At 72.5% G+C, this 56443-nt stretch carries 52 protein-coding genes (2 of these 52 cut by a window edge); 28 read left to right on the forward strand and 24 right to left on the reverse strand.

Going from position 1 to position 56443, the window contains the following annotated elements; translation table 11 throughout:
• The 9 genes from ACFYZ3_RS00605 to ACFYZ3_RS00645 all read left to right on the forward strand — a co-directional run.
• On the forward strand, positions 1-580 hold the 3' portion of the coding sequence (locus ACFYZ3_RS00605) for an SCO2525 family SAM-dependent methyltransferase (protein WP_388512872.1). Its footprint begins 194 nt before the window's first position; the window shows 580 of its 774 coding nt (coding positions 195-774); its start codon lies off the left edge, out of view; it ends in the stop codon at positions 578-580.
• 83 nt (positions 581-663) lie between these two features.
• On the forward strand, positions 664-2508 hold the full coding sequence (locus tag ACFYZ3_RS00610; RefSeq protein WP_388512874.1) for an SCO2524 family protein: 1845 nt from the start codon (positions 664-666) through the stop codon (positions 2506-2508).
• A gap of 2 nt (positions 2509-2510) precedes the next feature.
• The gene (locus ACFYZ3_RS00615) at positions 2511-3428 is read left to right on the forward strand and encodes an SCO2523 family variant P-loop protein (protein ID WP_388513954.1); all 918 of its coding nucleotides are present in this window, start codon (positions 2511-2513) and stop codon (positions 3426-3428) included.
• Complete coding sequence (locus tag ACFYZ3_RS00620) at positions 3425-4390, forward strand: SCO2522 family protein (protein ID WP_388512876.1); 966 nt, start codon at positions 3425-3427, stop codon at positions 4388-4390. Before ACFYZ3_RS00615 ends, ACFYZ3_RS00620 begins: the two co-directional genes overlap by 4 nt.
• A 1-nt stretch (position 4391) precedes the next feature.
• Complete coding sequence (locus ACFYZ3_RS00625; protein WP_115742017.1) at positions 4392-5372, forward strand: SCO2521 family protein; 981 nt, start codon at positions 4392-4394, stop codon at positions 5370-5372.
• 98 nt (positions 5373-5470) lie between these two features.
• Positions 5471-6604: a hypothetical protein gene (locus ACFYZ3_RS00630; protein WP_388512878.1), complete on the forward strand. Its 1134-nt coding sequence runs from the start codon at positions 5471-5473 to the stop codon at positions 6602-6604.
• A 147-nt stretch (positions 6605-6751) separates the two neighbouring features.
• Entirely contained in the window at positions 6752-8830 is a 2079-nt protein-coding gene (locus tag ACFYZ3_RS00635; RefSeq protein ID WP_388512881.1) for an MMPL family transporter, read from the forward strand.
• 67 nt (positions 8831-8897) lie between these two features.
• Positions 8898-10166, forward strand: coding sequence for a sensor histidine kinase (locus tag ACFYZ3_RS00640; RefSeq protein WP_388512882.1), 1269 nt, complete (start codon positions 8898-8900; stop codon positions 10164-10166).
• Positions 10163-10840, forward strand: coding sequence for a response regulator (locus ACFYZ3_RS00645; protein WP_388512884.1), 678 nt, complete (start codon positions 10163-10165; stop codon positions 10838-10840). The genes ACFYZ3_RS00640 and ACFYZ3_RS00645 overlap by 4 nt, the downstream gene beginning before the upstream one ends.
• Before the next feature lie 54 nt (positions 10841-10894).
• Here ACFYZ3_RS00645 and ACFYZ3_RS00650 read toward each other — a convergent pair whose 3' ends face one another.
• The 4 genes from ACFYZ3_RS00650 to ACFYZ3_RS00665 all read right to left on the reverse strand — a co-directional run bounded on the left by ACFYZ3_RS00650 (position 10895) and on the right by ACFYZ3_RS00665 (position 13165).
• Positions 10895-11437: a hypothetical protein gene (locus tag ACFYZ3_RS00650; protein ID WP_388512886.1), complete on the reverse strand. Its 543-nt coding sequence runs from the start codon at positions 11435-11437 to the stop codon at positions 10895-10897.
• A gap of 104 nt (positions 11438-11541) precedes the next feature.
• Positions 11542-12027, reverse strand: a complete 486-nt coding sequence (locus tag ACFYZ3_RS00655; protein WP_388512887.1) for a cupin domain-containing protein — start codon at positions 12025-12027, stop codon at positions 11542-11544.
• 98 nt (positions 12028-12125) lie between these two features.
• Complete coding sequence (locus tag ACFYZ3_RS00660; protein WP_388512889.1) at positions 12126-12350, reverse strand: DUF397 domain-containing protein; 225 nt, start codon at positions 12348-12350, stop codon at positions 12126-12128.
• Complete coding sequence (locus tag ACFYZ3_RS00665) at positions 12332-13165, reverse strand: Scr1 family TA system antitoxin-like transcriptional regulator (RefSeq protein WP_388513955.1); 834 nt, start codon at positions 13163-13165, stop codon at positions 12332-12334. The genes ACFYZ3_RS00660 and ACFYZ3_RS00665 overlap by 19 nt, the downstream gene beginning before the upstream one ends.
• Before the next feature lie 114 nt (positions 13166-13279).
• Between ACFYZ3_RS00665 and ACFYZ3_RS00670 the strand changes: the two genes are divergently transcribed.
• The 4 genes from ACFYZ3_RS00670 to ACFYZ3_RS00685 are packed head-to-tail and all read left to right on the forward strand — an operon-like array spanning position 13280 to position 15319.
• Entirely contained in the window at positions 13280-13486 is a 207-nt protein-coding gene (locus ACFYZ3_RS00670) for a hypothetical protein (RefSeq protein WP_361000689.1), read from the forward strand.
• Positions 13483-13704 carry a hypothetical protein gene (locus ACFYZ3_RS00675; protein WP_356860651.1) on the forward strand — a complete coding sequence of 74 codons (222 nt, stop codon included), beginning with the start codon at positions 13483-13485 and terminating at the stop codon, positions 13702-13704. Before ACFYZ3_RS00670 ends, ACFYZ3_RS00675 begins: the two co-directional genes overlap by 4 nt.
• Before the next feature lie 22 nt (positions 13705-13726).
• Positions 13727-14473 carry a DNA repair protein RecO gene (recO, locus tag ACFYZ3_RS00680; RefSeq protein ID WP_388512892.1) on the forward strand — a complete coding sequence of 249 codons (747 nt, stop codon included), beginning with the start codon at positions 13727-13729 and terminating at the stop codon, positions 14471-14473.
• Between the two features lie 12 nt (positions 14474-14485).
• Entirely contained in the window at positions 14486-15319 is an 834-nt protein-coding gene (locus ACFYZ3_RS00685) for an isoprenyl transferase (RefSeq protein ID WP_388512894.1), read from the forward strand.
• Positions 15320-15415: 96 nt separating this feature from the next.
• Here the strand turns inward: ACFYZ3_RS00685 and ACFYZ3_RS00690 are convergent, their stop codons facing one another.
• The 4 genes from ACFYZ3_RS00690 to ACFYZ3_RS00705 all read right to left on the reverse strand — a co-directional run bounded on the left by ACFYZ3_RS00690 (position 15416) and on the right by ACFYZ3_RS00705 (position 18619).
• Complete coding sequence (locus ACFYZ3_RS00690) at positions 15416-15835, reverse strand: Fur family transcriptional regulator (protein ID WP_087809450.1); 420 nt, start codon at positions 15833-15835, stop codon at positions 15416-15418.
• Positions 15836-15897: 62 nt separating this feature from the next.
• Positions 15898-16800, reverse strand: a complete 903-nt coding sequence (locus ACFYZ3_RS00695; RefSeq protein ID WP_373901656.1) for a metal ABC transporter permease — start codon at positions 16798-16800, stop codon at positions 15898-15900.
• A gap of 13 nt (positions 16801-16813) precedes the next feature.
• Complete coding sequence (locus ACFYZ3_RS00700; RefSeq protein ID WP_388512897.1) at positions 16814-17584, reverse strand: metal ABC transporter ATP-binding protein; 771 nt, start codon at positions 17582-17584, stop codon at positions 16814-16816.
• 48 nt (positions 17585-17632) lie between these two features.
• Positions 17633-18619, reverse strand: coding sequence for a zinc ABC transporter substrate-binding protein (locus ACFYZ3_RS00705; protein WP_388512898.1), 987 nt, complete (start codon positions 18617-18619; stop codon positions 17633-17635).
• Between the two features lie 160 nt (positions 18620-18779).
• Here ACFYZ3_RS00705 and ACFYZ3_RS00710 point away from each other — a divergent pair, with 160 nt between their 5' ends.
• Positions 18780-20162, forward strand: a complete 1383-nt coding sequence (locus tag ACFYZ3_RS00710; RefSeq protein WP_007449582.1) for a glycine--tRNA ligase — start codon at positions 18780-18782, stop codon at positions 20160-20162.
• A gap of 155 nt (positions 20163-20317) precedes the next feature.
• Here ACFYZ3_RS00710 and ACFYZ3_RS00715 read toward each other — a convergent pair whose 3' ends face one another.
• Positions 20318-21394, reverse strand: a complete 1077-nt coding sequence (locus tag ACFYZ3_RS00715; protein WP_388512900.1) for a chitinase — start codon at positions 21392-21394, stop codon at positions 20318-20320.
• 124 nt (positions 21395-21518) lie between these two features.
• A complete protein-coding gene (locus tag ACFYZ3_RS00720) occupies positions 21519-22952 on the reverse strand; it encodes an MFS transporter (RefSeq protein WP_388512902.1) in 1434 nt (477 codons plus the stop codon).
• A 110-nt stretch (positions 22953-23062) separates the two neighbouring features.
• On the opposite strand from ACFYZ3_RS00720, the gene ACFYZ3_RS00725 reads away from it, so the two are divergent.
• From ACFYZ3_RS00725 to ACFYZ3_RS00740, 4 genes are all read left to right on the forward strand, one after another.
• A complete protein-coding gene (locus ACFYZ3_RS00725) occupies positions 23063-23959 on the forward strand; it encodes a helix-turn-helix domain-containing protein (RefSeq protein WP_388513957.1) in 897 nt (298 codons plus the stop codon).
• A gap of 111 nt (positions 23960-24070) precedes the next feature.
• The gene (locus tag ACFYZ3_RS00730) at positions 24071-24895 is read left to right on the forward strand and encodes a hypothetical protein (RefSeq protein ID WP_388512904.1); all 825 of its coding nucleotides are present in this window, start codon (positions 24071-24073) and stop codon (positions 24893-24895) included.
• 9 nt (positions 24896-24904) lie between these two features.
• Positions 24905-29320 (forward strand): HAD-IC family P-type ATPase, encoded by a 4416-nt coding sequence (locus ACFYZ3_RS00735; protein ID WP_388512906.1) that lies wholly within the window; start codon positions 24905-24907, stop codon positions 29318-29320.
• 37 nt (positions 29321-29357) lie between these two features.
• Positions 29358-29900 carry a hypothetical protein gene (locus tag ACFYZ3_RS00740; RefSeq protein WP_388512908.1) on the forward strand — a complete coding sequence of 181 codons (543 nt, stop codon included), beginning with the start codon at positions 29358-29360 and terminating at the stop codon, positions 29898-29900.
• 7 nt (positions 29901-29907) lie between these two features.
• Here ACFYZ3_RS00740 and ACFYZ3_RS00745 read toward each other — a convergent pair whose 3' ends face one another.
• Positions 29908-31353 carry an MFS transporter gene (locus ACFYZ3_RS00745; protein WP_388512909.1) on the reverse strand — a complete coding sequence of 482 codons (1446 nt, stop codon included), beginning with the start codon at positions 31351-31353 and terminating at the stop codon, positions 29908-29910.
• Positions 31354-31461: 108 nt separating this feature from the next.
• On the opposite strand from ACFYZ3_RS00745, the gene dusB reads away from it, so the two are divergent.
• The gene (gene dusB, locus ACFYZ3_RS00750; RefSeq protein ID WP_388512912.1) at positions 31462-32628 is read left to right on the forward strand and encodes a tRNA dihydrouridine synthase DusB; all 1167 of its coding nucleotides are present in this window, start codon (positions 31462-31464) and stop codon (positions 32626-32628) included.
• Positions 32629-32645: 17 nt separating this feature from the next.
• Here the strand turns inward: dusB and ACFYZ3_RS00755 are convergent, their stop codons facing one another.
• Entirely contained in the window at positions 32646-34427 is a 1782-nt protein-coding gene (locus tag ACFYZ3_RS00755; protein WP_388512915.1) for a CDP-alcohol phosphatidyltransferase, read from the reverse strand.
• Positions 34428-34909: 482 nt separating this feature from the next.
• Between ACFYZ3_RS00755 and ppdK the strand changes: the two genes are divergently transcribed.
• On the forward strand, positions 34910-37639 hold the full coding sequence (gene ppdK, locus ACFYZ3_RS00760) for a pyruvate, phosphate dikinase (RefSeq protein ID WP_388512917.1): 2730 nt from the start codon (positions 34910-34912) through the stop codon (positions 37637-37639).
• 225 nt (positions 37640-37864) lie between these two features.
• A complete protein-coding gene (locus ACFYZ3_RS00765; RefSeq protein ID WP_388512919.1) occupies positions 37865-39073 on the forward strand; it encodes an acyltransferase family protein in 1209 nt (402 codons plus the stop codon).
• Between the two features lie 51 nt (positions 39074-39124).
• On the opposite strand, the gene ACFYZ3_RS00770 is transcribed toward ACFYZ3_RS00765, so the two are convergent.
• Positions 39125-39577: an excalibur calcium-binding domain-containing protein gene (locus ACFYZ3_RS00770; protein ID WP_388512921.1), complete on the reverse strand. Its 453-nt coding sequence runs from the start codon at positions 39575-39577 to the stop codon at positions 39125-39127.
• 183 nt (positions 39578-39760) lie between these two features.
• Here ACFYZ3_RS00770 and ACFYZ3_RS00775 point away from each other — a divergent pair, with 183 nt between their 5' ends.
• Positions 39761-40693, forward strand: a complete 933-nt coding sequence (locus tag ACFYZ3_RS00775; RefSeq protein WP_388512924.1) for an oxidoreductase — start codon at positions 39761-39763, stop codon at positions 40691-40693.
• Positions 40694-40740: 47 nt separating this feature from the next.
• Here ACFYZ3_RS00775 and ACFYZ3_RS00780 read toward each other — a convergent pair whose 3' ends face one another.
• The 6 genes from ACFYZ3_RS00780 to ACFYZ3_RS00805 all read right to left on the reverse strand — a co-directional run bounded on the left by ACFYZ3_RS00780 (position 40741) and on the right by ACFYZ3_RS00805 (position 47845).
• Positions 40741-41508, reverse strand: coding sequence for an SDR family NAD(P)-dependent oxidoreductase (locus ACFYZ3_RS00780; protein WP_388512926.1), 768 nt, complete (start codon positions 41506-41508; stop codon positions 40741-40743).
• A 93-nt stretch (positions 41509-41601) separates the two neighbouring features.
• Entirely contained in the window at positions 41602-42186 is a 585-nt protein-coding gene (locus ACFYZ3_RS00785; protein ID WP_388512928.1) for a TetR/AcrR family transcriptional regulator, read from the reverse strand.
• 48 nt (positions 42187-42234) lie between these two features.
• Positions 42235-42600, reverse strand: a complete 366-nt coding sequence (gene nirD, locus ACFYZ3_RS00790) for a nitrite reductase small subunit NirD (protein WP_361000740.1) — start codon at positions 42598-42600, stop codon at positions 42235-42237.
• Positions 42597-45209: a nitrite reductase large subunit NirB gene (gene nirB / locus ACFYZ3_RS00795; protein ID WP_388512930.1), complete on the reverse strand. Its 2613-nt coding sequence runs from the start codon at positions 45207-45209 to the stop codon at positions 42597-42599. The genes nirD and nirB overlap by 4 nt, the downstream gene beginning before the upstream one ends.
• On the reverse strand, positions 45209-46441 hold the full coding sequence (locus ACFYZ3_RS00800) for an NAD(P)/FAD-dependent oxidoreductase (RefSeq protein ID WP_388512932.1): 1233 nt from the start codon (positions 46439-46441) through the stop codon (positions 45209-45211). The genes nirB and ACFYZ3_RS00800 overlap by 1 nt, the downstream gene beginning before the upstream one ends.
• A gap of 138 nt (positions 46442-46579) precedes the next feature.
• Positions 46580-47845, reverse strand: a complete 1266-nt coding sequence (locus ACFYZ3_RS00805; RefSeq protein WP_388512933.1) for an MFS transporter — start codon at positions 47843-47845, stop codon at positions 46580-46582.
• A 151-nt stretch (positions 47846-47996) separates the two neighbouring features.
• Between ACFYZ3_RS00805 and ACFYZ3_RS00810 the strand changes: the two genes are divergently transcribed.
• Together ACFYZ3_RS00810 and ACFYZ3_RS00815 are read left to right on the forward strand one after the other, a co-directional pair.
• The gene (locus ACFYZ3_RS00810) at positions 47997-48554 is read left to right on the forward strand and encodes a TetR/AcrR family transcriptional regulator (protein WP_388512936.1); all 558 of its coding nucleotides are present in this window, start codon (positions 47997-47999) and stop codon (positions 48552-48554) included.
• 60 nt (positions 48555-48614) lie between these two features.
• On the forward strand, positions 48615-49397 hold the full coding sequence (locus ACFYZ3_RS00815; RefSeq protein ID WP_388512938.1) for a sulfite exporter TauE/SafE family protein: 783 nt from the start codon (positions 48615-48617) through the stop codon (positions 49395-49397).
• Here ACFYZ3_RS00815 and ACFYZ3_RS00820 read toward each other — a convergent pair.
• The gene (locus tag ACFYZ3_RS00820) at positions 49394-50302 is read right to left on the reverse strand and encodes an NAD(P)-dependent oxidoreductase (protein WP_388512940.1); all 909 of its coding nucleotides are present in this window, start codon (positions 50300-50302) and stop codon (positions 49394-49396) included. The genes ACFYZ3_RS00815 and ACFYZ3_RS00820 overlap by 4 nt on opposite strands.
• A 107-nt stretch (positions 50303-50409) precedes the next feature.
• On the opposite strand from ACFYZ3_RS00820, the gene ACFYZ3_RS00825 reads away from it, so the two are divergent.
• The gene (locus tag ACFYZ3_RS00825) at positions 50410-50799 is read left to right on the forward strand and encodes a winged helix-turn-helix transcriptional regulator (RefSeq protein WP_388512942.1); all 390 of its coding nucleotides are present in this window, start codon (positions 50410-50412) and stop codon (positions 50797-50799) included.
• Here the strand turns inward: ACFYZ3_RS00825 and ACFYZ3_RS00830 are convergent.
• Positions 50737-51369: a class F sortase gene (locus ACFYZ3_RS00830; protein WP_361000766.1), complete on the reverse strand. Its 633-nt coding sequence runs from the start codon at positions 51367-51369 to the stop codon at positions 50737-50739. The genes ACFYZ3_RS00825 and ACFYZ3_RS00830 overlap by 63 nt on opposite strands.
• 118 nt (positions 51370-51487) lie before the next feature.
• Positions 51488-52030 (reverse strand): hypothetical protein, encoded by a 543-nt coding sequence (locus tag ACFYZ3_RS00835; protein ID WP_388512944.1) that lies wholly within the window; start codon positions 52028-52030, stop codon positions 51488-51490.
• A gap of 165 nt (positions 52031-52195) precedes the next feature.
• Between ACFYZ3_RS00835 and ACFYZ3_RS00840 the strand changes: the two genes are divergently transcribed.
• From ACFYZ3_RS00840 to ACFYZ3_RS00850, 3 genes are all read left to right on the forward strand, one after another.
• A complete protein-coding gene (locus ACFYZ3_RS00840; protein WP_388512946.1) occupies positions 52196-52783 on the forward strand; it encodes an NADPH-dependent FMN reductase in 588 nt (195 codons plus the stop codon).
• A 132-nt stretch (positions 52784-52915) separates the two neighbouring features.
• Positions 52916-53683 carry an SDR family oxidoreductase gene (locus ACFYZ3_RS00845; protein ID WP_388512949.1) on the forward strand — a complete coding sequence of 256 codons (768 nt, stop codon included), beginning with the start codon at positions 52916-52918 and terminating at the stop codon, positions 53681-53683.
• A gap of 158 nt (positions 53684-53841) precedes the next feature.
• On the forward strand, positions 53842-54585 hold the full coding sequence (locus ACFYZ3_RS00850; protein WP_388512951.1) for an SDR family oxidoreductase: 744 nt from the start codon (positions 53842-53844) through the stop codon (positions 54583-54585).
• Here ACFYZ3_RS00850 and ACFYZ3_RS00855 read toward each other — a convergent pair.
• Positions 54534-55463, reverse strand: coding sequence for a LysR family transcriptional regulator (locus tag ACFYZ3_RS00855; protein WP_264331990.1), 930 nt, complete (start codon positions 55461-55463; stop codon positions 54534-54536). The genes ACFYZ3_RS00850 and ACFYZ3_RS00855 overlap by 52 nt on opposite strands.
• 87 nt (positions 55464-55550) lie before the next feature.
• Positions 55551-56443 carry the 3' portion of a M4 family metallopeptidase gene (locus ACFYZ3_RS00860; RefSeq protein WP_388512952.1) on the reverse strand. It continues 751 nt past the right edge of the window, so 893 of the gene's 1644 nt are visible here — the last part of the coding sequence; its start codon lies off the right edge, out of view; the stop codon is at positions 55551-55553.

Consider the following 56443-nt stretch of genomic DNA (forward strand, 5'->3'; position numbering starts at 1 on the left):
CGCGGGCGCGAACCTGTATCCCGCCCTGTCCATGCTGCCCTGGTGCGAGAAGCTGCTCCTGCTGGAGTACGCGCGCCCGAACGTCGAATACCTGGAGAAGCAGGTCGCCCCGGCCGGATACGACATCGCCTGGGACCCCTTCTGGGACGTGCTGCGCGAGGCCCCCGCCTACGCCGCCGTCGAACCGAGACCGCTGGTCGCCGACATCGTCCGGGTCGAGCGCGGCAACCTGTTCGACCTGGAGGGCGGGGACCGGCGCTGGTCGCTGGGGACCATGTTCTTCGTCGCCGACTCCATGTCCGAGGCGCCCGAGGAGTTCCACCGCGGCGTGCGCTGCTTCATGAACGCGCTCGGCGAGGGGGCGCCGTTCGCCGCCGCCTTCATGAAGGAGTCCGTCGGCTACCGCGTCGGCGCCCACGACTACCCGGCCTACCGGGTCAACGAGGAAACGGTCGGGCAGAGCCTGGAGCCGTTCACCGGGGAGCTGGAGATCCACGATCTGCACCACTCGGTGCGGCCGGGGCACGAGGGAATGCTCCTCGCCCTGGGACGGCGCAATTCAGCGATTGCCGCCCCGTAGGAACGGGGACATGCTCAACGGGGACCATCGCAACGGGGACGTGCCGAACACAGGGCAACGAGGTCTGTACGAGGGGTGCGGGGATGCAGATCAAGCCACGGCAGCACCTGCTGGACATCTGGCAGGCCATGGCCCGTCATTCGTTCGACGACGGGAAGCTGGTCCGGGGGGACACCGACGGACTGAGCAGCGTCGCGGACGCCGAGCGCCTGCTGTGCCTGCTGTATCCGGCCACCGAGGTACCCGCCTTCCGGCTCGACCAGCCGGACACCACCGAACGTGACGTCCTGCGCGCCCTCGACCGGGTCGGCAGCCGGCTGGAGATCCCGCCCAACCTGATCGCCGCGCTGACCCAGTTCATGCGCACCCACACCGGCACGGACGACAGCCCCACCTTCTCCGGCGGCCACTACTTCCGCCCCTCCGAGCCCGGCGGCACGGTCAGCCACGAACAGCGCCAGCTGGGCGTGGTCGACTCCTACTCCATGTCCGTCACGCTCTGCCTGGCCACCCTCGGCTTCCTCAAGGTCTACGAGGGCACCACCACCCGGCCCGAGGTCCTCAAGGCCATCGCCGAACTGCGGGAGGCCACCAACGCCCGGCTGACCTCCGCGATGGTCAGCCTGCTGCGCTCCTTCTCCGTGAACGTCTTCGACGCCGAGTCCGAGCAGGGCAAGCGGCTGATCCAGGTCATCGGCCAGGGCGGGCAGTCCGACCGGATCGTGCTCCAGCAGTTCTCCCGCCGGTTACGCCCGCTGCGCGCCACCATCATCGAGAGCCTCTCCCGGGGCATCCAGGTCGACGAGGGCATCCGCGACGAGAGCCAGCTCTTCGAGTGCGGCTGGGCCTGGGGCATCGTCAAGGACGCCCCGAAGATCACCGACCTGACCGTCGACGTCCCCGGCCAGCCCGACGGCATCGCTGACCGGCTGCCCTACGTGTACTTCACCGTCGTCGCCCTCGACGGCATCCAGGACCTCTTCTCCGACCGCACCCTCACCCTCGGCCTGCTCGACGAGGACCAGCAGAAGCTCGCCGAGATGCTGCGCCTGCGCTGGGAGCTGAGCCAGCAGTACTGGTCCGCGATCGCCCGCTTCGGCGCCGACCGCTGGCCCCTGGAGGACCTGCCCTGGCAGACCACCGGCCTGCGCCTGGAGTCCGAGTACTTCTCCCTGACCGTCGCGGCCATCCTCGTCCACGACCTGGTCCGCCGGAAGGCGACCGACGACGACCTCACCCGCACCGTCGCCATCATGGAGCGCCTCGCGGACCGGGGCCGGGTCACCAGCCGCATGACCAAGAACGACCCGACCCTCCTGCTGCACACCCCCGGCGTCACCATGCCGCTCGCCGGCTCCGAGCGCGCCGGCGGCCAACTCCTGTGGCGGATGACCGACTTCTCCGCCCAGCTCCTCAAGCGCATCATCCAGCTCGCCGAACTCTCCCGGAACATCGGCGCCCAGGACCGCCTGCTCCGCCTCGCCGAGCAGTCCTTCGAACACCTGTGGAAGCGGCGCATCGACGAGGAGGAGGGCGCCGGCCTCTGGGACAACATCCAGGCCGTCTACCCCGACGCCCAGGACGCCGGACTGCGCATGTCCTGGAGCATCACCGAGCGCGTCACCGAATGCCTCGTCGCCGCCCGCATCCTGTACGAGCAGGAACCCATCCGCAGTCCCGAACTCGCCGAGTTCGCCCGGGAGCTGCTCAGCGAGGCCACCCACCTGTTCGGCCGGGAGCAGCTGGAGGCCGCCGCCGCCGCCGACGGGGCCAGAGCCAGGGCCATGCGGAGCATCGAGAGCCGCCTCGACCACGCCCGCAGCCTGGTCGACGAACGTCCCGCGACCGCCTTCGCACTGGCCCTGCCCGTGCTCCAGGAACTCGACACCCTGGCCCAGGCCAGGGGTGCCGCCGCCCAGGAGGTGTGAGCGTGCTGGTCTTCGCCGCCTCCGACAAGGGGGGCACGGGACGCTCGGTGACCAGCGCCAACCTGGCCTACCAGCGCGCCCTCACCGGTGACCACGTGGCCTACGTCGACTTCGACTTCGGCTCACCCACCGCCGCCGCCGTCTTCGACGTGCCCAGCGCCATGCGCGGCACCCAGGAGCGCGGCCTGCACTCCTATCTGGAGGGCGAGACCGCGGAACCGGTCCGCATCGACGTCTGGCGGGAGACCGAGCACCCCCTGCTGCGCGCCCGCCCCAACCAGTCCGGCCGCCTGGTGCTGTTCCCCGGCGACGCGGGCGGCGGCGAGTTCGCCACCGGCGAGGAGGCCCTGGAGCGCTGCGTCGACCTGCTGCTCAAGCTCAACAACGAGTTCGACGTCACCTTCGTCGACCTCAGCGCCGGCCGCAGCTACGCCGTCGACATGGTCCTCGACGCCACCGCCCACCCCCGGATGCGCAACGTCCCCTTCCGCTGGCTGGTCTTCCACCGCTGGACCCGCCAGCACGTGATCGCCGCCTCCGGGCTCGTCCACGCCGAGCACGGCATCATCGGCGGCGGGGTCGAGCGCGGCCACGACGAGGACGCCCTGCGCGCCGCGATCCGCTTCGTGCGGGCCGCCGTCCCCGACCCCGAGTCGCCCCTGTGGTCCCAGGGCTCCACCGCCCAGGCCACCTGGATGCAGGCCTGCGACGAGGCACTGCGCCGGCTCGCCGCCGAACAGCGCATCGGCGACAGCGTCGTCCTCGGCATCGTGCCGCTGGAACCCATCCTCCAGTGGCAGGAGCAGCTCATCACCGAGGAAGACGTCCTCTCCACCCAGATAGCGAACAAGGAGACCCTGGAGGCGCTGGAGGAGATCGCCCGGCGCCTGACGGACGACACCCACTGGGGGCGGCTGTGACGGAGCCCGTGTTCCGCGAGACCGCCGCCGAGCCGCGCACCCAGTCCGTGCCGCTGGCCCACCTCTCCGTGGAGCTGGGCCACCTCTACATGGAGGACTTCGAGGCCGGACCCGAACGGCTGCGCGCGCACTTCGCCGAAGTACGGCCCTGGGTGGAGGCGGCCCGCACCGCCGCCACCGCCCGGGCCGGCGGCAAGCGGGCCCGGATCAGCACCTGCTTCCTCATCGACGACTACTTCACCCGCTTCTCCACCCCCGCCGAGGTCGTCCCCATGCTCCTCGCGGAGGCCGAGCGGGCCGGGCTGAGCGTCGACTACCTGGCCCGCGAGTCCGGCTGCGCCGTCACCGGCAAGGTGCCCGTCGCCGAGGCGGTCGCCGCCCGCATCGTCGAGTCCCCGCCGCCCGGCAGCTACGGCCTGCGCCCGCCCGCCGCGCAGACCGGCTGGCTCGCCAACGGCGAGCGCAGCCCCGTCGCCCGCGCCCCGCAGGCCATGAAACGGGCCGTGGCCTGGCAGCCCCCGCACGAGACCGCGGCCCGTCGCCACTCCGTCTTCCTCGACGTCGAGCTGTGGAGCGACGACGCCGACGGGCAGCGCCTGTGGTCCTGCCCCTTCCTCGCCGCCGTATGGCAGCTCGCCCGCCTCGGACTCCTGCGCAACGAGGGCGAGGCCGTCCTCGCGCCCCAGCCGCACACCGCCACCGGCTTCCCCGACAAGTGGGACGAGCTGCCCACCCTGCTGAAGCTCAACGAGCGCGCGGACCCCTTCGCCGCCTACCGCACCTGCTCCGTCCTGCCCACCCGCTTCCTCCCCGTCGAACACGCCGTCCGCGTGATCCTCGACCAGATCGAGGTCGACCCGGGAGCACTGGCGCAGGTCGCCGACCGCTCCGGGAAGGAACGCATGCCCGTCCCCGACTCGGTCGCCGACCGCATCTCCTACGTGTACTACGCGGGGCCCTGACATGGCGCCGCGGCAGAGCACCCCGCCCGCCGTCCTCGCCTGCGGCGAGATCCGCACCTGCCTGCTGCCCGCCCGGCAGGCCCTCGACATCCGGTCCGCCGCCCAGCTCCTCGGCCTGCGCGCCGACGAACGCGTGCTGCTCTCCGAACGCCCCGGTCTCTACGCGCGTTCCCCCGACACCCTCACCGGCGTCGACTGCCCGCTGCCCAGCGCCAACGGCGCCCGCATCCGCGCCGTCGGCACCGTCACCGCGCACGCCGCGCTCACCGAGGGCCGCGTCCTGCAGACCTCCGCGCACTGCCGCCTGCCCGGCACCGGCCCCGACCAGCGTCGCCCCTGGGGCGAGTACCTGGTGCGGCCCGGCGTCGTCGAACCGCTCGGCAAGCTCCCGCACGAGGCGGTGGCGCAGGGCGTCCTCGGCGGCCCCCGCCACGGCGACCTCGACGTCGGACTCATCGCCGACGGCCTGCTCACCCGGGTGCTGCGCCACCCCCTGCTCGACCAGCGCCCGCCCTTCCGCTCCCGCCCCACCCGGCTGCGCTGGGCGGCGCTTCCCGCGGCCCCGGGCGAGGGCCCCTCGCTGGAACGGTTCACCCTCGCCGAGGACGAACTGCGCACCGTACGCCTGCGCGTGCCCGAGACCGTCACCGGCGCCGAACTCGCCGCGCTCTGCGACGACCTGGCCCTGCACGACTGGCTGCTCACCACCGTCGTCCGGATGCTCGACGGCCTCCGCCTCGGTGCCGGAGCCGCCCACGACGCCGGCGCCGTCGTACGGACCCTGCGTCCGGCCGTCGACCACCTCCTGCACCTGTGGATGCCGGGCGCCCGGGTCGGCCGCGAACTGGCCGCGCTGTGGGACCCGCTGGAGGAACGTCCCGGCTTCACCCGGCAGTGGCAGGCCCTCGTGCAGCGCATCCGCGACCAGCTCACCCTGCACGCCATTCCCGCAGCCCACCGGGAGGTGGAACCGGCTCCCTGACCGAGCCCGCCGTCCGGCACGCGCAGCACCGCACGCCCGTCACCGCACACACATCCCCGCACGATCCGACGCGCATCCCAACGGGGGGAGAGAGCGAGATGAGCACGGCACAGTCACCCCGACCCGACGACACGCCCCGCACGACCAACCCGATCGACCCGAGGGGCGAGTCCCCCTGGACCCGCATGCTGCTGGTCGCCCTGGTCGTCGGCGGCCTCTTCTGGAGCGTCGCGGCCCTCCTGGACCCGGACGACGGCACCGTGCGGCAGTTCGTGGCCGCCGTGCTCTGCGCCGCCGCCGCGCTGGCCGTCCAGTACGTCCTCGGCCTGGCCCCGCGCCCGGCACCGGACCGGCCGGAGGACCACAGCCGGCTGGACGAGCACACCCGCCGGGTGGAGGACGCCCTCGCCGAGAACACCGCCGCCGTACGCGAGGGTCTCAGCCGGTACGACACCGAGCTGAAGTCGGGCCTGACCCGGCACACCGAGGACGTCAAGCAGCTGGTCGAGACGCACGTCACCCAGGTCGACCACGGGCCCGCCGAAGCCGCCCGCGCGCTGGACCCGGTCCGCATCGACAGCGTGCCCGACCTGGCCAAGGGCTTCGCCGACGTCCTGCTGCCCAGCCCTTCCATCCTGCACACCTTCGTCCACCTGGAGATGTCCCGGGTGGTCGGCCACATGGCGGACCTCACCAACCTGAGCGCCGAGTGCCCCGGCGAGAACCACGACTGGATGCTCACCCTCACCAAGGCCGCCGAGCAGTCCATCCTCGCCACCAGCACCTCCGTCGACCGGCAGTTCTGGAACAGCGAGCCCGCCGGGCGCTACCTCGACGCCCAGCAGGCGGCCATCGACGAACAGGGCGTCGCGGTACGCCGCCTGTTCCTGCTGGAGAGCGCCCGCGAACTCGACGACCGGCTGCTGCGGCTGTGCGAGGAGCAGGAACTGCGCCGCATCGACGTCCGCGCGGCGGTCCTGCCGGAACTGCCCCCGCACCTCCAGCGCGGCACCACCAACGACTTCATCCTCTACGACGAGGAGGTGTCGTTCGAGATCGAGCAGGACCTGCGGGACGTCAACGTCCGCACCCGGCTCACCGCGCGCCAGGACTACGTACGGGACCGGCTCAAGCGCTTCAGGGAGCTCTGGGACGCGGGCATGGGCCTGCGCGAACTGGAGGTGCGCGTCGACGACGAGGAGGACGGGAAATGGGTGGTCGACCAGGCATGACCGCCGCCGTACTCCCGGGGGAGTAACGACGGCCCCGCGTCTCCCCGGGCAGTAGCCGAAGGCTCGCCCTCACGCCCGACGCGTCGCCGCCCCGCCGGCGGAAGTCTGGAGACCCACCCAGACATCCACCGGAGGGAGGCCCGTCAGATGGGGGCCACAACGACAGGCGCGGGGCGGCGGCGGGCCGTGCCCTGGCTGGTGCTCGGACTGTGGATCGCCGTGCTGGCGATCGCCTCGCCGTTCGCGGCGAAACTCGGCGACGTGCAGCGCGACCGTGCCGTGGACTACCTGCCGGCGAGCGCCGACTCGACGCAGGTCGCCAAGATCCAGGAGCGGCTGCCGGGCGGCGAGGCCACCGAGATGGTCCTCGTCTACCACCGCGACGCCGGACTGACCGCCGCCGACCGGGCCACCGCCGCCGAGCAACTCGCCCGGATCGCCGCAGCGCACGAACTCACCGGCCGCCCGGCGGGCATCCCGTCCAAGGACGGCACCACCCTCATGTACCCGGTGGCCTCCACCGAGCCCGGCACGGACGAGAAGGCCCGCGACGCGCTCGTCAACGACGTACGGGACATCGCCCGAGGGGGCGACGGGCTCGGCGTCGAGGTCGGCGGCTCCGGAGCACTCGCCACCGACGCCTCCGAGGTCTACAACTCCCTCGACGGCCCGCTGCTCTACACCACCGCCGCGGTGGTCGCCCTCCTCCTGATCCTCATCTACCGAAGCCCCTTCCTCTGGCTGGTCCCGCTCGCCGTCGCCGGACTCGCCGACTACCTCTCCATGGGCGTCGCCTACGGCCTCAACCAGACCTTCGGCACCGCCGTCTCCGGCCAGAGCAGCGGCATCATGACCATCCTCGTCTTCGGCGTGGGCACCGACTACGCGCTGCTGCTGGTCTCCCGCTACCGCGAGGAACTGCGCCGCATCGAGCGGCCGTACGACGCCATGGTCGCCGCCCTGCGCGGCTGCGGCCCCGCCGTACTGGCCTCCTCCGGCACCGTCGCCGCCGGACTCCTGTGCCTGCTCGCCGCCGACCTCAACTCCAGCCGGGGCATGGGTCCCCTCGGCACCGTCGGCGTGCTGTGCGCGCTGGCCGCCATGCTGACCCTGCTGCCCGCGCTCCTCGTCCTGCTCGGCCGCCGCGTCTTCTGGCCGCTGGTGCCCCGTTACGGCAGCACCCCCAAGGCCCGCCGGTCGCTGTTCGCCGCGATGGGCAGCTCCGCCGAACGCCGGCCCCGCACCGTGCTGGTGGGCGGCGCCGTGCTGCTCGGCGCGCTCGCGCTGGGCGCCTTCGCCCTGCCCGGCAACCTCAAGCAGGAGGACTCCTTCACCACCCGCCCCGACGCGATCGCCGCGATGGAGACCCTCGCCGACGCCTACCCGGAGACGGGCACCCGGCCGATCAGTGTCATCAGCCCCACCGACCGCGCCGAGGCCGCGCTCACCGAGATCCGCGCCACCGAGGGCGTCGAGAGCGCCGGGGCGGGCCGTAGCGGCGGCGGCTGGACCGAGCTGACCGTACTGGCCTCCGCGCCGCCCCAGTCGGCCGCCGAGACCGCCACCATCGAGGCCCTGCGCGACCGACTCGACGGCTCCTACGTCGGCGGCCCCAGCGCCGAGCAGATCGACCTGGAGGACACCAACGCCCGGGACACCGCCATCGTCGTCCCGCTCGTGCTCCTGTCGGTCCTGCTGATCCTCACGGTGCTGCTGCGCTCGCTGGTCGCGCCGCTGATCCTGGTCGCCGCCGTCGTCGCCGTGTGGGGCGCGGCCCTCGGCATCGGCGGACTCGTCTTCGATCCCCTCTTCGGCTTCGAGGGCACCGACCCCGGGCTCGGCCTGCTCTCCTTCGTCTTCCTGGTCGCCCTCGGCGTCGACTACGGCATCTTCCTGATGCACCGGATGCGCGAGGAGTCCCTGAACGGTGCCGAACCCACCGAGGCCGCCCTGTCCGCGCTGCGCACCACCGGCGGAGTCATCGCCTCGGCCGGGCTGGTCCTCGCGGCCACCTTCGCCGTGCTCACCAGCATGCCGATGGTGCAGCTGGTCGAGCTGGGCTTCGTCATCGCGGTCGGCGTCCTGCTCGACACCTTCCTCGTCCGCACCTACCTGGTCACCAGCGCGAGCGTCGCCCTGCGCCGCCGGGTGTGGTGGCCGGGGCGGCTGTCCCGGGTGCCCGGCCGGCCCGCACCGGACGACGTACGGGAGCCCGTCGGTGTCTGATGTGCCCGGCGACCGGAGCGTGCCCCTCCCCTCCCGGAGGGGTGCGCCCGTCGCGGAGGATGGACGCGTGCAGGCACCCACCGAGACAAGGCCCCGTCCCCGGGCCGGCGAGCGGATCATGGCGGTCATCAACCGTGATCCCCTCACCGCCCCCCACGGCACCCGCAACGACGCCGTACTGGCCGCGGTGCTCCTCGGCGTCGCCGTCTGCCTGGCGCTGTTCACCGACGAGGGCCGCCGCCCGGACGCCCTCGGCTGGACACTGCTGGTCGCCGCGCACGTCCCGATCGTGTGGCGGCGGCGCCACCCGCTGCTGGTGCTCGCGGCGCTGTTCGCCCTGGTCGGGCCGTACCACGCGATGGAGAACAACCACACCGCGGTGAGCCCCGCCTCCTACGTGGCGCTCTACACGCTGGCCGTCACCAGCCGCCCCCTGCGCACCATCGTGACCGGCACCGTGGTCCTCACCGCGTCCGTGAGCATCATGCTCACCGTCAACACCCACCAGGCCCTCGAACTGATCCGCATCTCGGGGTGGGTCATCGCCATCCTCTTCTGCGGCATCGACGTCCGGTACTACCGCCAGTACGTCGCCGCCATAGTGGAGCGCGCCGAACGCGCCGAACGCACCCGCGAGGAGGAGGCCCGGCGCCGCGTCGCCGAGGAACGCCTGCGCGTCGCCCGGGACCTGCACGACCTGCTGGCGCACAGCATCACCCTCATCGGCGTGCAGACCTCGGTCGCCGCCCACGTCCTGACCGCCGACCCCGAACGCCTGGACCGGGAGGCCGTCGCGAAGGCCCTCGACGACATCGCCGAGACCTGCCGCTCCGCGCGCGGCGAACTGCGCACCACCCTCGAGGTGCTCAGGGCGCAGGACACCACCGGCGTCCCCGACGCCCGCGGCCCGCTGCCCGGCCTGAGCGGGCTGCCCGACCTGGCGGAGAGCGCCCGGCTCGCCGGAGCGGACGTGGAGCTGTCGGTGCGCGCCGACGGCGTCCCGCCCGCGGTCGGGGCCGCCGTCTACCGCATCACGCAGGAGGCGCTGACCAACGCCGTACGGCACGCGGGGCCCGAACCCTCCGTCCGCGTCGAGGTGCACGCCGGACCGGGCGCCCTGCGCCTGTCCGTCACCGACGACGGCATCGGACCCGATCCGGCGGGCACCCCGGGCTTCGGCCTCGTCGGCATGCGCGAGCGGGCCCGCAGCGTGGGTGGCACACTCGACGCCGGACCGCGCCAGGGCGCCGACGGCTTCGAGGTGAGGGCCGTACTGCCGACGCCCGCCACGCCCCTGACGACGACCAAGACGATCACCTCGGAGAGAACCGCATGACGATACGCGTGCTGCTGGCGGACGACCAGAACCTCGTCCGCGCGGCGTTCGCCCTGCTGGTGGCTTCGGCCCCGGACATGGAGGTGGTCGGCGAGGCCGGTACCGGCCGCCAGGCCGTGGAGCTGGCCCGCGCCCAACGGGCCGACCTGGTCGTCATGGACGTACGGATGCCCGACCTGGACGGCATCGAGGCGACCCGGCTGATCGCCGCCGACGAGGACCTCGCCGGGGTCCGCGTGCTGGTCCTCACCACCTACGACACCGACGAGAACATCGTGGAGGCGCTCCGCGCGGGCGCCTCCGGATTCCTGGTGAAGGACACGAAGCCCGCCGAACTCCTGGACGCCATCCGCACGGTGACGGCGGGCGACGCCCTCCTCTCGCCCGGTCCGACGGCCCGCCTGATCGAGCGCTTCCTGCGCAGCCCCTCGGCCCTACACCCGCCCGGGTCCGGCCCCGACTGCCTTTCGGACCGGGAACGCCAGGTCCTCGCCCTGGTGGCCCGGGGCCTCAACAACACGGAGATCGCGGACACCCTGGGCCTGAGCCCGCTCACCGCGAAGACCCACGTCAGCCGCATCATGGGCAAGCTGGGTGCGCGGGACCGGGCCCAACTCGTGATCGTGGCCTACGAGTCGGGCCTGGTGACGCCGGGTGCGGGGCAGTCGCAGTAGACGTCCGGGCCCGGCCGCTGCCCGTCGCCAGGACCGGGAGCCCGCCGTGCGGGACTAGAGCGGGCTCACGTTGCTCTCGAAGTTGAGCCAGGCCAGGGAGGCGATCGTGCTCATCGAGGGGCACAGCTCCCGCAGCTTGGCCGAGTCGGTCTTGGGCGGTGTCGAACCCATGTCGTAGCAACCGAGCTTGCGGACGGTGCTCACCGCCTTCACCACGTGGTCCGCGGACTTCTCGACCTCGGTGTACTCGCCGTCGGGGAAGTCGCGCTCGATGCTCTTGGCCATCGCGGTGGCGAGTTCCCCGGCCGCGGTGAGGTCCTCCCCGCAACCGGGGTCGTCCCAGGCGACGTGGGCGCACATCGGGGAGGTGCTCATGCCGTAGGTGGCGCGGTAGAGCGGCATCAGCTCCGCGGGGGTCGCGGGCTTGGCCGAGGAGGCGGCCGCCGACGGCTGCTCCGACGTGGACGGGGCGGAGGAAGCGGCCCGGGGCGATCGCTGGTCGTCGGCCGCCTTCCCGTGGTCGCCGCCGCAGGCGGACAGCGTCAGGGCCGTCGTCACGGCTGCGGACAGGGCGATGGCGAATCGGCGCGTGATCATGGGGCCACTCAAGCGCCGGACGAGTTGTTCAGACACCCGGCACGCAGGACTGAACAACGGCCCCCGGATCTCCGCTCAGCTGTGCGCGCAGGAGACCACGACCATCAGTCCTCGACGAAGAAGCTGTCGTGCCGGACCTGGAACTCCCGCAGTTCCTCGCCGCCCCGCTGCGCGAACTCGGCGACGCGCTCGAAGTACTCCTCGCGCGGGGCGCCCGGCGAGAAGAGCATCAGCATGGACAGCGGGTCGTCGCTGTCGTTCTTGAAGGCGTGCAGCCCGCCCACGGGGACGTAGAGGAAGTCGCCCTGGCGGCCGGTGACCCAGCGCTCGCCGTTGTAGAGCTCCACCTCTCCCGACAGGACGTAGAAGGACTCGGAGATGCCCCGGTGGAAGTGCGTCCTGGCGCCGGGCGCCTTGGGCCCCATGTCCACCTTGTACAGCCCGAACTCACCGCCGGTGGAGGCGTGGCTCGCGAGGTAGTGGGTGGTCGTGCCGTGGGGAGAGACGATGTCCGGCTGCGTGTCGGCCGGCCTGAAGACAGCGTTGATCTCGCCCTTCTCACCGAGGTAGCGCGGCTCCGGGTACGACATGGTGGGCCTCCTTGACCGTGGCTGGCTCAGACGACTCTGGCCGACCGGAGGCGCCTTGGTCATCGTCCGGGAGATCGACAAGGACGGGGCCGTGAGTCCTAGGCCGGAGTGCCGACCGCCGGGGGAGTGGCCCCCACGGTGCGGACGAACTCCGTCCAGGCCGCCGACCCGATGACGACGACGGGACCGTCGGCCACCTTGCTGTCCCGGACGGGTATGACGCCGGGGACTCCGTCGGTGACTTCGAGGCAGTCCTCGCCGCCGCTTCCTCCGCTGTAGGTGCTCTTGCGCCAGCAAGCGTTGGTCAGGTCGTACCCGCGCATTGTCTGTAGCCCTCCGCCGCCGCCTCGATCATGTCCAGGGACGCCTCCAGTGGCAGAGCCGTGACCCTGAGAAGATCGTAATCCGCGTGCACCCGCTTCACTACTGCCGGATCGTCCAGCAGACTGCCCGACAGCACGCCCTCTGTATAGACGGTCGGCGGAGCGTCCTCGAACTCCATGAGCTTCATCGCCTTGCCCATCTGCGGATGCGCCCCGGCGGAGAACGGCAGGACCTGGGCCAGGATCTTGCGACTGCGCACCAGCTCCGTGACATGCTCCAGTTGCTGGGCCATCACGTCGGAGGAGCCGACCGGGATGCGTAGTACGGCCTCGTGCAGCAGAGCCCAATACACGGGCCGTGTAGCGTCCTTGAGGAGTCGGGTCCGGTCCATACGGAGACCGACCATCTCCTCGATCCACTCGTCCGGCGACAGCGGGTTGCTGGCCAGGTAGAGAGCACGGGCATATCCCGCTGTCTGCAAGAGTCCTGGAACCACTGTGGGCGCCCACTCGCAGATGCTCGTAGCCAGACGTTCCAGTTCCGCAGCGTGCGCAAAGTACTCGGTATACGGCTGATCCTTGATGAGCTTCTTCCACAGCCGTTCGAAGATACCGTCGGTTTGTAGTGTCTCGTCGATCCGCTGGGCCACGTCCAACTGTGGTTTGCGAATTGCCTGTTCGAACTGGCCGATGTAACCCCCGGAGACGAAAACCCGGGCCCCCAGCTCTACTTGGGTGATTCCGGCGTCCTCCCGCCGCCGTTTCAGTTCCGTTCCGAAGAACTCCCACGCGGCTTGCCGTGAACCATTGGCCATAACCAACCCCCATGCGCTGACCCGCACTTGTAGTGCACATCCTCCTGTCGAGTGTAGGCATGTCGCGTCATTCTGGGGACACGAAGAGTGAAACCGTAAAGGGAGGGGAAAGCGGTGGAAGCACGACACTCGGCGCTCTGCGTCGAAGGAGCGGAGGACACGGTGAAAGAATTGCGCGCGGCGCTCGCGGAGGCAGGAATTATTCTGCCCTCACTCGGGCTCGACCCGGTGAGTCTTGCGCGGGAGGCACCCTGCCCGCTCGTCGAATTGGGCCGGTGTTCCGTGGAGACCGCGCAGCGCCTCGCGGCGGTGCTGCGATGACGACGACGCCGCCCGTCGGGGTCTACGCGGTGGACATCCGCAGTGGACGGGTCGGGATCGTCATGGGTCACGAGGGGCCGTACGTGCAGATGCGGCCGTACGGCGGGGGACGGGAGTGGGACGCCGAGCCGGGTGACGTACGCCACGCCACCGCGTCCGAGCGGCTCAGCGCGGCGACGGCGTACACCAATGCCCGGAGCCGGGGCGAGGTGCCTTGAAGGATGCGCGAGAATGGGCGGCATGAGTCTGTTCCGCGACGACGGCATCGTGCTGCGCACCCAGAAGCTGGGTGAGGCGGACCGGATCATCACCTTGCTCACGCGTGGTCACGGGCGGGTACGCGCCGTGGCGCGCGGGGTGCGGCGCACGAAGTCGAAGTTCGGCGCGCGGCTGGAGCCGTTCTCGCACGTGGACGTGCAGTTCTTCTCCAAGGGCAGCGAGCTGGTCGGGCGCGGACTGCCGCTGTGCACGCAGAGCGAGACGATCGCGCCGTACGGTGGCGGGATCGTCACCGACTACGCGCGGTACACCGCGGGGACCGCCATGCTGGAGACGGCCGAGCGGTTCACCGACCACGAGGGCGAGCCGGCGGTGCAGCAGTACCTGCTGCTGGTCGGCGCGCTCAGGACCCTCGCCCGGGGCGAGCACGCGCCGACGCTGGTGCTGGACGCGTTCCTGCTGCGCTCGCTGGCCGTGAACGGGTACGCCCCGACCTTCGGGGACTGCGCGAAGTGCGGCCTGCCCGGTCCGAACCGGTTCTTCTCGGTCGGCTCGGGCGGCTCCGTCTGCGTCGACTGCCGGGTGCCCGGCAGCGTCGTACCCTCGCCGCAGGCCCTGGAACTGCTCGGGGCGCTGCTTGCGGGAGACTGGGGTACGGCGGACGCGGCCGAGCCGCGGTACGTGCGGGAGGGGAGCGGACTGGTCTCCGCCTACCTGCACTGGCACCTTGAGCGGGGACTGCGCTCCCTGCGGTACGTCGAGAAGTAGGAGAGAACCGATATGGCCGTACGCGGGATTCTGGGGCGGCAGCGCCGGGAGTACAGGACGCCGGAGCCGCACCCCTCCGGCGCGCGGCCGCCGAAGCTCGGCGAGCTGGTCCCGGAGCATGTGGCGATCGTCATGGACGGCAACGGGCGCTGGGCCAAGGAGCGCGGGCTGCCGCGCACCGAGGGGCACAAGGTCGGTGCCGAGCAGGTCATGGACGTGCTCCAGGGCGCGATCGAGATGGGCGTCGGGAACATCTCCCTGTACGCCTTCTCCACCGAGAACTGGAAGCGCTCTCCGGAGGAGGTGCGCTTCCTGATGAACTTCAACCGCGACTTCATCCGCAAGTCCCGCGACACCCTCGACGAGCTGGGGGTGCGGGTGCGCTGGGCGGGGCGGATGCCCAAACTGTGGAAGTCGGTGGCCAAGGAGCTCCAGGTCGCCCAGGAGCAGACCAAGGACAACGACCGCCTCACGCTGTACTTCTGCATGAACTACGGCGGCCGGGCCGAGATCGCCGACGCGGCGCAGGCCCTCGCCGAGGACGTGCGGGCCGGGAAGCTCGACCCGTCGAAGGTGAACGAGAAGACGCTCGCGAAGTACCTGTACTACCCGGACATGCCGGACGTGGACGTCTTCCTGCGGCCGAGCGGGGAGCAGCGCACGTCCAACTACCTGCTCTGGCAGAGCGCGTACGCGGAGATGGTCTTCCAGGACGTCCTGTGGCCCGACTTCGACCGGCGGGACCTGTGGCGGGCCTGCCTGGAGTTCGCCTCCCGCGACCGCCGCTTCGGCGGCGCCATCCCCAACGAGGAACTCCTCGCCATGGAGGGCCGCAGCACCCAGTAAGCCGGGTGGGCCAATCCAGCCCGTCCGGCGTTTGAGGACGAGGCCGTTCAGGCCGAAAGAAAGGGGGCCCGGGGCGCAGCCCCGGCCTCCACCCGCTCAACCGCCGGAGGCCACCGCACAGTCGGCGCAGGTGCCGAAGATCTCCACCGTGTGCGCCACGTTGACGTAGCCGTGCTCCGCGGCGATGGCCTCCGCCCACTTCTCCACCGCCGGGCCCTCCACCTCGACCGCCTTGCCGCAGGCGCGGCAGACCAGGTGGTGGTGATGGTCGCCGGTGGAGCAGCGCCGGTAGACGGACTCGCCCTCGGCGGTGCGCAGGACGTCGACCTCGCCGGCGTCGGCGAGGGACTGAAGGGTGCGGTAGACCGTGGTGAGCCCGACCGCGTCGCCCTTGTGCTTGAGCATGTCGTGGAGCTCCTGCGCGCTGCGGAACTCCTCGACCTCCTGAAGGGCGGCCGACACGGCAGCCCGCTGCCGGGTGGCGCGGCCCTTCACGGGCGGTCCAGCGGTGGTCACTGGATTCCTCCTCACGTCTTCGCGGCTTGCCGGGCCATTGTGCCAGCCCGGTTCGCCCGCGGTCAGACGCCGACCTCGTCGGCGGCCCCCCTGGTGGCCGGAATCTTGCACTCCGCCGGATCCGCGGCGGGCTGCGCGGCGGCCAGTGCCCGCGCGCGTCGCCTGGCCAGCGGGGCGGCCAGCACGCTCAGCACGATGAACGCGCCGATGGTGAGCAGCACGATCGTCGCGCCGGGCGGCACGTCCTGGTAGTACGACGTGACCGTGCCGCCGATCGTCACGCTCACGCCGAGCGCGACGGCGATCGCGAAGGTGGCGGCGAAGCTGCGGGTGAGCTGCTGCGCGGCGGCCACCGGGACCACCATCAGCGCGGAGACCAGCAGCAGGCCGACGACGCGCATCGCGACCGTCACCGTGACCGCCGCCGTGACGGCCGTCAGCAGGTTCAGCGCGCGCACCGGCAGGCCGGTGACCCGGGCGAACTCCTCGTCCTGGCTCACGGCGAACAGCTGGCGGCGCAGGCCGACGGTGACGAGGACCACGAAGGCGGCAAGGAGGCAGATCGCGGTCACGTCGGACTCGGAGACCGTCGACAGGGAGCCGAAGAGGTACGAGGTGAGGTTGGCGTTGGAGCCGCCCGGCGCGAGGTTGATGAACATCACGCCGCCCGCCATGCCGCCGTAGAAGAGCATGGCGAGGGCGATGTCGCCGCGGGTCTTGCCGTACCAGCGGATCAGCTCCATCAGGACCGCGCCGAGGACGGAGACCAGGGTCGCCATCCACACCGGGGACCAGGAGAGCAGGAAGCCGAGGCCGACGCCGGTCATCGCCACGTGGCCGATGCCGTCGCCCATGAGGGCCTGGCGGCGCTGGACCAGGTAGATGCCGATGGCCGGGGCGGTGATGCCGACCAGGACGGCGGCCAGCAGCGCCCGCTGCATGAAGGCGTAGTTCAGGATTTCCATGGTCGTCGCCTTCTCAGCTCAGCAGGCCGGTGCGGATCGGTTCGGCGCCCGCGGGTGCGTGCGGGTGGACGTGGTCGTGGCCGGGCAGCGCGTGCTGGCCGACCGCCTCGGGCGGCGGGCCGTCGTGCAGGACGCAGCCGTCGCGGAGCACCACGGCGCGGTCGATCAGCGGCTCCAGCGGGCCCAGCTCGTGCAGGACGAGGAGGACGGTCGCCCCGGCCGCGACCTGTGCCCGCAGGGTCTCCGCCAGGACCTCCTGGCTGGCCAGGTCGACGCCGGCCATCGGCTCGTCCATGATCAGCAGCTCGGGCTCGGCGGCGAGCGCGCGGGCGATCAGCACGCGCTGGTGCTGGCCGCCGGAGAGGGCGTTCACCGAGTCCTTGGCGCGGTCGGCCATGCCGACCAGGCCGAGGGCGCGGCGTACGGCCTCGTGGTCGGCCTTGCGCAGGACGCCGAAGCGGGCCCGGGAGAGCCGCCCCGAGGAGACCACCTCGGTCACCGTGGCGGGGACGCCGCCCGCGGCCGTGGTGCGCTGCGGGACGTAGCCCACGCGCGCCCAGTCGCGGAAGCGGCGCCTGGGGGTGCCGAACAGCTCGATCTCGCCCGCCGTCACCGGCACCTGGCCGATGATCGTGCGCACGGCCGTGGACTTGCCCGAGCCGTTGGCGCCGAGCAGCGCGACCACCTGGCCGCGCCGCACGGTGAGGTCGATGCCGCGCAGGACGGGGCGTGAGCCCAGCTCGGCGCGGACGCCACGCAGGGATATGACGGACTCGTCGCTCACGATGTCCTCCGTAACGATCGAACGGGCCGGGCTGCCCGGCCGGGCTGCTTACTTGGCGCCGAGGGCGGTTTCGAGCGCCTTGAGGTTGGCTTCCATGACCCCGACGTAGTCCTCGCCCTTGGACTTGTCGGTGATGCCCTCCAGCGGATCGAGGACGTCCGTCTTCAGGCCCGCGTCCTTGGCGAGGGTCTTCGCGGTCTTGTCGGACACCAGTGTCTCGTAGAAGACGGTGGTCACGCCGTCGGCCTTGGCCTCCTGCTGGAGCTCCTTGATCCGGGCGGGGCTGGGCTCGCTCTCCGGGTCGAGGCCGTTGATGGCCTCCTGGGTGAGTCCGTAGCGCTCGGCGAGGTAGCCGAAGGCGGCGTGATTGGTGAAGAAGACCTTGGTGTCGGTCTTCGCCAGGCCGTTCTTGAAGGCCGTGTCCAGGCCGCCCAGCTTCTTCGTCAGCGCCTCGGCGTTCTTGCGGTAGTCGTCCGCGTGGTCCGGGTCGGCCTTCTCGAAGGACTTGGCGACGCCCTCGGCGATCTCGGCGTACTTCACCGGGTCCAGCCAGACGTGCGGGTCGAGCGCGTGCTCCCCGCCCTCGGAGTGCTCCTCCTCGGCGTGCTCGTCCGCGTGCTCCTCACCGCCGTGGCCGTGGTCGTGCTCGACGTTGCCGTGGTCCTCGAGCTTGGTCAGCGAGGCCGCGTCGATCTTGGTCTTCACGTCGGACTGGCCGATGGCCTCGTCCACGGCGGGCTGGAGGGACTTGAGGTAGAGCACCGCGTCCGCCTCGCCCATCTGCGCGGTCTGCTTGGCGCTCAGCTCCAGGTCGTGCGGCTCCTGGCCGGGCTCGGTGAGCGTGGTGACGTTCACGTGGTCCCCGCCGATCTGCTCGGCGAGGTACTCCATGGGGTAGAACGACGCGACGACGTCGAACTTGTCCGTGTTGCCCGCCGCCGAGCTGTCGCTGGAGCAGGCGGAGAGGGTGCCGAGGCCGAGTGCGGTGGCCGCGGTGACTGCTATGCCGGAGATGCGGCGTCGTCGTACGTTCATGACACTCATTTTCAACAAATATGGAAACCGTTGTCAACAAGCGGGCGATTCCGCAGCTGGGAGGCCCCGATTTGGCCGAGGGGCGGCCCACGCCGGTAACCTGAAGCATTCTCTGGAAGCATCTCGCTTCGTCGCCCGTCGTCGTAATGAAGAGAGCACCGTGGCCGCCGACAAGATCGACACCATCGTCAGCCTGAGCAAGCGCCGTGGCTTCGTATTCCCGTGCAGTGAGATCTACGGCGGTCAGCGCGCCGCCTGGGACTACGGTCCGCTGGGTGTCGAGCTCAAGGAGAACCTCAAGCGCCAGTGGTGGCGCTACATGGTCACCTCGCGCGAGGACGTCGTCGGTCTCGACTCCTCCGTGATCCTGGCCCCCGAGGTCTGGGTGGCCTCCGGTCACGTCGCCACCTTCACGGACCCGCTGACCGAGTGCACCTCCTGCCACAAGCGGTTCCGCGCGGACCACCTGGAGGAGGCGTACGAGGAGAAGAAGGGCAAGGCTCCGGAGAACGGCCTCGCCGACCTCAACTGCCCCAACTGCGGCAACAAGGGCACCTTCACCGAGCCCAAGCAGTTCTCCGGTCTGCTCTCCACGCACCTCGGCCCGACCCAGGACAGCGGCTCCGTCGCCTACCTGCGGCCCGAGACCGCCCAGGGCATCTTCACCAACTTCGCCCAGGTGCAGACCACTTCGCGGCGCAAGCCGCCGTTCGGCATCGCCCAGATGGGCAAGTCCTTCCGCAACGAGATCACGCCCGGCAACTTCATCTTCCGCACCCGCGAGTTCGAGCAGATGGAGATGGAGTTCTTCGTCAAGCCGGGCGAGGACGAGAAGTGGCAGGAATACTGGATGGAGCAGCGCTGGAACTGGTACACCGGCCTGGGTCTCCGCGAGGAGAACATGCGGTGGTACGAGCACCCCGCGGAGAAGCTCTCCCACTACTCCAAGCGCACCGCCGACATCGAGTACCGCTTCTCGTTCGGCGGCAGTGAGTGGGGCGAGCTGGAGGGTGTCGCCAACCGGACCGACTACGACCTCTCCTCGCACGCCAAGGCCTCCGGCCAGGACCTCTCCTACTACGACCAGGAGGCCCAGGAGCGCTGGACGCCGTACGTCATCGAGCCTGCGGCCGGTGTCGGGCGCGCGATGCTCGCGTTCCTGCTCGACGCCTACATCGAGGACGAGGCGCCGAACGCCAAGGGCAAGCTGGAGAAGCGCACGGTGCTGCGGCTCGACCCGCGGCTGTCCCCGGTGAAGGTCGCCGTGCTGCCGCTGTCCCGCAACCCGGAGCTGTCGCCGAAGGCGAAGGGGCTCGCGCAGGCGCTGCGGCAGAACTGGAACATCGAGTTCGACGACGCGGGTGCGATCGGGCGCCGGTACCGGCGGCAGGACGAGATCGGGACGCCGTTCTGTGTGACCGTCGACTTCGACACGCTCGACGACAACGCGGTGACCGTCCGCGAGCGGGACACCATGAAGCAGGAGCGGGTGTCTCTCGACCAGATCGAGGGGTACCTCGCTTCTCGGCTGGTTGGCTGCTGAACGTCCGTTCCGGTTGAGGTACCAGGGGGCTTTGCCCCCTGGACCCCCGGGCCTGTGCCCACCCACCACCCGACTCGGTCGGGAGGGGGGTGGGCGTTTCGGGTTTTCGGGGGCCTGCGGTCTCGGTTCGGTCTTCTCCGCTCGGCCTTCTCGGCTCAGCGGCCCTGGAGGGCCTTCACGTTGTTGCCGAAGGTCCAGTTCTTCGAGCCGTCCCAGTTGAGGGACCAGGTCATCAGGCCCTTGAGGGAGCCGTTGTAGTGGTTCCAGGCCTGGGAGACCAGGGACGGTGACATGTAGCCGCCGCCCGCGCCGGGCTGGGCGGGCAGGCCCGGGACCTGCTTGTCGTAGGGCACCCGGATCGTCGTGCCCTGGATGACCAGGCCCTTGTTCAGGCAGTCGGTCTGGGCGGTGAAGCCCTGCACGGTGCCGGCCGAGTAGGAGTCGCCGGCACAGCCGTACATGCTGCCGTTGTAGTACTGCATGTTCAGCCACCACAGGCGGCCGTTGTCCGCGTACTTCTTGATGATCGGCAGGTACGCGCCCCAGATCGAGCCGTAGACGATGCTGCCGCCGGTGACGTACGCCGTCTCCGGGGCCATCGTCAGGCCGAAGTTCGAGGGCATGCGGGCCAGTACGCCGTCGATGATGCGGATCAGGTTGGACTGGGACGCGGAGAGCTGGTTGATGTTGCCGCTGCCGGTCAGGCCGGTCTCGATGTCGATGTCCATGCCGTCGAAGTTGTACGTCTTGAGGATCGGGACGATCGTGTCGACGAAACGGTCCGCGACCGCGGTCGAGTTGAGGTCGATGCCGGCCGTCGCGCCGCCGATGGAGAGCAGGAGCGTCTGCCCGGACGCCTTGGCCGCGCACATCTCGGCGGGCGTCGCCACCTTCACGCCGCTGTCCATGCCGTCCTCCCACAGGGCCGTCCCGTCGGACAGGATCACCGGGAAGGCCGCGTTCAGGACGTTGTAGCCGTGGGCGGCGATCCGGGAGTCGGTGATCGGGGTCCAGCCGAAGGGCGGGTGGACGCCGTTGGCGGCGCCGTCCCAGTTCTCCCAGTAGCCCTGGAGGACCTTGCCGGTGGGCTTCGACTTCACGGCGCAGGTGTCGGCGGCGGCACCGGCCGGGGCGGCTTCCCCGGGGGCCGCCGACGCGGTGGCGACTCCCAGGGGGACCAGAACGGTGGCCGCCAGTGCGGCGGCCAGTAGACGGATCTTGCGGCGGATCATGCCGGGCCTCCCGGTGGGGGATCGGTGAGGGAGCTCGCTCGAATGTCGTAGGCATGACAGTGCTGTGGTCCAGACCTTTCGTCAAGAGGTCTGGACCAAGAAGCGGGTGCGGCTCGGCGCGGCGTCAGTTCATCGTCCGGGGCAGGCGCAGGGCCAGCAGGCCGGTCAGCGCCACCGCCGCCAGCTGGACCAGCAGCGTCGTCACCAGGGCGTCCCGCATGCCCATGCCCGGGGTCAGCGACAGGAACAGGGTGCCCAGGGTGGCCACGCCCAGGGCCAGCGACGACTGCTGGGTGGTGACCATGACGCCACTGCCGACGCCGGCGCGTTCGGCGGGCACCTCGGAGAGGACCAACCGGAGGACGACCGGGAGCTGGAGCGCCTGGCCCGCCCCCGCGACCGCCGCGCCCGGCAGGAGTTCCACCAGGCCGAGGTCGGGCCAGGAGCGCCACGCGGCCAGCGTCATCAGGGCCAGGCCCAGCCCCTGGAGGGCGGCGCCGGTGGGCACGACACGGGTCCCGTAGCGGGCGACCAGCCGGGGGCCGGCGAGGGAGAAGAGGAAGAACACCACCGCGAGCGGGGCCAGGGCGAGCCCCGCGGCCACCGGGCCCAGGCCCGCGCCCTGCTGCAACGCCACCGCGATGACGAACATGAAGCCGCTGAAGCCGATCGAGAACGGCACGATGAGCAGGAGGCCGCGGCGCAGCGAGACGATCGCGAACAGGCTCGGGGGGACGAGGGGCGTACGGCCCGCTCGGTCGGCCCGGCGCTCGACCGCGTAGAACGCCGCCGCCGCGAACGGGAACGCCGCCAGCGACAGCCACGTCCACAGCGGCCAGCCCGCCGCCCGGCCCTCGGTCAGCGGGACCAGCAGGGTCAGGATCGAGGCGGCCAGCAGGAAGGTGCCGGGGACGTCCACCGGTTCGGGGCGCGCGGAGCGGGTCTCCGGGACGGCGCGGGCGGCGAGGAAGAGGCCCGCGAGGACGACCGGGACGTTCACCAGGAAGACGGAACGCCAGCCGGTGCCCGCGATGTCGGCGGCCACCAGGACGCCGCCCAGGATCTGGCCGGCCACCATCGACAGACCGGCCGTGGCCCCGTACAGGCCCATGGCCTTCGCGCGCCGGGGACCGGAGGTGGTCGCCTGGATGGTCGCCAGCACCTGCGGCAGCATCGCGGCGGCCGAGGCGCCCTGGGCCACCCGCGCGGCCACCAGCGACCAGGCGTCCGGGGCCAGGCCGCAGGCCAGCGAGGTCAGCCCGAAGGCCGCCATGCCGCCCAGGAACAGGCGGCGGCGGCCGAAGAGATCGCCGAGCCGGCCGCCGAGGACCAGCAGGACGGCGTACGCCACCCCGTATCCGGCGACGACCAGTTCCAGGACCGCCTCACTCGCGGAGAGATCCGCGCCGATGGTGGGCAGGGCGACGTTGACGATGAAGAAGTCGACGAGCGGGAGTGCCGCGGCCAGCAGCACCGTGAAGAGCCCGAGGCCGCCGAGCGCGGGCGGCGCTTGCGGGGTGCCCGGGCGGACGGGACGTGAAGTGATGGTTTCGGTCACGTGGTCGAGGCTGCGACTCTTTCCAGAGTGGTACCAGAGTCTTCTTATGCTGGTAGTAGGAGTACCTGGCAACAGGGTGCCGGACGCGGCACCCTGGAGTCATGACGACGATGACGGGTCAGGAGACGGCGGTGCAGGCCCCGCCCCGGGACACCGGCTCGGAGATCCGGCGGCACGAACTCGCCGCCTTCCTGCGCAGCCGCCGCGAGCGCATCGCGCCCGAGCAGGTCGGGCTGCCCCGCGGACGCCGCCGCCGGACCCCGGGGCTGCGGCGCGAGGAGGTCGCCCAGCTCTCGGCCGTCGGCGTCACCTGGTACACCTGGCTGGAGCAGGCCCGGGACATCCAGGTCTCCGTACAGGTCCTCGACGCCCTCGCCCGCGCGCTGCTGCTCGACCCCACCGAGCGCGCCCACCTCTTCCAGCTGGCCGGGTCCGTCGACCCGACGCCCGCGACGGTCTGCCCGGCCATCACACCGGCGGTGCGCGCCCTGCTGGAGCAGTTCGAGCCGTACCCCGCCTGCGTGCAGAACAGCCGGTACGACATCCTCGCCCACAACCGGACGTACGGGCTGCTGCTGTGCGACCTGGACGCGGTGCCGCCCGAGGACCGCAACTGCATGGTCCTCTGCTTCACCCACGAGGACTGGCGGTCCTCCATCGTCCATCTGGAGGAGACCCAGCGGCTGATGGCGGCCCGGTTCCGCGCCACGATGGCCGGTCATCTCGCCGAGCCCGCCTGGAAGATGCTGCTCAAGCGGCTGCGCACCCAGTCGCCCGCCTTCCGCGAGGCCTGGGAGCGGCACGAGGTGGTCGCACACCGCGGCAAGCGCAAGGAGTTCCTCAACCGGCACGTCGGCCGGATCCGCGTCGACCACACCGACCTGTGGCTCGGACCGGAACCGGGGCCCCGGATGGTGACCTACGCACCGGCCGACGAGGAATCCCGGGAGCGGCTGGAGAAGCTGCACGCGATCGCCCTGGAGCGGGAGCCGGCCGCGTCGGGATGAGCGCCCGAAGTGCGGGAACCCGGGGAAATGCGGAAGGTGATGTTCCCGGGGTTTCCCAGGGTTGCACAGCCCGGGGTTCCCACAGCACGGACAGGGCGAGGACGAACAGTCATGGCTGAGCAGAAGTCGGCGCGGACACTCCCGCGGCCGTTGCACGCGGCCGCTTCGGCGGTGCGGAAGGTGCCGGGTGCCGGGACGGTGGGCAGGGCCGCCGAGGGCGCGCTGGACAGGATCGGGGCGGTGTCGCCGCGCGGGCGGCGCGTGCTCGTCTACACGGGCGCCGGGGTGCTGGGCGTCGCCGGACTGGTGGAGTGGCCGGTCGCGGTCACCGGGGCGGCGGTGGCCTGGCTGACGCAGCAGCGCGGGCAGAACGGGCAGAACGGGCGGGGCGGCGACGGGAGCGCGGCGAAGGGCGGGGACGCGGGAGCGGCCGGGGCCCGGGGTGCCGTCGGCACCAAGCCTGCCCGGACGTCGGCCAGGAAGACCACCAGCAGGGCGGCCACGGCGAAGTCCGCCGCGGCGAAGAAGGCTGCGGCGAAGTCCGCCACGGCGAAGACGGCAGCGGCGAAGACGGCCGGGACGGCCACCCCCGCCAAGTCGGCCGCGGCGAAGCGGACCACCGGCGCCAGGAAGGCCGCTGCCAAGTCCACGACCGCCAAGTCCACGGCCACCAAGTCCACGGCCGCCAGGTCCACGGCCGCCAGGTCCACGGCCACCAAGTCCGCAGCCGCCAGGTCCACGGCGGCGAAGTCCGCCGCCGCGAGGAAGTCGCCCGCGAAGAAGTCCTCCGCGAAGAGGACCGCGTCCCCCACCCGGGCCAAGAGCCAGTCGGGGACCAAGGCGTCCTCGACGCGGCCCTCCTCCTCGGGCGGCAGCCGGAGCGGGAGCGGCAGCCGCAAGACGGCCGCCGCGTCGCGCACCCGCACGTCCGGCTGAGGGAGAGCAATGGCCGGCGGACTGCTCACGCGCTCCCAGGACGCCGTCACGGGATTCGTGCTGGCCGGCCCCCGGCTGCTCGCACGCGGCACCGCGCCCGCGGTGGGCGCCGCGGCCGGGGCGGCGGTGGGCACCGCGCGGGCCGGCGTGCGCGGCGCCGACTTCGCGGCACGGGCGGCACGGGTGGCCCGCGCCGCGCTGCCCGGCGGAACGCGGGACTGGCGGGCCGGACCCCGGGCGCACCTCGCGCTGCGGCCGGTCGCGAGGGACGAGGTGCACCGGGCGGGCGGTACGGAACGGGTGGGACGGCGGGTGGCGGCGGCACTGGCCGAGCACCCGGACGTGCTGCTCGCCTACTGGGACACCGGTCTCGCCAGACTGGTGGTGACCGCGACCGAGGACACGCTCACCGACCGCGTCGTGGACCACGCCACCGAACTCGCCGAACGCCACGGACTCACCCGGGCGGACCAGTCCGCCGCCACGGGTTCGGACGCCCCGGACGACCTGGTGGACGAGCCGGACCACCCCGGTGACCCGGCCCCGGTACGCGTCGCGGCGGCCGCGCTCGGCGCCGACGTGCTGGGCATCGCCGCCGCCGTGACCGGCGCGCGGCTGCGGCTGCCGCCCTCGCCCCGCCTGGTCACCGCCGTCGCGACGCTGCTGCGCGAGAACCCGGCCTTCCGCGCCTGGCTGCGCGAGCGGCTCGGCGACCACCGCATGGACGTGGCGCTGGCCGCCGCCAACGCCGCCGTCCACGGCGCCGGGCAGAGCCCCACCTCACTGGTGCTCGACGGGGCGCTGCGCGCCTGCCAGCTGACGGACGCGGTGGCGCGGGGTGCCGCCTTCGAGGTCGTGCACGACCGGTTGTGCGTCCCCGGCCGGGACAGCCTGCCCGCCGCCCCGGCCCTGCGTCCGCCGCCGCGCACCTCCCCGGCCCAGGACTACGCCGCCCACGCCTCGGCGGGCAGTGTGGCGGGCGCCGCCGCGACCCTGCTGGTCAAGCACGACCTGGCGGAGGCGGCGGAGGCGGTGCTCGCCGGTTCGCCCAAGGCCGCGCGCTACGGGCCCGCCGCCTTCCACGCCGTACTGAGCGCCGCGCTGTCCCGCACGGGTGTGCTGGTGCGCGATCCCGGGCGGCTGCGGCAGCTGGAGATGGCCCGCACGGTCGTACTGCACCCCAGCGCGCTGCGGGTGCCGGACGCGGGCGCCGACCCGTGGACCGAGGACGTGCTGGACGCGGCGCGCCGCGCGGGACTGCGCGTGGTCATGGTCGAGGACCCGGCACTGGCCGACTTCACCGGCCTCGCCGACCAGGTCGTCGGCGCCCGCCGCCCGCTCGCGGACGTCGTGGCCGAACTGCGCGCCGAGGGCGGCGTCGTCACCGTCGTACGGCCGCTGCCCGGCGACGACGGGTCCGTGTCGGCCGGGCTGCTCGCCGGGGACGTGGCCGTCGCGCTGGCCGACGGGGACTGCCCGGTGGCGTGGGGCGCGGACGTGCTCGCGCCGCAGGGGCTCGCCGACGTGTGGCGGGTGCTGCGGGCGGTGCCGGTCGCGCGTGCGGTCGGGCGGCGGTCGCAGACGCTGGCCCGGTCCGGGGCCGCGCTGTCCGGACTGCTGGTCGCGGTGGGCGAGGCGCGCGGCAGGAGCCGGGGCGGAGTGTCGTCGCTGCTGGGGATGCGGCACGCGCCGGTCGACGCGAGCGCGGCGCTGGCTCTGCTGTCCGGCACGCGGGCGGCGATCGGCGTGGCGACGGCCCGCGCCCCGCACCCCCGGGCCCGGGTCGCCTGGCACGCGCTTGACCCGCAGGACGTACGGGACCGGCTGGAGCGGGAACGCGAACCCGAGCCGACCGCCGTGGAGCAGGCCACGGCCCGGCTGCGGGCGGCCGCCGACCGGGCGGGCCGGGTGCCCGTGCTGGCCCCGGTCCGCTGGTCCTGGCAGCTGGCCCGGGCCGTACGCGGCGAGCTGGACGACCCGCTCACCCCCGTCCTCGCGGTCGGCTCGGCCGCCTCCGCGATCCTCGGGTCGGTCGTCGACGCGCTGCTCGTGGTCGGCGCCCTCGACCTGAACGCGCTGGTCGGCGGCTTCCAGCGGCTGCGCGCCGAGCGGGCGCTGTCCGGGCTGCTGGCGGAGCAGAAGCAGAAGGCCCGGGTCACCGAGGAGCAACTCGACCCGGACGCCGCGGAGTTCGCGACGGAGGGCGAGCCGCGGATCGTGGACGCGGCCAAGCTGCACCCGGGCCATGTGATCGAGCTGAAGGCGGACGACGTGGTGCCCGCCGACGCGCGACTGCTGTGGGAGGACGGTCTGGAGGTGGACGAGTCCGCGCTGACCGGTGAGTCGCTGCCGGTGGACAAGTGCGTGGACCCGTCGCCCCGCGCCCCCGTGGCGGAGCGGTACTGCATGGTCTTCGAGGGCACGACCGTGGTGGCCGGGCGGGCCCGCGCCGTCGTCGTCGACACCGGCGACCACACCGAGGCGGCGCGCGCGGTCGCGCTCGCGGCCCGCACGCCGTCGGCGGCCGGAGTGCAGGCCAGGCTCCAGGAGCTGACCCGCAAGGCGCTGCCGCTCACCCTGGCGGGCGGCGCCGCGGTGACGGGGCTCTCGCTGCTGCGCGGGGCGCCGATCCGGCAGGCCGTCGCCGGTGGTGTGTCGGTGGCGGTGGCCGCCGTGCCCGAGGGACTGCCGCTGGTGGCGACGGTGGCCCAGCTCGCCGCGGCCCGCCGGCTGAGCCGCCGGGGCGTCCTGGTGCGCACCCCGCGCACCCTGGAGGCGCTCGGCCGGATGGACACCGTCTGCTTCGACAAGACGGGCACCCTCACCGAGAACAGGCTGCGGCTGTCGCGCGTCGCGGGCACCGACGGCACGGTCCGCCGGGTGGGCGAGGCGGAGACCGCCGACGCCGTACGGACCGCCGCGCGCGCCTGCCCCCGGCTGGACGGCGACGGCGCCCGGCCCACGCACGCCACCGACGAGGCGGTCCTGGACGCGGCCGGGGACGACCCCGACTGGCGGCAGGAGGAGGGCCTGCCCTTCGAGACCTCCCGCGGCTACGCCGCCGCCGTCGGACGCGAGGGCGCGAGGGGCCCCGCCGTGCTGGTGGTCAAGGGCGCCCCGGAGACGGTGCTGCCCGCCTGCGCCGGTCTGCCGGCGCACACCTCGGAGGTGGCGCAGCGGCTGGCCGGTGCCGGACTGCGCATCATCGCGGTGGCCCGGCGGACCCTGGGGAAGGGCGAGAAGGCGGCCGACGTCCTCGAACGGCAGCCGTCGGAGCTGGAGTTCACCGGACTGCTCGCCCTCGCCGACGTGCCCCGCGAGACCTCCCCGGCGCTGGTGCGCGGGCTGCGCGAGGCGGGCGTACGGCCCGTGGTGCTGACCGGCGACCATCCGCAGACCGCCCACGCCATCGCCGTCGACCTGGGCTGGCCCGAGGACGCGGTCGTGGTCACCGGCGACGAACTCGCCGCCGCCGACCGCACCGCCCGCTCCCGGATGCTGCGCGACGCGGACGTCGTGGCCCGGGTGGCGCCCGAGCAGAAGCTCCAGGTCGTGGAGTCCCTGCGGGACGCCGGGCGGGTCGTCGGCATGGTCGGCGACGGCGCCAACGACGCCGCCGCGATCCGGGCCGCCGACATCGGCGTCGGCATCAGCGCCCGCGGTTCGGCCGCCGCCCGCAACGCCGCCGACCTGGTGGTCACGGGCGACGACCTGCTGGTGCTGGTGGAGGCGGTGCGGGAGGGGCGTGCCCTCTGGCACAGCGTCGCCGACGCCATCGCCATCCTGATCGGCGGCAACGCGGGCGAGGTCGGCTTCGGCATCCTCGGCACGGTGCTGGGCGGCGCCGCTCCGCTGTCCACCCGCCAGATGCTGCTGGTCAACCTCTTCACCGACCTGTTCCCGGCGATGGCCGTCGCGGTGACGAAGACCGGGGACCCGGAGCAGGAGGCCGCCGACGCGGGCGCGCCGCTGGGCACGGCGGTGCTGGGCGAGCCCCTCCTCCGGCAGATCCGGCACCGGGCCCTGACCACGGCGCTGGGGGCGACCGCGGCCTGGCTGTTCGGCCGCTTCACGCCGGGCACGCAGCGCCGCTCGACGACCATGGCCCTGTGCGCGGTCGTCGGCACGCAGCTCGCCCAGACCCTCGCCGACCGGCGCGACAGCCGCCTGGTCCAGGTCACGTCCCTCGGCTCGGCAGCCGCCCTGGTCGCCCTCGTCCAGACCCCGGGCGCCAGCCGCCTCTTCGGCTGCACCCCGCTCGGGCCGGTCGCCTGGGCGGGCGTGGCCGCGGCCATCGTGCTGGCGCTGGCGGGGCAGCGGGCGCTGCCGGGGATGGAGGACGCGGTGATGAAGTACTGGCCGAAGGTGGCGGAGCGGCTGCCGGTGGAGAAATCGGGTGCGGTGCCGCAGGACGCGAGGGCATGATGCGCGGGTCCGTCGCCGCCGGCCGAAAGGCGTGTCCGTGCTCCCCCTGGACGAGATCCGGACCCTGCTGAGCGCACACGACGACCCGGACCACCGGGAACGGCCCCGGGACTTCGACGCGGACGCCTCCGAACACCGCTTCGCGCTCCTCACGGCCGCGCTGGAGCGGCGTTTCGGGCCGTCCGGCAGCGCCGGTCTGTACCAGGACGCCAGCGTGTACGGGAGGTTCTCGGTCGCGGACGGCGCCGGGCCCGCCGGGAGACTGTGGGTCGAGCTGAGCAACTTCGGCGCCTTCGTCACCGCGGGGACGGGCGGCGACTGGACCGCCGGCTCCGCGGCGGACCTGAGTGCGGAGTTCGTGACGTGGCTGGACGGGACGTGCACGGCGGCGGGGTGCGTCTTCGTCCCGCTCGACGTGCTGCTGGAGCCGTACGACGGCCCGACCCCGACCCTGGTGGACGAGGACCGGGACTTCGTGGAGATGCTCCCGGCGCTCGGCCTCGACGACGAGGACGACGAGGGCGACGAGGACGACGACATGCGGGCGGTGTGGGCCGACCGGTACTTCGACTACGTCTGAGACGCCGTCACGTCCCCGCCCGCACCGCCTCCCGCACCTCCGGCGACTCCAGACGCTCCGCCGTCCGCTCCGCCGTCCGACGGGCCCAGCGGCCGCTCGTGACGGCACCGAGGACGAGGACCGCGAGGCCGCAGGCGGCCAGGATCCACCAGCCGGGGCGGGCGGCGGAGACGAAGGTGTCGCGGTACGACGAGGCGCCGACGCCCGACGCCAGCACCGCGCCGACCACCGCCACGCCCAGGGTCTGGCCCAGCTGGCGGCTGGTGGAGGCGACGGCCGCGGCGACCCCGGCCTGGGCGCGGGGCATGCCGGAGACCGCGGTGTTGGTGATGGGCGCGTTGACGAAGCCGAAGCCGATGCCGAACAGGACGTAGCCGACGAAGAGCGTGACGTCGGAGGTCTCGGCCTCGAAGGCGGCGAACAGCGTCCCGCTCACGGTCAGCGCGCCGCCCGCGATCAGCAGGGGCAGGCGCGGTCCCCGGCTGCCGACCAGCCGGCCGGCGAGCGGGGCGCACAGGAAGGTCGGGACGGCCATCGGCAGCATCCACAGGCCGGCCTCCAGGGCGCTCAGTCCGCGCACGTTCTGGAGGTACAGCGTGGACAGGAACAGGAAGCCGCCCAGCGCGGCGAACGCACTGATCGCTATGACGGTGGCCCCGCTGAACGGCGCCGACCGGAAGAAGCGCAGCTCGATGAGGGGGTCGGCGCGACGGGGCTCGTGCAGGAGCAGGCCGAGCAGCGCGGCCAGCGCCAGTACCGCGAAGGGCAGCACGGTGCGGAACCCGGCGTTCGGCGCCTCGATGATCGCGTACGTCAGGGAGGCGAACAGCACGATCACCATCAGCTGGCCCAGCGGGTCGGGGCGGCGGGCCTTCGGCGCGCGGGACTCGGGGACGAAGCGGAGGGTGAGCAGGAGGGCGGCCAGGCCCACCGGCAGGTTGACCCAGAAGATCGAGCGCCAGCCGACCGACTCCACCAGCACGCCGCCCACCAGGGGACCGGCGGCCATGGAGATGCCGACCACCGCACCCCAGACGCCGATCGCGCGGGCGCGCTCGCGGGGGTCGGTGAAGGTGTTGGTGATGATCGACATCGCCACCGGGTTGAGCATCGAACCGCCCACCGCCTGCATCATCCTGAAGACGATCAGCGAGGACAGGCCGGGGGCCAGCGAGCACAGCAGCGAGCCGAGGGTGAAGATCACCAGGCCGGTCATGAAGACCCGCTTGCGGCCGATCCGGTCGGCGGTCGAGCCGGACAGCATCAGCAGCGCGGCCAGCACCAGCGTGTACGCGTCGATGGCCCACTGGAGACCGGAGGTGCTCGCGTGCAGGTCGCGCTGCATGGAGGGGAGGGCGACGTTGAGGATCGTGTTGTCGATACTCACGATCAGCAGGCTCATGCAGCAGATGGCGAGCACGAGCATGCGGCGGCGATGGGTGAGCTCGGGCATGAACTCCAGCCTACGCCTACTTCGATAGTGCGTCTAACTAATGACTGATGCACGATCTTTGTCCACAGGGCGCTACGGGCACCGCCCCGTGTGCGTGACAATGGGGGAATGTCCACGCTCACCACGCCCGCCCCCGACACCACCGCCGCACCCCTGCGCATCGGCCCGCACACCGTCGCGCCGCCCGTGGTGCTGGCGCCGATGGCCGGGATCACCAACGCGCCGTTCCGCACGCTGTGCCGGGAGTTCAGCGGGGGCAAGGGCCTGTTCGTGAGCGAGATGATCACCACCCGGGCGCTGGTCGAGCGCAACGAGAAGACCATGCAGCTGATCCACTTCGACGCGACCGAGACCCCGCGCTCGATCCAGTTGTACGGCGTCGACCCGGTGACCGTCGGCAAGGCCGTCCGCATGATCGCGGAGGAGGACCTGGCCGACCACATCGACCTGAACTTCGGCTGCCCGGTGCCCAAGGTGACCCGCAAGGGCGGCGGCTCGGCCCTGCCGTACAAGCGGAACCTGCTGCGGGCCATCGTCCGCGAGGCCGTCACCGGCGCCGGTGACCTGCCCGTCACCATGAAGATGCGCAAGGGCATCGACGACGACCACCTCACCCACCTCGACGCGGGCCGCATCGCCGTCGAGGAGGGCGTCAGCGCCATCGCCCTGCACGGCCGCACCACCGCCCAGCACTACGGCGGCACCGCCGACTGGGACGCCATCGCCCGCCTCAAGGAGCACGTCCCGGAGATCCCCGTCCTCGGCAACGGCGACATCTGGTCCGCCGAGGACGCGCTGCGCATGGTGCGGGAGACCGGCTGCGACGGCGTGGTCGTCGGACGCGGCTGCCTGGGGCGGCCCTGGCTCTTCGCCGACCTGGTCGCCGCCTTCGAGGGCCGCACCGACGCCTTCGTACGGCCCACCCTGCGCGAGGTCGCCGACGTGATGGTGCGGCACGCCACCCTCCTTGGGGAGTGGATCGGGGACGAGGCGCGCGGTGTCATCGACTTCCGCAAGCACGTCGCCTGGTACCTCAAGGGCTTCGCCGTCGGCTCCGAGATGCGCAAGCGGCTCGCGATCACCTCCTCCCTGGAGGCGCTGCGCGCCGGACTCGACGAACTCGACCTCGACCAGCCCTGGCCCGTCGGCGCCGACGGCCCCCGCGGCCGCACCTCCGGCAACAACCGGGTGGTCCTGCCGGACGGCTGGCTCAAGGACCCGTACGACTGCGCGGGCGTCGGCGCGGACGCCGAGCTGGACACCTCCGGCGGCTGACCGGTCCCCGGCCCCGGTCAGCCCTTCGTGGGGTGCGGGATCGAGCCGTACGCCGTCAGGAAGCGGTCGCGGAAGGAACTCATCTTCCACACCGGGGCGTCGTGGGCCGGTTTCAGCCCCTCCGTCCAGTTCCAGCCGTCGATCGCGTCGAGCACCTTCGGGTCCTTGGCGACGATCGACACCGGGACGTCCCGGCTCGCGTGGTTCCCGCTGACGCGCGCGAGCGGCTGGTGGTCGCCGAGGAAGACGAGGACGGTGTCGTCGGTGCCGTAGCGCTCCAGCCACTGGGTGAGGCTGGTGACCGAGTACTGGATCGACTTGCCGTACTCCTCCTTCGAGCGGGCGGAGTCGGTGATGATGTCGGGCGCCTTCACGCCCGCCGCCTCGATACCGTCGTACACCGACCCGTCGCCGACCTCGTCCCAGCCGACCATCCTCGGGATCGGCGCCCAGGGCTGGTGGCTGGAGGTGAGGATGACCTCCGCCAGCAGCGGCCGGTCGCGCTTCCTGCCGTGCTCCAGGCGCTGGAACGCCTCCAGCGCGTACTGGTCGGGCATCGTCGACCAGCTGAACTTCGGCCCCCGGTAGCCCATGTCGAACGCGTCGTAGACCTTGTCGAGCCCGTGCCAGTCCGCCTCCGGCCAGGCCTTCTGCACCCCCGGCATGATCCCGACCGTGTCCCAGTCGCCGGTCTTCCGGAAGGCCTTGGTCAGGGTGAGGTGGTCGCCGGCGGTGACGGTGCGGTAGCGCTGCTGGTTGTCCACCCACAGGCCGGACAGGAAGGTGGAGTGGCCGAGCCAGCTGCTGCCGCCGTACGTCGCCGAGGTCAGCCAGCCGCTGCGGGCGTGGAAGCCCGCCTCCGCCAGCGCCTCGGTGCTCGTGTCCAGGGTCCGGTCGACACCCGGTGCCATCACCGGGTCCTCGATCGCGCTGCGGCCGTAGCTCTCGATGAACGTGAAGACCATGTCCTTGCCGCGCAGGTCCGGCACCAGCTCGGCGCCGGGTGTGGCGCCGAAGCGGTCCGCCTTCGCCTCCTTCGCGAAGGCCGCCTCGTCCCGCAGCGTGTCCACGACCCGGTGCGCCTGCGCCTCCATCGCCCGGGAGGCACTGGTGGTGGCCACCGGCACGCCGAAGGTCTGAAGGCCCAGCGAGGCGCAGGTCATCCACACGGTGGCCGCCATCAGCGCGCCCCGGGCCGCCCGCTCCCGGTGCCCGGCGAGCAGCTCGCCGAGCCGGACCGCCGCCAGCGCCATGAGCACCAGCAGCGAGACGGCCAGCACGACGGCGCCCACCGCGGCCCAGGCCGCCGTCGCCCCGCCCATCGAGTCCGCCACGAACGACTGGGCGTCGTCGAGCAGGCCCCAGTCCAGGACGAGGTTGAAGTTACGGCCCAGGTACTCGGTGAAGCCCATGTCGAGCAGGTTCAGCACGGTCAGCGCGCCCAGGGCGGTCCCGAACAGCGCGGCCGCCACCAGCCGCGGCACCCGGGGCAGGCAGAGCAGCAGCACTGCCGCGACGACCGCCTCCGCCGGGATCCGTGCGAAGCGGTTGGGCTCCACGGCGACGAGGGTGTTGGGCAGCAGCAGCGCCCCGAGCACCAGAATGGCCGAAAGAGCCGTCGTGACCCGGCGGACGACGACTGCGGCGCGCGGGTGCCGGGTACGCCACGCGCGCCAGTGGGCGAGGCGGACCCCGAGGGCCGTGAGGGCCGTGAGGGCCTTCAGCGGGGAGGGACCGGGGGTGTCGGGGTCGTCGTCGGCTGTCTGCGGCGGCCGGCGGAAAGGCGTGATGACGGGCACCCGAAGGTCCTTCCGTGCGAATCCCGGTGGACGGCGGGCCCCGGCGAGGGGGCCGGGACCCGCCGCACTCCCGTACGTCCCGCACCACCGGTCCGTTCACGGGTCCGCATGGTGAAATCCGGCGGCGTGTGGGAGCGTGATTCTCGCCACCTCTGATAGGGATGGTGCTCAGATGAGCGGATCACGGGCGACTCCACTTCTCCAAGGTGTGGCACTGAGTGCCATGCGTTGATCGTTCATCGAGCGAACTCAAACGTAGATAATGACGCTCATGTGAGCAGAGAGTTCGGCGTACGAGAGTTCATGCGTTCAAGAAGTGAAAACACAAGCGGTCGGTCGCTTGCCAAGCCTTGACTTTCGATCCGCTGGCGGACGGGTGGTTACAGGCGCATGACGCACACGTGGACGTACCCACAGGCCTTTGATCTGGGTACATTCCTCGCCGTCAGGGCAGCCACCGCGTCCTCGAGGAGTCGAGACCCGTGTCGGAAAACAAAGATCCCCAGGTAGCGAACGCAGCGAAGTTCGTTTACGACTTCACCGAGGGCAACAAGGACCTCAAGGACCTCCTCGGCGGCAAGGGCGCCAACCTCGCCGAGATGACCAACCTGGGTCTCCCGGTCCCTCCCGGCTTCACGATCACCACCGAGGCCTGCAAGACCTACCTCGACAGCGGCGAGGAGCCCGCGGCACTGCGTGACGAGGTGAGTGCGCACCTCGACGCCCTCGAAGCGAAGATGGGCAAGAAGCTCGGCCAGGCCGACGACCCCCTCCTCGTGTCGGTCCGCTCCGGGGCCAAGTTCTCCATGCCCGGCATGATGGACACCGTCCTCAACATCGGCCTCTCCGACAAGTCCGTGCAGGGCCTGGCCAAGCAGGCCGGTGACGACCGCTTCGCGTGGGACTCCTACCGCCGCCTGATCCAGATGTTCGGCAAGACCGTCCTCGGCGTCGACGGCGACCTCTTCGAGGAGGCGCTGGAGGCGGCGAAGACGGCCAAGAGGGTCGCGGTCGACACCGAGCTGGAGGCCGCCGACCTCAAGAAGCTCGTCACCAAGTTCAAGAAGATCGTCAAGACCGAGGCCGGCCGGGACTTCCCGCAGGACCCGCGCGAGCAGATGGACCTCGCCATCAAGGCGGTCTTCGAGTCCTGGAACGGCGAGCGCGCCAAGCTCTACCGCCGCCAGGAGCGCATCCCGCACGACCTGGGCACCGCCGTCAACGTCTGCTCCATGGTCTTCGGCAACCTCGGTCCCGACTCCGGCACGGGTGTCGCGTTCACGAGGGACCCCGCGAGCGGCCACCAGGGCGTCTACGGCGACTACCTCCAGAACGCCCAGGGCGAGGACGTCGTCGCGGGCATCCGCAACACCGTCGCGCTGGCGGAGCTGGAGCAGATCGACAAGAAGTCGTACGACCAGCTGATGCAGATCATGGAAACGCTGGAGAACCACTACCTGGACCTGTGCGACATCGAGTTCACCATCGAGCGCGGCCAGCTGTGGATGCTCCAGACCCGCGTCGGCAAGCGCACCGCGGGCGCCGCCTTCCGCATCGCCACCCAGCTCGTCGACCAGGGCCTGATCGACGAGGCCGAGGCCCTCCAGCGGGTCAACGGCGCCCAGCTCGCCCAGCTGATGTTCCCCCGCTTCGACGACGAGGCGAAGGTCGAGAAGGTCGGCCGGGGCATCGCCGCCTCGCCGGGCGCGGCGGTCGGCAAGGCCGTCTTCGACTCGTACACCGCCGTCAAGTGGTCCCGCTCCGGCGAGAAGGTCATCCTGGTCCGCCGCGAGACCAACCCCGACGACCTGGACGGCATGATCGCCGCCGAGGGCATCCTGACCTCGCGCGGCGGCAAGACCTCCCACGCGGCCGTGGTCGCGCGCGGCATGGGCAAGACCTGCGTCTGCGGCGCCGAGGAGCTGGAGGTCGACACCAAGCGCCGCCGGATGACCGTGCCGGGCGGGCACGTCGTCGAGGAGGGCGACGTGATCTCCATCGACGGCTCCTCCGGCAAGGTCTACCTGGGCGAGGTGCCGGTCGTGCCGTCGCCGGTCGTCGAGTACTTCGAGGGCCGGATGCACGCGGGTGCCGAGGACGCCGACGAGCTGGTCGAGGCCGTGCACCGGATCATGGCCTTCGCCGACCGCAAGCGCCGGCTTCGGGTGCGGGCCAACGCCGACAACGCCGAGGACGCGCTGCGCGCCCGCCGGTTCGGCGCCCAGGGCATCGGCCTGTGCCGCACCGAGCACATGTTCCTCGGCGACCGCCGCGAGCTGGTGGAGCGGCTGATCCTCGCCGACACCGAGGCGGTGCGCGAGGAGTCCCTCAAGGAGCTGCTGCCGCTCCAGAAGCAGGACTTCGTCCAGCTCTTCGAGTCGATGGACGGCCTCCCGGTCACCGTCCGCCTCCTGGACCCGCCGCTGCACGAGTTCCTGCCCGACATCACCGAGCTGTCGGTGCGCGTGGCGCTAGCCGAGTCCCGGCAGGAGCCGCACGAGAACGAGCTGCGCCTGCTCCAGGCCGTGCACCGGCTGCACGAGCAGAACCCGATGCTGGGCCTGCGCGGTGTCCGTCTCGGTCTGGTCATCCCCGGCCTGTTCACCATGCAGGTCCGCGCCATCGCCGAGGCCGCGGCCGAGCGCAAGGCGGCCAAGGGCGACCCGCGCGCCGAGATCATGATCCCGCTGGTCGGCACGGTCCAGGAGCTGGAGATCGTCCGCGAGGAGGCCGACCAGGTCATCGCCGAGGTCGAGGCCGCCACCGGCGCGAAGCTCAAGCTGTCGATCGGCACCATGATCGAGCTGCCGCGCGCCGCGCTGACCGCCGGGCAGATCGCCGAGGCCGCGGAGTTCTTCTCCTTCGGCACCAACGACCTGACCCAGACCGTGTGGGGCTTCAGCCGCGACGACGTCGAGGCCAGCTTCTTCACGGCCTACCTGGAGAAGGGCATCTTCGGCGTCTCCCCGTTCGAGACCATCGACAAGGACGGCGTCGGCTCCCTGGTCGCCGCCGCCGCGAAGGCCGGCCGCGCCACGCGTCCCGACCTGAAGCTCGGCGTCTGCGGCGAGCACGGCGGCGACCCGGAGTCCGTCCACTTCTTCCACGAGGTGGGTCTGGACTACGTCTCCTGCTCCCCGTTCCGGATCCCGGTGGCCCGTCTGGAGGCCGGCCGGGCGGCGTCGCGGTCGAAGGGCAGCGACCACCGGTAGTCCCGAAGGGGGCATCGAGCCCCGGAGCCGCCGTCTGTCACCCGACCACCCTCACCGATCGGCGGCGGCTCCGGACCACGAGAAAAGGCGGCACCCGTGCGGGGGTGCCGCCTTTTGTGACACGTGCAACGGTGTGAATTCCTCTCTGCTGAGCAGCAGCAAGCTGTCAGCAGACTCGGAGGGCCCTGGCAGCGGACAGCGGCCGACACCCGGAACGGTGGTTGGATGACCCAGACGGATCACAGGGAACCGGCCGGTACGGCCCACCGGGACGGGATGGGGGACAGAGCGGCGGGGAAGGTGCCCAGCCCCCGGACCGGCGCGGCGGAGAGAGTCCCCGAGGCCGGGCCCCCCGTGGCCCGCAACCGGCTCGCCGCCCTGGACGGACTGCGGTTCCTGGCGGCCCTGTCCGTGGTCTTCTTCCACTTCGTCGGTCAGGTGCCCTCCACGATGCAGACCATGTGGGGCCGCCCCGTCGACAGCGTCTTCCCCGAGGCCCAGAGCTACTTCGCCTACGGCCGGCTCGGCGTCGAACTCTTCTTCCTGATCAGCGGGTTCGTCATCTGCATGAGCGCGTGGGGCCGCACCCCGCGCGACTTCTTCATCTCCCGCGTCACCCGGCTGTACCCCATGTACTGGGTGGCCATCGCGATCACGGCCTGCGTGATCTACTTCGCCGGTGACCCGTTCGGGCAGCCGCACCCGCGCGTGATCTTCGCCAACCTGACGATGCTCCAGACGCCGCTGGGCGTGGAGAACCTGGATTCCGTCTACTGGACGCTCTGGCCCGAGCTGTGCTTCTACCTCACCTTCGCGGTCGTGGTGTGGAAGGGCCTGACGTACCAGCGCGTGGTGATCTACTGCGGCCTGTGGACCGTCGCCGCCGTGCTGGCCCCCGGCGCCGACATCCACCTGCTCACCCTGCTGGTGAACCCGCCGTCCGCGCCCTACTTCATCGCGGGCATGGCCTTCTACCTGATGTACCGCTACCGCCCCACCCCGCTGCTGTGGGGCATCGTCGCCATGTCGTGGCTGCTGGCGCTGCACTACCTGCTGACGCCCGGCGGTGGCCGTCTGGACTGGGACGTGTGGCAGCCCGGGCGCGGCTGGCTGGTCCTCGTCATCACGGTGTTCTTCCTGCTGGTCGCCGCCGTCGCGCTGGGCTGGACCAGCCGCATCCGCTGGCGCGGACTGACCGTCGCGGGCACCCTGACCTTCCCGCTGTACCTGCTGCACGACGCCATCGGCGTCAACGTCATGCACCACTTCGGCGACCTGGCCCACCCGTGGGTCGTGGTCTGCGTCACCGTCGCCGCCCTGGTCGCGCTGTCCTACGTGGTGCAGCGGTTCGTCGAGCGCCCGGTGGCCCGGGCCGCACGGCGCTGGCTGAGCAGCGCCGCCTTCAGCCTCAAGGCGCCGGAACCCCGCCGCTGAACGGACGGGGCTCCAGGGGCGCACGACACGGGGCCGGGGGCACGGGGCGGTTCAGGCCGCGCCGTCGCTCCGGCGGCGGCGCGCGGCCAGCAGCAGTCCGCCGCCCGCGAGCACGACGACCGCGCCGCCCGCCGCCAGGTACGGGGTGCTGTCGTCGCCGCCGGTCTCGGCCAGGTCGGTGCCCTGCTGCCCGGCGGCCTCGCCGCCGCTCTCCCCGCTCCCGGCGCCCGCCGCGTCGTCCGTGTCCTTGGCGCCGGTGTCCTTGTCGTCGGCGGGCACGAAGCCGGCCGGCGGCTTGTCGCAGCCGACGCCGTCCTTGTCGCGGTCCAGGTGCTCGCCGTAGTGCTCGTCGCCCTTCGGGATGTTGCGGTACCCGGCGTCGTACGCCTCGGAGCAGTTCTTGAACGGGTGGGCGCCGTCGTGCGCCTGGGCGGCGGCGGCCGGCAGGGCGGCCAGGGCCAGGGCGGCGACGGTGACGGCGGCGGGCTTGCGGAGCAGCTTCATCGAGAGTCCCGGGAATGGTGTGGAAGAGCGGGTATGAGGTGACGAAGCTATTGAGGTGACCAGAATGTGGTGGGGATATGAAGGACTCGTGATGAGAACGTGACGTGACCGGACGGTAGCTCTCCGCTCAGGGCCGCCGGGCGCGTACGGTGAGACGGGTCAGGACCGGGGAAGGAGCCGCGGATGACCGGCTGGAGCACGGGTGACATCCCCGGCCTGGACGGGCGCGTCGCCGTCGTCACCGGGGCCAACGGCGGTCTCGGCTACGTGATCGCCCGGGAGCTGGCGCGCAAGGGCGCGTCCGTCGTGCTCGCCTGCCGCAGCGCGGAGCGGGGGAGCGCGGCCGTGGAGCGCCTCCTGGGCGAGGTGCCCTCCGCCGTCGTGGAACCGGCGCGGCTGGACCTCGGGGACCTGGCCTCGGTCCGGGAGTTCGCCTACGGACTGCCGTACGAGCGGGTCGATCTCCTCGTCAACAACGCCGGGGTGATGGCGCTGCCGCACGGCACGACGGCGGACGGCTTCGAGACCCAGTTCGGCGTCAACCACCTGGGGCACTTCGCGCTCACCGGGCTGCTGCTGCCCTCCCTGCTGGCCGCGCCCGGCGCCCGGATCGTGACCGTCTCCAGCTTCCTGCACGCGCTGGCCAGGGTCGACCCGCGCGACCTCAACAGCGTGCGGCGGTACGGGCGCTGGACCGCGTACGCCCGCTCCAAGTCGGCCAACCTGCTCTTCACCCACGAGCTCGCGCGCAGGCTGGCGGCACGGGAGGGCGCCTCGGACGTCCGCGCGGTCGCCGCCCACCCCGGGTACGCGGAGACCGGGCTCCACGCCGCCGGGCCCCGGGCCGAGGGGCGCCGGCTCGCCGAGCGGCTGGCGCGGCTCGGGAGCCGGGTCGTCGCCCAGTCCGCCGAGGACGGCGCGCTGCCCGTCCTGTACGCGGCGACGGCGCCCGGCGTCCCCTCCGACTCCTTCACCGGCCCGTCCTTCGCGATGTGGCGCGGGACGCCCGCACCGTCCTGGCGGGCGTCCTGGACCACCGACGACGCGATGGGGGAGCGGCTGTGGGCGGCCTCCGAGCGGCTGACGGGCGTCATCTACGAGGCGCTGCTGCCCTGAGGGTCCGGCCCGGGCGGCCTGAGGGGCGCCGGGGCGGCCCCGGGCGCTCAGGCCGTCTGGCCGCCGTCCACCACGAGGTCGGTCCCCACCACCGACGCCGCGTCGTCGGAGGCCAGGTACAGCACGGCCGCCGCGACCTCCGCCACCGCCGACACCCGGCCGAGCGGAGTCTCCTCGCGCATCCGCTCGGCCCGCCCCGCCTCCGTCTCGCTCGGCCGCAGGGACATCGAGGTCGCCGTGGCGCCGGGGCTGACGGCGTTGATGCGGACGCCGTCCCCGACGTGGTCCAGGGCGGCACCCCGGGTGAGGGCCGAGACGGCCGCCTTGGTCGCCGCGTAGGCCGTGGCGCCCGGGCTGCGCTTGTGCGCCCCGAAGGTGGAGGCGATGTTCACGATCGTGCCGCCGCCCGGCTGGGTGCGCATGTGCCCGACCTCGGCGCGCAGGGCGAGGAACACGCCGGTTACGTTGATGTCGAGCTGCGTGTGCCAGTCCTCCTCCGGCAGGTCGGCGACGGGCACTCCGCCGCGGAAGACGCCCGCGTTGTTCACGGCCACGTCGAGGGAGCCGAAGTGGTCCACCGCGGCGGCCACCAGGGCGTGCACGTCGGCGGGCCGGGTGACGTCGGCGGTGACGGCCAGTGCCTTGCCGCCCGCCTGCTCGATCAGGGCCGCCGTCTCGTCGAGCGGTCCCCGGGCGCGCCCTGCGACGACGACGTGCGCGCCCTCGGCGGCCAGGGCGAGGGCGACGGCCCGTCCGATGCCGGAGCCCGCGCCGGTGACGAGGGCGGTCTTGCCGGTGAAGCGCTGGGTGGTCATGAATCTCCCCTTTTTCCTGACCGAATTTCTTGACTGATCGGTTCAATATGTGGCCGTGAAAACACCCCTCCGGAGAGGGGTGCGTCCGTTTCCTCAGTCGAGCAGCGCGAGGGCCGCTTCCGCGGCGTCCCGCATCCTGGCCGGGTCCGGTGACGCCTTGCCGACCACCCGCATGCCCTGGAGCAGGACCAGCAGCATCCTGGCGAGGGCCAGCGGATCGCGCCCGGCCGGCAGCTCGCCCTCGGCGCGGGCCCGGGCCAGCGCCGTGTGCAGCACGGTCTCCAGCTGGTCCCAGTTGCGCTCGACCCGCCGGGCGGCGACCGGGTCGTGCGGGGCCAGCTCGGCGGCGGTGTTGGTCACGAAACAGCCGTGCAGGCGCGATTCGTCGGCGCTCGCCTCGGCGGCGTAGCGCCGCACCAGGGCGCGCACGCCCGGCAGGGCCGGGCCCGGCCGGGACAGGTCCGCCAGCAGGTCCGGGAGCAGCCCCTGCTCGTAGTGCGCCAGCGCCTTCAGGTACAGCTCGCGCTTGTTGCCGAAGGTCGCGTAGATGCTGGCGCGCCCGACGCCGAGGTGCTCGACGAGGTCGGCCATCGACGTCGCCTCGTAGCCGCGCCGCCAGAACAGCTCCAGGGCTGCCCGCAGCGCGGCGTCCGGATCGAATTCCTTGGTCCTGGCCACGATCCGTAGCCTAGGCTTTTACGGAACGATCGGTCAAGAAAAGGTGAGTCAGGCGGCCTTCACCTCGTACGTCTCCACCCGCATCGCCTCGTCGTCCAGGCACTCCCCGGTCGTGAGGTCGAAGCGCTGCTTGAGCAGCGGGGAGGCGACGAACGGGCGGCCCTGGTGGGTGCCGGTCAGGCCGCGGGAGAGGACCGCCGCGCCGGTGAACGGGTCCCGGTTGTCGATGGCGTACAGCCCGCCGTCCCGGTCCCGGAACAGCGCCACCTGGCCGCCGTCCGGCAGCAGGGCCGCCACGCCCCGGCCCGGGAGCAGGGCGCCGAGGTCGCAGGCCGTGAACCAGTCGTCCGTCAGCCGCAGCCGGACCTTGAGGCCGGTCGTGTCGGGGGCGAGGGTCTCGGGTGCCAGGGTCATCGCCGGGTGCTTCCTTCCAGGAGGTCGTCCGCGGAGGTGGGCCGCCGGCCGATGTCCAGCAGCGGCAGGTCGGGCTTCATCTGGTCGCGCTCGGGCACGAAGCCCACGACCGGGTCGGGGGTGTCGGGGGCGTTCACGAAGGACACGAACCGGGCCAGCTTCTCCGGGTCGTTGACCGTCTCGGCCCACTCGTCGCGGTAGTGCGCGACATGGGCCGACATCAGGGACTCCAGCTCGTCGCAGATGCCGAGCGAGTCGTGCACGACGACGTCCCGTACGTGGTCCAGGCCGCCGGGGATGCGCTCCAGCCAGGTGGAGGTGCGCTCCAGCTTGTCGGCGGTGCGGATGTAGAACATCAGGAACCGGTCGATCAGACGGACCAGTTCGGCGTCCGAGAGGTCCTGCGCGAGGAGGTCCGCGTGGCGCGGGGTGGCCCCGCCGTTGCCGCCGACGTACAGGTTCCAGCCGTTGGAGGTGGCGATCACGCCGAAGTCCTTCGACTGGGCCTCGGCGCACTCGCGCGCGCACCCGGAGACCGCCGACTTGAGTTTGTGCGGGGAGCGCAGGCCCCGGTAGCGCAGCTCCAGGTCGATCGCCATCCGCACCGAGTCCTGGACGCCGTAGCGGCACCAGGTCTGCCCCACGCAGGACTTCACCGTGCGCAGCGACTTGCCGTACGCGTGCCCCGACTCGAATCCGGCGTCCACCAGCCGGGCCCAGATCAGCGGCAGCTGCTCGACGCGGGCGCCGAACATGTCGATGCGCTGGCCGCCGGTGATCTTCGTGTAGAGCCCGAAGTCCCGGGCGATCTCGCCGATGACGATCAGCTTCTCCGGCGCGATCTCGCCGCCCGGGATGCGCGGGACGACGGAGTAGGAGCCGTTGCGCTGGAGGTTGGCCAGGAAGTGGTCGTTGGTGTCCTGGAGCGCGGCCTGCTCGCCCTCCAGGACGTAGCCGCTCGCGCCGATCGCCGGGGCCAGCGAGGCGATGATCGAGCCCACGGCCGGCTTGCACACCTCGCAGCCCTCACCGCCCCGCGCGCCCTCGCGGCCGTGCCGGTCGAGCAGTTCCCGGTAGGAGGTGATCCGCAGGGCGCCGACGATCTCGTACAGCTCCTCGCGGGTCTGCGCGAAGCAGCCGCACAGGCCCTTGTCGACCTCGACGCCGCTCGCCTCCAGCTCGGCGGTGACCAGCTGGCCGAGCACCTTGACGCAGGAGCCGCAGCCGGTACCGGCCCTGGTGCACTTCTTCACCTCGGGCACGGTCGTGCAGGAGTGCTCCGTCACGGCGCCCCGGATGGTGCCCTTGGTGACGTTGTGGCAGGAGCAGATCACCGCGTCGTCGGGCAGTGCGGCCGGGCCCAGCTGGGCCGGGGCACCGGCACCGGCGGGCAGTACGAGCGACTCGGGGGAGACGGGCGGGACCGAGCCGGTGAAGGCGCGCAGGGTCCCGTACGCCTCCGCGTCGCCGACCAGGATGCCGCCCAGCAGCGTGCCGTCGCGGCCGACGACCAGCTTCTTGTACAGGCCCGCGCGGGAGTCGGAGTAGACGACGTCCAGGCAGTCCTCGGCGGTGCCGTGCGCGTCGCCGAAGGAGGCCACGTCCACGCCGAGTAGCTTGAGCTTGGTGGACAGGTCGGCGCCGGTGAAGGAGGCGTCCTCGGCGGCGATGGTCGCTGCGGCCGTCTCGGCCTGCTCGTACCCGGGGGCGACCAGCCCGTACACCCGCCCGTCGGCGGCCAGCGCGCACTCGCCGATCGCGAACACGCGCTCGTCGGTGACCGTGCGGCACCGCTCGTCGACGCTGATGCCGCCGCGCTCGCCGACCGCGAGACCGCAGTCCCGGGCGAGCTGGTCGCGGGGGCGGACACCGGCGCTGAACACCACCAGATCGGTGGCGAGTTCGGACCCGTCGGACAGCTTCATGCCGGTGACGGCGCCGCCCTCGCCGGTCACGATCTCCTGGGTGCCGACGCCCGTGTGGACGGACAGGCCCATCTCCTCGATGGTGCGCAGCAGCGCCGCGCCGCCGCCCTCGTCGACCTGCACCGGCATCAGGCGCGGCGCGAACTCCACGATGTGCGAGGTGAGTCCGAGCCCCTGTAGCGCGCCGGCGGCCTCCAGGCCGAGCAGGCCGCCGCCGACCACGGCACCGGTCGTCGCGTTCTTCGCGTACGCCTCGATGGCGAGGAGGTCCTCGATCGTGCGGTAGACGAAGCAGCCCTCGGCGTCCTTGCCGGGCACCGGCGGGACGAACGGGTAGGAGCCGGTGGCCAGGACGAGGACGTCGTACCGGACGACCAGCCCGGAGCGGGCGGTCACCTCGCGCGCCTCCCGGTCGATCGTCTCCGCCGGGTCCCCGACGTGCAGCTCGATGCCGTGCTCGTCGAGGAAGGCGAGGTCGGTCATCGACAGGTCCTCGGGGGTCTTCCCCGAGAAGTACGAGGTGAGCTGGACCCGGTCGTAGGCGGGGCGCGGCTCCTCGCACAGGACGACCACGCGGTGCGTGCCGGTCAGGCCGCGCTCGGCGAGGGCCTCCAGGAAGCGCTGGCCGACCATGCCGTGGCCGACCAGCACGATCGTCGGGGGGTTCCCCGGGGTGGCGGTCATCAGGAGCCTCCGTCTTGGGTGAGCAGGTGGAGCAGGGGGCCGCCGTCGGAGGGGAGCGGCTCTGCTCCCTCCCAGGCGCGCGCCAGCGCGCCGACGGTGCCGAGTTCGCCGACCAGGACCCCGCCCACCAGCCGGTCGTCGCGGACGACGACCTTGCGGTAGGTGCCCCGGGTGGCGTCGGCGAGCTGCACGACGTCGTCGCCGGGGCGGGGGTCGGTCTCGCCGAACGCGGCCAGGTCGAGGGGGTCGAAGGGGCTGTCCGCCCCGGTGAGGGTGAGCCGGGTCAGTGCGCGGGTGCCGGTGTAGTGGCGGGCGGCGGTCCCGCCCTCCGCGAGCAGTCCGGCCAGCACCCCGGCCTGTTCGAGGGCGGGCGCGGCCAGGCCGTACACGCGGTCCGCGTGCTGGGCGCAGTCGCCGATCGCGCGGATGTGCGGGTCGGAGGTGCGCAGCTCGTCGTCGACGAGGACACCCTTGCCGACCGCCAGCCCCGCCTCCCGCGCCAGCCCGACCCGCGGCCGGACCCCGCACGCGAGCACCACCAGGTCGGCGCCGAGGGCGTACCCGTCGCCCATCTCCACCGACCGCACCGCCCCGCCGACGCTGCGCACGTCCCGTACCCGGCACTCGGTGTGCACCTCCACGCCGAGCCCCTCCAGGTGCCGCCGCACCAGCGCGGAGGCCGCCGGGTCGAGCTGCCGCTCCATCAGCCGCTCGGACTGCTGGGCGAGGACGACCTGGGCGCCGCGCACGGCCAGCGCGCGGGCGGCGGACACCCCGAGCAGCCCGCCGCCGATCACGACGGCCCGCACCCCGGGCCGTACCGCCTTCGACAACCCGAGGCAGTCGTCCATCGTCCGGAAGGCGTGCACGCCCTCGGGCAGCTCGTGGTCCGGGGTGAACAGGCCGCGCAGGGGCGGCAGCACGGCGTTCGAGCCGGTGGCCAGGACCAGCGTGTCGTAGGCGATCACGGACCCGTCGGCGCAGCGCACGGTCCGCCCGGCCCGGTCGATGCCGGTGACCCGGCCGCGCAGCAGCCCGGCGGGCGCCGGCAGGGCGATCACCTCGGGGCCGTACCGTCCGGCCAGCACCTCGGCGAGCAGCACCCGGTTGTACGGGCGGTGCTCCTCGTCGCCGACCGTCAGCGCGGGCGTGCCCAGCTCACCGAGCCGCCGGGCGAGCGTCACGCCCGCGAGTCCGGCGCCGATCACCACCACACGCGTTTTCGAGGTCATGGCACCGAGCGTGCGGTGCGGGTGTTACCCGGCCGCATCCCCTCTGTTTCCCACGGGGAACGCTGCCCTCAGCGGGGCCGGCCGGCCCGTGTGAGGGGCTCCGGCGCCAGTCGTCGCCGACGCGCGCCGGTCACGCGGTCACCCGTCGGTGCGCTGCCCAGGACGCTCCACGGCGAGTTCGGCGGAAAGGGCGGTGTCGGCGGGGACGGCGGTGTCGGACGCGCGCTGCCGGGATCCGCGGGTACCGGCGGCAGGGGCCGCGAAAACGGCCGTGGCGACGAACGCCAGGACCACGACCATCGCCGGACGCAGTCCGTAGTGATCGCCCAGGAAGCCGAGGGTGGGCGGTCCCACCAGGAACGCGATGTAGCCGATCGTCGCCACGAGGCCGACCCGGGCGGTCTCGTCGGGCCCCGAGTCGCCCGCCGCCGACAGGGCCACCGGAAAGCCCAGGGACGCGCCCAGTCCCCAGAACAGGACGGCCGCCGCGGCCACGACGGCGTTGTCGGAGAAGATGACCAGGCACAGACCGACGGCCCCGGAGACCGCGCTGGCCCGCACGACGGTCGCCCGGCTGTGACGGTTGAGGAAGAACGCGCCGCCGAAGCGGCCCAGGGTCATCGCGGCGGCGAACCCCACGAAGACGAGCGAGCCGACGGCGGCGTCGAGACCGTGACCGTCGACCATGAGCAGCGGCAGCCAGTCGTTGGCGGCGCCCTCGGCGAGCGCCATGGCCAGGACGATGACCCCGATCATCAAAAGCCGCCGGTCCTTCCAGACCTGCGGGCCCGCCGGCCGCGCGGAGTCCGAGGCGGGCGCCGCGGCACGGACACCGGTCCCGGCCGGGACGGCACCGATGGCGTAACCGAAGATCGCGGCCGTCACCGCGGCCACCGCCAGGAGGTGCCAGTGGGCGGGGAACGCCGCGGCGGTGGCCGCCATGCCTGCCAGGCCGCCGATGACGGTGCCCAGGCTGAAGCACCCGTGCAGGGTCGGCAGCACCGGCCTGCCGGTGATCCGCTCCACGTCGGCACCGTCCACGTTGATCGCCACCTCGCCCGACCCGACGCCCACGCCGAACAGGCACAGTCCCGCGGTGACCAGGGGCGCGGAGGCGAGGGCGCTGCCCGCGCCCACGACGACGACGCTCGCGACGACGCACAGGGTGCCGAACGCCGTCACGGGTCTGGTCCCGAACCGCGACACGAAACGGCCGGAACAGAGGATGCCGGCCATCGAACCGACGGACAGACCGAACAGCACCAGCCCCATCTGCCCCGTGGACACGCCCAGACGGTCACGGACGTCCGGGGTGCGCGTGATCCATGAGGACATGGCGATGCCGTTGAGGAAGAAGAAGAGGTACAGCGCCCGGCGGCGTCGGCCCACGGCACGGTCTGTCAAGGAAGGGCTCCGCCGGTGTTGGAGACAATGCGTCACGGGCGGGCGACGATCCCGCACCGCCCACCGAGTATGCACAAATGTACACACCGGATCGGCGACCGAGAAGACCGAGCAGACCGAGCAGACCGAGCAGACAAGGCGGACAACGGCGATGACAGGCAGCACTCGTGGCCCCAACGACCCCCGGCGCCGCGAACGCATCCTCGACGCCGCGCTCGACGTCGTCGCGGAGCACGGCGCCATCAAGGTGACCTTCCGCAGGATCGCGGAGGCGGCGGGCGTGCCGCTCGGGTCGCTCACCTACTACTTCGACGACATGCAGCACCTGTTGACCGCCGCCTTCACCCGGCTCGCGGAGACCGTCTCCACCCGCTACGGCGCGCTGCTGGAGGCCGCGCGGACCCGGCAGGAGGCCGAGGAGGCGGTCGTCGAGATCATCTGCGGCAAGGTCTGGGGGACCGACCGCAACCTCCTGCTCAGCTACGAGCTCTACGCCTTCGCCACCCGCAATCCCGAGGTGCGCGCCGTCATGCGCTCCTGGATGCAGGCCAGCCGGTCCTCCCTGGCCAGGCACTTCGACCCGCTCACCGCACGGGCCCTGGACGCGCTGGTCGAGGGATTCTCCATCCACAACTCCGTCGACCTGCGGCCCACCGGGCGCGAGGAGGTCGCCGCCGTGGTCCGTGCCGTCGTCGACGCCGGGGCGTGAACCTCAGAAGTCCCTCATCTCGATGGACGGCACATCCATCCCGTCCATAGGGTCGCGATCATGCCCGACATATCGCTGACCACGGTCGTCCTGCTCTGCCTCGCCGCACTCGCGGCCGGCTGGATCGACGCCGTGGTGGGCGGCGGCGGCCTCCTGCTCCTGCCCGCGCTCCTGCTCGGCCTGCCGTCCGGCACCCCGGCCGCGCACGCGCTCGGCACCAACAAGGCGGTCGCCATCGTCGGCACCACCGGCGCGGCGGTGACATACGCCCGCAAGGCGCCGGTGGACGTGGGCACCGCCGTACGCATCGGCCTCGCGGCGCTGGCCGGGTCCTCGGGCGGTGCCTTCTTCGCCGCCGGGATGAGCACCGAGGTCCTGAAGCCGGTGATCATGGTGGTGCTGCTCGCGGTCGCCGCCTTCGTGATCTTCCGCCCCGCCTTCGGCACCGCTCCCGCCACCGGCCCGGCCACCCGCCGCCAGATCCTCGCCGCGATCGGTCTGGCGGGCCTCGGCATCGGCTTCTACGACGGCCTCATCGGCCCCGGCACCGGAACCTTCCTGGTCCTGGCCCTCACCGCCCTGCTCCACCTGGACCTGGTGACCGCCTCCGCCACCGCCAAGATCGTCAACTGCTGCACCAACGCGGGCGCCCTCGCCACCTTCGCCTGGCAGGGCGCGGTGCTGTGGCAGCTGGCCGTCCTGATGGCCGCCTTCAACCTGGCCGGCGGCATGTTCGGCGCCCACACGGCCCTCAAGAGGGGCAGCGGCTTCGTCCGCGTCGTCCTGCTGACCGTCGTCTTCGCACTGGTGGCGAACCTGGCGTACGAACAGTGGGTGGCCTAGGGGCGGTCCGCCGCGGCCCGGCGCAGGTTCAGCAGTTCCACCACCCCCGTCGTGTCCTCCGCCCCGTGCCCCTCGGCGAGCCGCCGCTCCATCAGTGCCAGGTACGGCGTCAGCAGCTCCGTGCTCACCCCCTGCTCCTCCGCCGTGCGCAGCAGGGTCGCGCTCCCCGCCACCTGCATCGCCAGGTTGGAGACGACGTCCTTGCCGTAGTCGCCGCTCGCCAGTTGCCCGGCGGCCCGGTGAGCCGAGCCGGACATCGCGCCGAGCCAGGACACCAGCAGCGGTGCGAAGTCCTCCGGGGCGATGTCCTCCGGGCCGATCAGGGCGAAGGCGTGCGCCATGCCCGCGAACATGCCGTACATCGCGCTCAGCAGCGCCACGTCGTGCAGCGCCGCGAATCCCGGGTCCGTACCGACGTAGCGCGTACCGGCCGGCACGGCGAGTGTGTTCCGGTGTTCGTCGAACAGCTCGGCGGAGCCGCTGTAGAGGATGTGTCCGCCGGAGTCGGGAGACCCGATCATCGGCGGTACGGCCATGATCCCGCCGTCCAGGAAGCGGGCTCCGCGTTCCCGCGCCCACCCGGCGCGGGCGCGGCCCTCGGCGGGCGTCCCGGTGGTGAGGTTCACCAGGTCCCGCCCGGTCAGCCCGGCCCCGTCCAGGGCCTCGCCGACCGAGGCGTCGTCGAGCAGGCAGACGATCACCAGGCGGCTCGCGGCCACCGCCTCACCGGCGCTCGCGGCGACCCTCGCCCCCGCGGCGGCGAGGGCCCCGGCGCGGGCCGGGGTGCGGTTCCAGACGGTCACGGGGTGGCCGGCGGCGAGCCAGGCGCGGGTCAGGGCGGTGCCCATGGCGCCGGTGCCGAGGACGGTGAGCGGAATACGGGCGGCGGGTGTCTTGTCAGTCATGGTGATCAGGTTCCGACGGGGCCGGTGACCGCTCAAGTACGTACTTCGGAGTGGGTGGTTACCCCGGCGGAAGCGTGCAGGCAGCGGGCAGGGACGGGGTGACGGGTATGGGGACGGCACGGCGGCCGGGGGCGTACCACTGCGGGGTCGACGCGGCGATCGACGTGATCGGCGGGAAATGGAAGGTACTGATCCTCTGGGCCCTCGGCGAGGGCATGTACCGCTTCGGCGCGCTGCGCCGCGCACTGCCGGGCGTCACCGAGAAGGTGCTCGCCGCGCAGCTGCGGGAGCTGGAGGCCGACGGCATCGTGCACCGCGAGGAGTACGGCGAGGTGCCGCCCCGCGTCGAGTACTCGCTGACCGCCCGGGGCGTCGCGCTCAACGAGGCCCTGGTGCCGCTCGGCGCGTGGGGGAAGGCGCACGTGCTGAACGCGTCACCGGCTCCCGGTCAGGTGGGCGAAGACGACCACGTTGCCCTGGTAGCCGGTACTGCGTGAGTAGGGGCCGCCGCAGGTGATGACGCGCAGTTCGGGGCGGTCGGCGGCGCCGTAGACCTTCTCGTCGGGGAAGGCGTCGGCGGCGTAGACCTCCACCGCGTCCACGGTGAAGACGGCGACGCCGCCGTCGCGCCGGTCGATCTCGATCGCCGAGCCCTTCTTCAGGGCGCCGAGGCGGTAGAAGACCGCGGGCCCCTCGGCGTTGTCGACGTGCCCGGCGACGATCGCGGTGCCCTTCTCGCCGGGGGTGGTGCCCGCCTCGTACCAGCCGGCGAGGTTCTTCTTCTCGGCGGGCGGTACGTCCAGGCTGCCCGTGCCGGTCAGGCCCAGGCCGGTCAGCGGGGCGTCCACGCCGATCGCCGGGATGCGGACGCGGTCCGGCGGGGAGGGCGGCAGCGCCGGTGCGGCGGCGCCCCGGTCACCCCGGTCGGCCTGGCCGGTGGTGCGGGCCTGAGCGGCCGACGGCTGCGGCGGGGCGTCGGTGCGGGCGCCGCCGAGCAGCAGCCACGCCCCCGAGCAGAGGGCGACGGCGGTGACGGCCGCTATCGCGGTGTCCTTGACCCTGCGCATGACGTCCCCTCTCCCTCGGATCCCTGGGACCCCCGGCCCCCTCCGGGCCGCGAGGGGCGTCGGACCCGGAGGGGGTGGGGAAGTGCGGTACCGGCGGACGGGCAGCGGAGGGTGCCCGTCAGATCCCGTCGCCTCTCGCCCGGCGATGCAGGAGCCAGGTACCGCCCGCGGCGGCGACGGCGAGAGCCGCCACGCCGGCCGCGGTCTGCACGGGGTCGGGGCCAAGCGCGCCGCCGACCCCCGTCTTCACGCTTCCTCTGGGGTACACCTGCTCGGCGGCCGAGGTCAGCGTGACCACCAGGTCGCCCGTCACCCGCCGCTCGTCGTCCCCGCAGGTCGCGACGATCTCGTACGTCCCCGGCTGCGCGCTCGGCGGCACCTCGAAGTGGCCGGTCGCCTCGCCCTCGCCGGTGCCCGGCGCCAGCGGGAACGCGCCCGCGCCGACCGCGCTCGCGTCACCCGCGGCCGAGCCGCCCCCGCCGCACGCCGCGGTCGTCACCACGGCCCGGTCGCCCGGCACGACCGAGGCCGGATACACCGTCAGGCCGCCGGTGGCGACGGCATCCCCGGCGTACACCGGGGCCGCGGTGGCCGCGGCGGTCAGACCGACGGCCGCGGCGGCGAGCGCGGTACCGGTCAGCAGGCGGGCGGTACGTCGCATCGGTGCTCCTTTGAGCTCTTCGGTGGCCCCTGCCCTACCGAGGTAAGTGGCACCGGCCCCGGCCCGCTCCCCGGGCGGGTGTGAACGGGTGACCGGTGCCTCCGAACGGGCCCGGGACCGAGGCGGCTTGACCTCGAGCAAACTTGAGGTATCAGGCTCTCCCGCATGAACACCACGACCGCACCGCTCCGCGTCACCCTGCTCGTCGGCAGCAACCGCCAGGGCCGCTTCGGCCCCGTCGTCGCCGACTGGCTCCTGGACCACCTCCGGGCCCACGACGACCTGGTCCCCGAGGTGGTGGACATCGCCGGGACCGAGCTGCCCACGACCTTCGCCCCGACCCCGGAGGCGACCGCCGCACTGGCGGAGATCACCCCGAAACTGGCGGACGCCGACGCGTTCGTCGTGCTGACCCCCGAGTACAACCACTCGTTCCCGGCCGGCCTGAAGAACGTCATCGACTGGCACTTCACCGAGTGGCGGGCCAAGCCCGTCGGCCTGGTCTCCTACGGCGGTCTGGCCGGCGGCCTGCGGGCCGCCGAGCACCTGCGCCAGGTCTTCGCCGAACTGCACGCCGTCACCGTCCGCGACACCGTCTCCTTCCACAACGCGGGCGCCTCCTTCGACGACGAGGGCAGGCTCAGGGACCCGTCAGGGCCGGACGCGGCGGCCAAGACGATGCTCGACCAGCTGGTGTGGTGGGGACGGGCCCTGCGGGAGGCGAAGGAGAAGCACCCCTACGACGGCGCGTGAGGCGTCACGGAAACGCCGCCCGGCTGCCATAGGAGCTTCCTATGGCAGCCGCTGCAATTTCGTCTTTGCCTCCCTTCGATTTCCGGACCTACCGTGTGGGAGTCATCATGCGAAGGCGAAAGGAAAAATGCCATGGCCGTGCAGGAAAACGCGTCGGAGAACAGGGAGCTCGCGGGAAAGCGGGCCCTGGTCACCGGCGGCACGCGCGGAATCGGAGCGGCGATCGTCCGCCGGCTCCTGGACGCCGGCGCCGAGGTGATCACGACCGCCAGGTCGGCGACGGGCCCGGCGCCGAAGGGGGCGCGCTTCGTGCAGGCGGACGTGCGGAGCCTCGCCGGAGCCGAGGCGCTCGCCGGGGCCGCGCGCGAGGCGCTCGGCGGGGTGGACATCCTGGTCCACAACGCGGGCGGGGCGCGGCCCCACAAGGACGGCCTGGTCATCCCCGACGAGGAGTGGCTGGACACGCTGAACCTGAACCTCCTCGCGTCGGTCCGGCTGAACTCGCTGCTGGTACCGGGCATGCGGGAACGGCGCTCGGGAGCGATCGTGCACATCTCCACCGCCGCGGTCGCGCCCCCCGCACCGCCGTTCCTGCACTACCAGGCGGCGAAGGCGGCGCTGGACAACTACAGCGCCGGACTGGCCGCGACGCTGGCCCCCTCCGGCGTCCGGGTCAACACCGTCAGTCCCGGCCGGACCTCCACCCCCGGCGGGGAGGAGACCCGGGAGCACTGGGCGCGTCTCGACGCCGGACCGGCCCCGAGCGGCACCGCCCCGCTGGGGCGCGACGGCCTGCCCGACGACATCGCCCACGCGGTGCTGTTCCTCGTGTCCGACCGTGCGGGCTGGGTGACCGGGACCAGCCTCGCGGTGGACGGCGGGGAATATCCCAGGGGCTGACCTCCGAAAAAGCCGAGCTGGAAGAGTCGAGCTGGCAAAGCCGAGCCGGAAAAACCGAGCCGGAAGAGTCGAGCCGGAAAAGTCGAGCGTAATAATGCGGCTGGAAAAGTGCAGCTGGGAAAATGAAGCTGCAAATCCTGCGGAAAAGGGATCCGGAAATGGGTAGGTACAGCAACAAGAACGCCGTGATCACGGGTGGCGGCAGTGGCATGGGTCTCGCGATGGCGGAACTGCTGGTGGCCGACGGGGCCCGGGTGGTGATCACCGGCCGTTCGCAGGCCACGCTCGACGCCGCGCGGGAGCGGCTCGGCGAGAACGCGGTGGCCGTCCGGGGCGACGTGGCCTCACTGCCGGACCTGGACGCCCTCACCGACCGTGTGAAGGCCGAACTGGGCACGGTCGACGCCCTGTTCGTCAACGCCGGCATCGCGACCCTCACGCCGCTCGAATCGACGACCGAGGAGGCCTACGACGAGCTGTTCGCGATCAACGTCAAGGGCGCCTGGTTCACCGTGCAGAAGCTCGCCCCGCTGCTGAACACGGGCGCCGGCGTCGTCCTCACCACCTCGGTCGCCAATGTCATCGGCATGGCGGACACCAGCGTCTACGCGGCCGGGAAGGCGGCGCTGCGCTCGATGGCCCGCAGCTTCTCCCGTGAGCTGCTGCCCCGCGGCATCCGGGTCAACGCGGTCAGCCCGGGACCCGTCGACACCGGAGCCCTGGACGCGGCGATGACCGCCGAGGAGGCCGAGCGGTTCAAGGCGGAGCGGGTCGCGGACAACCCCATGCGGCGCTTCGGCACCCCCGAGGAGATCGCCCGGGCCGCCGCCTTCCTCGCCTTCGACGCCACCTACACGACCGGCGCCGAGCTGGCCGTGGACGGTGGCGCCACCCAGCTCTGAGCGAACCGGTACCAGGTCTCCTGGCGCAGGAACTCCAGCAGCGCCGTCTCCGCCGGGCCCGCGCCGGGCCGCACCGCGGCGACCACGGGCTGGGACACGGCCGGGGACACCGGACGCACCAGGTGCTCGTGACCGGGGGGCACCGCGGAGGCCGGGACGAACGTCACCCCGAGGCCGTGGGCGGCCCAGCGCACGGCCGTCGCCGTCTGGGAGACCCGGGCGACGGTGGTCGGGGCGAGCCCGTTCTCCCGCAGCACCTCCACCAGTACGCCGTCGAGCGCGCTGGCCGGGTCGAACCGCACCCACGGCTCCCGCTCCAGGTCCCGCAGCGCGACCCGGTCCGCGGCGAGCTGCGGGTGCCCGGCGGCCAGCACCACGACGAACTCCTCGTCGCCGAGGTGGTGGCCGTCGTACAGGCCCTCGTCGCACGGTCCGGCCATGATGGCGAGGTCCAGCACGCCGCCGCGGGCCAGCCGCTCCAGCTCGGTCGGGTTCGGCTCCTCGAAGACGGTGACCTCCAGGCGGGGGAAGCGGCGGCGCAGCGCGCTCAGGGCGCCCGGCAGCTGCCGGGTGCCCAGGCCCATCTGCACCGCGACCACCAGCTCGCCCGCCAGCTCCTCGGAGCCGGCCCGCGCCGTCGCCCGCGCCCGGCGCGCCGCGTTCACCGCGATCTCCGCGTCCCGCAGGAAGGCGCGGCCGGCCACGGTGGGCACCAGACCGGTCGGGGTGCGGGAGAACAGCTCCACGCCGAGGTCCCGCTCCAGACCGCGGATCTGCTGGGACACCGAGGGCTGGGCGACGCGCAGCGCCTCGGCCGCGGCCGTCACCGAGCCCTCCTCGGCGACGGCCAGGGCGTACTCGAACTGCCTCAGGCTCACGGCTTCCGTCCCCTCGTTCGTGCTCTCGCCGCAAGCGTAAGCGAGCGCGGCGGGGACGGGCGCCGGACGGCCGGGGGTCAGTCGGGGTCAGTCGACGTACACCGCGCTCCACGCCGCGCCGACCGCGGCGTACTCGGCGCTGTCGGTGCCGTACAGGTCACTGGCCGCGCTCAGGGTGGCGGCGCGGGCGCCCGCGTAGTCGGTGGACGAGGTCATGTACACCGTCAGCGCCCGGTACCAGATGTCGCCCAGCTTGTCCCGGCCGATCCCGGAGACCGTGGAGCCGTCGCAGGTGGGGGAGTCGTACGCCACGCCGCCCACGGTCCGCGCACCGCTGCCCTCGGCCAGCAGGTAGGCGAAGTGGTTGGCGACGCCGGAGGAGTAGTGGACGTCCAGGTCGCCCAGCGAGGTGCTCCAGCAGTCGGCCGAGCTGCCGTCCCTGCTCGGCCGGTCCAGGTAGCGCAGGGCTTCCCGGCCGAAGCCGTCCCGGACGACCTTCTCGCCGATTCGGTAGTCCCCGGGGTCGGCGGAGTTGTCCGCGTGCCACTCCACCAGGGTGCCGAAGATGTCCGAGGTCGCCTCGTTCAGGCCGCCGGACTCGCCCGAGTACGTCAGCGCCGCCGTCTTCGACGTCACCCCGTGCGACATCTCGTGAGCGGCGACGTCCAGCGAGACCAGCGGCCCGAAGGTCGTCCCGTCACCGTCGCCGTACGTCATGCAGAAGCAGCCGTCGTCCCAGAAGGCGTTGTTGTACTTGTTGCCGTAGTGCACGCGGTTGTACGAGCCCTTGCCGTCACCCGCGATGCCGCTGCGCCCGTGGACGTCCTCGTAGTAGTCCCAGGTGGCGTCCGTGCCGTACTGCGCGTCCACCGCGGCCGAGGCCCGGTCGTCCGCGGCCCCCGTGCCCCAGTGGTTGTCGGCGTCGGTGAACAGCGTCGCGGGCGCCCGCGACAGGCAGATGGTGAGGATGCACAGGTCGG

The organism is Streptomyces sp. NPDC001599 (assembly GCF_042893535.1).
Lineage (GTDB): Bacteria > Actinomycetota > Actinomycetes > Streptomycetales > Streptomycetaceae > Streptomyces.

Coding starts and splice junctions, on each gene's coding strand:
- ACFYZ3_RS00610 (WP_388512874.1), top strand. CDS start 664: ATGCAGATCAAGCCACGGCAGCACCTGCTGGACATCTGGCAGGCCATG.
- ACFYZ3_RS00625 (WP_115742017.1), top strand. CDS start 4,392: ATGGCGCCGCGGCAGAGCACCCCGCCCGCCGTCCTCGCCTGCGGCGAG.
- ACFYZ3_RS00630 (WP_388512878.1), top strand. CDS start 5,471: ATGAGCACGGCACAGTCACCCCGACCCGACGACACGCCCCGCACGACC.
- ACFYZ3_RS00635 (WP_388512881.1), top strand. CDS start 6,752: ATGGGGGCCACAACGACAGGCGCGGGGCGGCGGCGGGCCGTGCCCTGG.
- ACFYZ3_RS00645 (WP_388512884.1), top strand. CDS start 10,163: ATGACGATACGCGTGCTGCTGGCGGACGACCAGAACCTCGTCCGCGCG.
- ACFYZ3_RS00650 (WP_388512886.1), bottom strand. CDS start 11,437: ATGATCACGCGCCGATTCGCCATCGCCCTGTCCGCAGCCGTGACGACG.
- ACFYZ3_RS00655 (WP_388512887.1), bottom strand. CDS start 12,027: ATGTCGTACCCGGAGCCGCGCTACCTCGGTGAGAAGGGCGAGATCAAC.
- ACFYZ3_RS00660 (WP_388512889.1), bottom strand. CDS start 12,350: ATGCGCGGGTACGACCTGACCAACGCTTGCTGGCGCAAGAGCACCTAC.
- ACFYZ3_RS00665 (WP_388513955.1), bottom strand. CDS start 13,165: ATGGCCAATGGTTCACGGCAAGCCGCGTGGGAGTTCTTCGGAACGGAA.
- ACFYZ3_RS00675 (WP_356860651.1), top strand. CDS start 13,483: ATGACGACGACGCCGCCCGTCGGGGTCTACGCGGTGGACATCCGCAGT.
- recO (WP_388512892.1), top strand. CDS start 13,727: ATGAGTCTGTTCCGCGACGACGGCATCGTGCTGCGCACCCAGAAGCTG.
- ACFYZ3_RS00685 (WP_388512894.1), top strand. CDS start 14,486: ATGGCCGTACGCGGGATTCTGGGGCGGCAGCGCCGGGAGTACAGGACG.
- ACFYZ3_RS00695 (WP_373901656.1), bottom strand. CDS start 16,800: ATGGAAATCCTGAACTACGCCTTCATGCAGCGGGCGCTGCTGGCCGCC.
- ACFYZ3_RS00705 (WP_388512898.1), bottom strand. CDS start 18,619: ATGAACGTACGACGACGCCGCATCTCCGGCATAGCAGTCACCGCGGCC.
- ACFYZ3_RS00715 (WP_388512900.1), bottom strand. CDS start 21,394: ATGATCCGCCGCAAGATCCGTCTACTGGCCGCCGCACTGGCGGCCACC.
- ACFYZ3_RS00725 (WP_388513957.1), top strand. CDS start 23,063: ATGACGGGTCAGGAGACGGCGGTGCAGGCCCCGCCCCGGGACACCGGC.
- ACFYZ3_RS00730 (WP_388512904.1), top strand. CDS start 24,071: ATGGCTGAGCAGAAGTCGGCGCGGACACTCCCGCGGCCGTTGCACGCG.
- ACFYZ3_RS00735 (WP_388512906.1), top strand. CDS start 24,905: ATGGCCGGCGGACTGCTCACGCGCTCCCAGGACGCCGTCACGGGATTC.
- ACFYZ3_RS00745 (WP_388512909.1), bottom strand. CDS start 31,353: ATGCCCGAGCTCACCCATCGCCGCCGCATGCTCGTGCTCGCCATCTGC.
- dusB (WP_388512912.1), top strand. CDS start 31,462: ATGTCCACGCTCACCACGCCCGCCCCCGACACCACCGCCGCACCCCTG.
- ACFYZ3_RS00765 (WP_388512919.1), top strand. CDS start 37,865: ATGACCCAGACGGATCACAGGGAACCGGCCGGTACGGCCCACCGGGAC.
- ACFYZ3_RS00770 (WP_388512921.1), bottom strand. CDS start 39,577: ATGAAGCTGCTCCGCAAGCCCGCCGCCGTCACCGTCGCCGCCCTGGCC.
- ACFYZ3_RS00775 (WP_388512924.1), top strand. CDS start 39,761: ATGACCGGCTGGAGCACGGGTGACATCCCCGGCCTGGACGGGCGCGTC.
- ACFYZ3_RS00780 (WP_388512926.1), bottom strand. CDS start 41,508: ATGACCACCCAGCGCTTCACCGGCAAGACCGCCCTCGTCACCGGCGCG.
- nirD (WP_361000740.1), bottom strand. CDS start 42,600: ATGACCCTGGCACCCGAGACCCTCGCCCCCGACACGACCGGCCTCAAG.
- nirB (WP_388512930.1), bottom strand. CDS start 45,209: ATGACCGCCACCCCGGGGAACCCCCCGACGATCGTGCTGGTCGGCCAC.
- ACFYZ3_RS00800 (WP_388512932.1), bottom strand. CDS start 46,441: ATGACCTCGAAAACGCGTGTGGTGGTGATCGGCGCCGGACTCGCGGGC.
- ACFYZ3_RS00810 (WP_388512936.1), top strand. CDS start 47,997: ATGACAGGCAGCACTCGTGGCCCCAACGACCCCCGGCGCCGCGAACGC.
- ACFYZ3_RS00815 (WP_388512938.1), top strand. CDS start 48,615: ATGCCCGACATATCGCTGACCACGGTCGTCCTGCTCTGCCTCGCCGCA.
- ACFYZ3_RS00820 (WP_388512940.1), bottom strand. CDS start 50,302: ATGACTGACAAGACACCCGCCGCCCGTATTCCGCTCACCGTCCTCGGC.
- ACFYZ3_RS00825 (WP_388512942.1), top strand. CDS start 50,410: ATGGGGACGGCACGGCGGCCGGGGGCGTACCACTGCGGGGTCGACGCG.
- ACFYZ3_RS00830 (WP_361000766.1), bottom strand. CDS start 51,369: ATGCGCAGGGTCAAGGACACCGCGATAGCGGCCGTCACCGCCGTCGCC.
- ACFYZ3_RS00835 (WP_388512944.1), bottom strand. CDS start 52,030: ATGCGACGTACCGCCCGCCTGCTGACCGGTACCGCGCTCGCCGCCGCG.
- ACFYZ3_RS00840 (WP_388512946.1), top strand. CDS start 52,196: ATGAACACCACGACCGCACCGCTCCGCGTCACCCTGCTCGTCGGCAGC.
- ACFYZ3_RS00845 (WP_388512949.1), top strand. CDS start 52,916: ATGGCCGTGCAGGAAAACGCGTCGGAGAACAGGGAGCTCGCGGGAAAG.
- ACFYZ3_RS00850 (WP_388512951.1), top strand. CDS start 53,842: ATGGGTAGGTACAGCAACAAGAACGCCGTGATCACGGGTGGCGGCAGT.